Origin of the sequence: Pseudomonas vranovensis, assembly GCF_040438935.1 — a bacterium.
GTDB lineage: Bacteria > Pseudomonadota > Gammaproteobacteria > Pseudomonadales > Pseudomonadaceae > Aquipseudomonas > Aquipseudomonas vranovensis.
In genome coordinates this window covers 3,703,701-3,761,371 of sequence record NZ_CP159259.1, presented here as the reverse complement: position 1 = coordinate 3,761,371, position 57,671 = coordinate 3,703,701, and the positions used below count along the sequence as shown (strand labels likewise).

The window sequence follows — 57,671 nt, the reverse complement described above, 5'->3', positions numbered from 1 at the left end:
TGAGCCAATTCGATGCCTGTACCCAGAAGTCGGCGCAGGACTTCAAGGAGGCCGAGAAGGGCGATGGCCTGCAGCCGAGCATGGCCCACAACATGGCGACTTCCCTGGCAGTGCAGGGGGCGATCTTCGATGTGGTGACCAACTTCCTCAATGACCCGAAAGCGGACCCCGCAACGGCGGTCAAACAACTGAATTCGGCGATCAAGTCGGCCAAGTGAATCTGGCCTGATCGCGGCGCAAGCCCTGCTCCCACACTTCTTTGTAGGAGCGGGCTTGCCCCGCGAAACACCCCATACGAGATACTTCCGATGAGCACTGTTGCCACAATCAACAAGGCCTCCCCCCTCGACGCCCTGCAGCGCTGGCTACCGAAACTGGTGCTGGCGCCGAGCATGCTGATCGTTCTGGTGGGCTTCTACGGCTACATCCTCTGGACCTTCATCCTGTCGTTCACCAACTCGAGCTTCATGCCCAGCTACAAGTGGGTGGGTCTGGCGCAGTATGCGCGCCTGATGGAGAACGACCGCTGGTGGGTGGCGAGCAAGAACCTGCTGGTGTTCGGCGGCCTGTTCATCGTCATCAGCCTGGTGATCGGCGTGCTGCTGGCGGTGTTGCTCGACCAGCGCATCCGCCGCGAAGGGTTTATCCGCACCGTGTACTTGTACCCGATGGCGCTGTCGATGATTGTCACCGGCACCGCCTGGAAGTGGTTGCTCAATCCAGGCCTGGGCCTGGACAAGATGCTGCGCGACTGGGGTTGGGAGGGCTTTCGCCTGGACTGGCTGGTGGACCCTGATCGGGTCGTCTACTGCCTGGTTATCGCTGCAGTGTGGCAGGCCTCGGGCTTTGTCATGGCACTGTTCCTGGCGGGGTTGCGCAGTGTCGATCAGTCGATCATCCGCGCCGCGCAGGTCGATGGTGCGAGCCTGCCGAGCATCTACCTGCGCATTGTGCTGCCGAGCCTGCGCCCGGTGTTCTTCAGTGCGCTGATGATTCTTGCGCATATCGCCATCAAGAGTTTCGACCTGGTCGCGGCGATGACCGCAGGTGGCCCGGGTTATGCCTCGGACCTGCCGGCAATGTTCATGTATTCCTTCACCTTCAGCCGTGGGCAGATGGGCATGGGCTCGGCCAGCGCGATCCTGATGCTCGGCGCAATCCTGTCGATCCTGGTGCCTTACCTGTATTCGGAACTGAGGAACAAGCGCCATGACTAGATCCCTGGCTCCTCGCTCGCTTTCCTTCAGCCGCCTGGCGATCTACTCGACGCTGCTGCTGGCCTGCGCGCTGTACCTGGTTCCGCTGATTGTCATGCTGCTGACCAGCTTCAAGTCACCAGAGGACATCCGCACCGGCAACCTGCTGAGCTGGCCCGAGATGATCACCGGGATTGGCTGGATCAAGGCCTGGGACATCGTCGGTGGCTACTTCTGGAACTCGGTGAAGATTACCGTGCCAGCCGTGGTGATCTCGACCCTGCTGGGCGCCTTGAATGGCTATGTGCTGTCGATGTGGCGCTTTCGCGGTTCGCAACTGTTCTTCGGGTTGTTGCTGTTCGGTTGTTTCCTGCCGTTCCAGACCGTGCTGCTGCCGGCCTCGTTCACTCTCGGCAAGCTGGGGCTGGCCAGCACCACCACGGGCCTTGTGCTGGTACACATCGTCTATGGCCTGGCCTTTACCACGCTGTTTTTCCGCAACTACTACTGCAGCGTCCCGGATGCCCTGGTGCGGGCGGCGCGGCTGGATGGGGCAGGGTTCTTCACCATTTTCGGGCGGATCCTGCTGCCGATGTCGGTGCCGATCATCATGGTCTGCCTGATCTGGCAGTTCACCCAGATCTGGAACGATTTTCTCTTCGGTGTGGTCTTCGCCAGTGGCGATGCCCAGCCGATCACCGTGGCCCTGAACAACCTGGTCAACACCAGCACCGGGGTCAAGGAATACAACGTCGACATGGCGGCGGCGATGATCGCCGGGTTACCGACCCTGTTGGTCTATGTGCTGGCTGGCAAGTATTTCCTGCGCGGGCTCACGGCCGGCGCGGTCAAGGGGTGAATCACTATGGCAACGCTTGAGCTGCGCAACGTCAACAAGACCTACGGCAGTGGTCTGCCGGATACCTTGAAGCATATCGACCTGTCGATCGATGCGGGAGAGTTCCTGATCCTCGTGGGGCCTTCCGGTTGCGGCAAATCGACCCTGATGAACTGTATCGCAGGGCTCGAACAGATCACGGGTGGAGCGATCCTGGTGGACGACGCCGACATCAGCGGCATGAGCCCCAAGGACCGCGACATAGCCATGGTGTTCCAGTCGTATGCGCTGTACCCGACCATGAACGTGCGTGACAACATCGCCTTCGGCCTGAAGATGCGCAAGATGCCGGCGGCAGCCATCGACGAAGAGGTGGCGCGGGTGGCGAAGCTGCTGCAGATCGAGCACCTGCTCATGCGCAAGCCCGGCCAGCTCTCCGGTGGCCAGCAACAGCGGGTGGCCATGGGCCGGGCGCTGGCGCGGCGGCCGAAGATCTACCTGTTCGACGAGCCGCTGTCCAACCTCGACGCCAAGCTGCGAGTGGAGATGCGCACCGAGATCAAGCTGATGCACCAGCGCCTCAAGACCACCACGGTGTACGTCACCCACGACCAGATCGAGGCCATGACCCTGGGTGACAAGGTGGCGGTGATGAAGGATGGCCTGATCCAGCAGTTCGGAACGCCGCAACAGATCTACAACGATCCGGCCAACCTGTTTGTCGCAAGCTTCATCGGCTCGCCGCCGATGAACTTCATTCCCCTGCGACTGCAACGCAAGGATGGCCGCCTGCAGGCCTTGCTCGACAGTGGCCAGGCCCGATGCGAACTACCCTTGGGGATCAGTGATGCGGGCCTTGAGGAACGTGACGTGATCCTTGGCATTCGTCCCGAGCAGATCGCCCTGGCGCCGGCCCAGGCCAATGGCTTGCCGGGTATTCGTGCCCAGGTGCAGATCACCGAGCCTACCGGCCCCGACCTGCTGGTGTTCGTCACGCTCAACCAGACCAAGGTGTGCTGCCGTCTGGCGCCGGATGTACCGACCCGGGTTGGTGACACCTTGAACCTGCAGTTCGATCCGGCGCGGGTGCTGTTGTTCGATGCCGCCACGGGTGAGCGCCTGGGGGTGAGGGCCGAGCCGCAGCAGGCAGGCAAAGGCAACGTGGCCCAGTTCAAGGGCCGCTGAATTCGTAGTAGAGCGTAAACCCATCGAGAACAATAAAACGAGGAAACAAGGGATGGATCACTTCAAACACATCTTGCCGCTGGGTTCCTTGACCCTGCTGGCAGCGCTGGGGGCAAGCGGTGGCGCGCAGGCTGCCGGTGCCTTTGCACCGGAGTCGAAATGGATGAGCGGCGACTGGGGCGGTACGCGTACCGAGCTTCTGGAGAAGGGTTACGACTTCACCCTGGACTACGTCGGTGAAGTGGCCGGCAACCTCGATGGTGGCTACAACGACGACAAGACAGCGCGCTACAGCGACCAGTTCGCCCTCGGCGCGCACCTGGACCTGGAGAAGATCCTTGGTTGGCATGATGCCGAATTCAAGTTGGCGATCACCGAGCGCAGCGGGCGCAACCTGTCCAATGACCGCATCAGTGACCCACGCGCCGGCCAGTTCAGTTCGGTGCAGGAGGTGTGGGGGCGCGGCCAGACCTGGCGCCTGACCCAGATGTGGATCAAGCAGCAGTACTTCGATGGTGCGCTGGATGTCAAATTCGGCCGTTTCGGCGAGGGCGAGGACTTCAACAGCTTTCCCTGCGACTTCCAGAACCTGGCGTTCTGTGGCTCCCAGGTGGGCAACTGGGTGGGCGGCATCTGGTACAACTGGCCGGTGAGTCAATGGGCGCTGCGGGTCAAATACAACATCACCCCCGAGTTCTTCGCCCAGGTTGGCGTGTACGAGCAGAACCCTTCCAACCTTGAGACCGGCAATGGTTTCAAACTCAGCGGCAGCGGCACCAAGGGCATGATCCTGCCGGTGGAGCTGGTGTGGTCGCCCAAGGTCAACGAACTGCCGGGCGAGTACCGCCTGGGCTACTACTACAGCACCGCCAAGGCCGACGATGTGTACGAGGACGTGAACGGCCAGCCCCAGGCTATTACCGGCAACGACTTCAAGTCCCATTCCAGCAAGCACGGCTGGTGGGTCGTGGCCCAGCAGCAGGTCACCGCGCACAACGGCGACGCCAGCCGTGGCCTGAGTCTGTTTGCCAACTTCACCGTGCACGACAAGGCCACCAACGTGGTCGACAACTACCAGCAGGTGGGCTTGGTCTACAAAGGTGCGTTTGATTCGCGGCCCAAGGATGACATCGGCTTTGGCGTGGCACGCATTCATGTCAACGATGATGTGAAAGACCGGGCCGAACTGCTCAATCAGCAGAGCGGTATCAGCGATTACGACAACCCCAATTTTGTCCCGATCCAGGAAACCGAATACAACGCCGAGCTCTATTACGGTTTCCATGTGACTAACTGGCTGACCGTGCGGCCGAACCTGCAGTACGTCAAGCGCCCGGGTGGCGTGGATGAGGTGGACAACGCGCTGGTCGCGGGATTGAAGATTCAGTCGTCGTTCTGAGGCAATATGTTGTAAATTTACGCCATATTGCGGCCGCATCGCGGGGCAAGCCCGCTCCTACGGTAGGAGGGGGCTTGCCCCTGCGACGAGGCCCTCACTAACAACAAGAGTTTCCACGCCATGCCCGAGCACCCGCTCCATCGCTTCTTTACCTCGCAACGGCCCAGGCCGACCTTCGTGTGGGAGCGTTACCAGCAGCGCGATGTGCTGATCATCGATCACCCCCGGTGCCAGGCGGCTTTTAGTCGCCAGGGTGCGCAGTTGTTGCACTTCCAGCCAACCGGCGAGCGTCCGTGGCTCTGGTGTGCGGCGCAGTGGCCCCAGGTTGGCGCCATCCGCGGCGGTGTGCCGGTGTGCTGGCCCTGGTATGGCCGTCACCCCAGCGAAGACATGTGGCCGGCCCACGGTTGGGCGCGTTTGCTCGACTGGAAGCTGATCGACAGCAGCGAAGATGAGGAGGGCGTGACCCTCAACTGGCGCCTGCAGTTGTGGGACTGGCAGGTGAACCTCTCGGCGCGCCTGGGTCAGCGCATGGAATTGCAACTCAGTACCGAACATCAAGACAGCCAGCCTTGTCAGTTGAGTCATGCTCTGCTGGCTTACTGGCGTATTAGTGACGTTTCTGAGATAGCGCTATCTGGGCTAGAGAACATTGAGGGTTACGACCGTTTGAACCGCCAGGCCTGTCGCCAGAAAGGCGCGTTGAAGGTACACGGCGGCTGTCAGCGAGTGTTTCCCAATGCGGCCACCGTGCAACTGCACGACCCGGCCTGGCAGCGTCAATTGTGTATCGACACCGGGGACAGCGAAGACACCGTGGTCTGGCATCCGGGCAGCCGGCCCTTGATGGGCGTCAGCGGCAGTGAAACCTTGGGGTTCGTCTGTGTCGAGGCGGCCAGCGGCAGCAGTGACAGCCTGAGCCTGGCGCCGGGTGAACAGGCGCACCTGCGGTTGCAGGCGCACCTGCTCAGTTGAGTTCGTCGTCGATCGGGTAGCGGCTGGCGTTGAGGCTTTCCTTGATCTTGCGCAGGTGCGGCTGGAAGTCCACGCCGCGGCGCAGGGTCATGCCGGTGGCCAATACGTCGAGCACGGTCAGTTGAATGATGCGCGACGTCATCGGCATATAGATGTCGGTGTCTTCGGGTAGTGGGATGTTCAGGCTCAGGCTGCAGGCTTTGGCCAGGGGTGAGTCGGCAGCGGTCAGGCCGAGTACCGAGGCACCGTTTTCCCGGGCCAGGCGCGCCACTTCCACCAGCTCGCGGGTGCGGCCGGTGTAGGAGATGATCACGAACAGCTCGCCGGTATGGGCTACCGAGGCCAGCATGCGCTGCATCAGCACATCGGCGTGGGCGGAGACGGCGAGATTGAAGCGGAAGAATTTATGCTGGGCATCCAGGGCTACCGGGGCCGAGGCGCCGAGGCCGAAGAAATGGATCTGGCGGGCCTGGATCAGCATGTCGACGGCACGGCTGATCAACTGCGGATCGAGTTGCTGGCAGGCGCTGTCCAACGAGGCGATGGCGCTGCCGAAGATCTTCTGGGTGTAGGAGGCCGGATCATCGTCGGCTTCCACAGCCCGGCTGACATAGGCCGCGCCGCTGGCCAGGCTCTGTGCCAGCTGCAGCTTCAGCTCGGGGTAGCCGCTGACGCCGAACGAGCGGCAAAAACGGTTGACGGTCGGCTCGCTGACCTTGGCGGCCTGGGCCAGCGCGGCAATGCTGAAGCGGGTGGCTTGCTGGGGGTTGAGCAGGATGACTTCGGCGACTTTGCGTTCGGCTTTGTTCAGTTCTTCGAGGCGGCCCTGGATCTGCTCCAGGAGGTTTCGCACACGGTCCATGGGTATATGTCCTTGGGTCGATAAGGCAGCCGGCTGGTGATGGCAGCGGGCTTTTGACACGGTGGCCTATCGTACTGATGGCATGGAAGGCACACCACTTGAATCTGTCCACTGGGCAAAATGTTGTGGTTTTTACTACATTACCCCTTGAAAACTGGGGTTGGAAACGGTATTTCTACGTCAACTTGATAAAAGAACATACATCATGGCTGCGATCAGCGTTGAACCTTGCACCTTTGCCCTGTTTGGCGCCCTGGGCGACCTGGCCTTGCGCAAGCTGTTTCCGGCGCTCTACCAGCTCGACCGTGCCGACTTGCTGCACGCCGACACCCGCGTGCTGGCGCTGGCCCGCGAACCGGGCGGCGCTGAACAACACCTGGCCTCGATCGAGTCGCACCTGAAGGCGTTCGTGCCGGCCGGGCAGATCGAATTTCCCGTCCTGCAGCGTTTTCTGTCGCGCCTTAGCTATGTGCATGTGGACTTTCTCAAGGCCGAGGACTACCAGGCGCTGGCCGAGCAGGTCGATGCCGACACCCAGTTGATCGCTTATTTCGCAACGCCGGCAGCGGTGTACGGCGGTATTTGCGAGAACCTCCACAAGGCGGGCCTCACCGACCGCACCCGGGTGGTACTGGAAAAGCCCATTGGCCATGACCTTGAGTCGTCGCGCCGGGTCAACGATGCGGTTGCCCAGTATTTTCCCGAGAATCGCGTTTATCGCATAGACCATTACCTGGGCAAAGAGACGGTGCAGAACCTGATCGCCCTGCGCTTTGCCAACAGCCTGTTCGAAACCCAGTGGAACCAGAACTCCATCTCCCACGTTGAGATTACCGTGGCCGAGAAGGTTGGTATCGAGGGGCGCTGGGGCTATTTCGACAAGGCCGGGCAACTGCGCGACATGATCCAGAACCACCTGCTGCAGCTGTTGTGTCTGATCGCGATGGACCCGCCCAGCGACCTGTCGGCCGACAGCATCCGCAACGAGAAAGTCAAGGTTCTCAAGGCCCTGGCACCGATCACGGGTGAAGGCTTGAGCACCCGTGTAGTGCGCGGCCAGTACATTGCCGGCTACAGCGAAGGCAAGTCGGTGCCCGGTTACCTGGAAGAAGACAACGCCAATGCCCAGAGCGACACCGAGACGTTCGTCGCCCTGCGCGCCGATATCCGCAACTGGCGCTGGGCCGGTGTGCCGTTCTACCTGCGCACCGGCAAGCGCATGCCGCAGAAGCTGTCGCAGATCGTTATCCATTTCAAGGAAACACCGCACTACATCTTCGCCCCGGAACAGCGTTTGCAGATCGGTAACAAGTTGATTATCCGCCTGCAGCCGGACGAAGGTATTTCCCTGCGGGTGATGACCAAGGAGCAGGGCCTGGATAAAGGCATGCAACTACGCAGCGGGCCTTTGCAATTGAATTTTTCCGACACCTGGCGCAGCGCACGGATCCCCGATGCCTATGAGCGCCTGTTGCTGGAAGTGATGCGTGGCAACCAGAACCTGTTTGTACGCAAGGATGAAATCGAATACGCGTGGAAGTGGTGCGATCAGCTGATCGCCGGTTGGAAAGCCGCCGGCGATGCGCCCAAACCCTATGCCGCCGGCTCCTGGGGGCCGATGAGCTCGATTGCATTGATTACCCGTGACGGGAGGTCGTGGTATGGCGATATCTGAACTGAAGCTGCCGGCAACTGTGACGGTGCATGAATTCAACGCAGCGCCGGCGCTGGCCGCAGGGCTTGCCAAGGTCGTTGCCGAGCAGCTGCGTGCAGCCATTGCCCGTCAGGGTGAAGCGACACTCGTGGTGTCGGGCGGACGTAGTCCGGTGGCGTTCTTCGAGGCGCTGGGCAAGCAACCGCTGGAGTGGTCCAAGGTGCTGATCACGCTGGCCGACGAGCGCTGGGTACCCGTCGAACATGCCGACAGCAATGCTGGCCTGCTCAAGCGCCACCTGCTGGTTGGCAAGGTGGCCAGCGCCCGATTCCTCGGTCTTTACCGTGCTGCTGAAAGCCTTGAGGCGGCTGCGCAGGAAGCCGATCAGGCGCTTGCCGCGCTGCGGGGTATCGACGTGCTGGTGCTGGGCATGGGTGACGATGGCCATACCGCCTCGCTGTTCCCTGGCAGCCCCAACCTGACCGAAGGCCTGGACCTGCACGGCAAGCGTCGCTGCCTGCCAATGCTGGCACCGAGCGTGCCGCATCAGCGCCTGAGCATGACCCGTTCGCTGCTTGCCCGTGCCGGCTTCACTGCACTGTCCGTGCAAGGCCCGGGCAAACTCGCTACCCTGCGCGCCGCGCTGGATGGCACTGATTTGGCCGAGATGCCGATACGTGCGTTTTTACACGACCCTCTGGAAATTTACTGGTGCCCATGAGCCAAGGACCTGCCGTCATGACCACGCTTGAACTGAAACAGCCGGGAGATTCCATGGCCGACAAAATTGCCCGGATCGATCAGATCTGCACCCAGGCGCGCATCCTGCCGGTGATCACCATTGCCCGCGAGGCAGACATCCTGCCCTTGGCGGACGCCCTGGCGGCCGGTGGTATCAAGACCCTGGAAGTGACCCTGCGTTCGCAACACGGTCTCAAGGCTATCGAGGTGTTGCGCGAGCAGCGCCCGGAACTGTGCGTGGGTGCCGGTACCGTGCTGGACCGCAAGATGTTCGCCGCCGTTGAAGCGGCGGGCGCGCAATTCGTGGTCACCCCGGGCATCACCCCGGACATTCTGGACGCGGGCGTGCAGAGCCGGCTGCCCTTGCTCCCGGGGATCAGTACGCCCTCGGAGCTGATGATGGGCTATGCCCTGGGTTATCGGCGCTTCAAGCTGTTCCCGGCGGAGATCAGCGGCGGCGTGGCGGCGATCAAGGCATTCGCCGGGCCGTTCGGCGATGTGCGCTTCTGCCCGACCGGTGGGGTCAACCCGAGCAATGTGCGCAACTACATGGCCTTGGCCAATGTGATGTGCGTGGGCGGAACCTGGATGCTCGACAGCGGCTGGATCAAGAATGGCGACTGGGCAAGGATCGAAGCCTGCAGCGCTGAGGCATTGGCGCTGCTGGACTGAACTGAATCGTTGTGTGCTACACGGCTTTACGGTGCGCTTGGTCGGCGCACCGTTTTTTTTGGCCTGCAGAAACGGTCGCGGGGCAAGCCCGCTCCTGCTAGCAGGAGCGGGCTTGCCCCGCGATTACGTTAGTCAAGGTCAGGCGGCTTTGGCAGCCTGCTGGCTCAACGAGCGGTTCAGGGCGCTGAACAGTGCCTTGAAGCTGGCGGTGGTGATGTTTTCATCGATGCCCACACCATGCACCGGACGACCACCGGCCACACGCAGTTCGATGTAGGCCGCCGCCTTGGCGTTGGTGCCCGCGCCGATGGCATGCTCGTTGTAGTCCATGATTTCCACGGCAACCGGCAGGCCGGCGACCAGGGCTTCGAGGGCACCATTGCCCTTGCCGCGCCAGTGCAGGGTGGTCTCGCCTTCGCTCGACACTTCCACTTCGACCTTGCTGTTGCCGTTCTCTTCCTGCAGGCGATGGCTGACCAGCGCGTACGGGGCGTTGGCCTGCAAGTACTCGCGGTGCAGCAAGTTGTAGATCTGCTGGGCAGTCATCTCCAGGCCCAGGCGGTCGGTTTCACCCTGCACCACCTGGCTGAATTCGATCTGCATGCGGCGCGGCAGGCTGATGCCGTATTCCTGTTCGAGCAGGTAGGTGATACCGCCCTTGCCCGACTGGCTGTTGACGCGGATCACTGCCTCGTAGCTGCGGCCGATGTCGGCCGGGTCGATCGGCAAGTACGGCACTTCCCACTTGGTGTCTTCTTTTTGCTGGGTGAAGCCCTTGCGGATGGCGTCCTGGTGCGAGCCGGAGAACGCGGTGTGGACCAGGTCACCGACATACGGATGACGTGGGTGCACCGGAATCTGGTTGCATTCCTCGACCACTTTGCGCACGCCGTCGATGTCGGAGAAGTCCAGCTCAGGGTTCACACCCTGGGTGTAGAGGTTCAACGCCAGGGTCACCAGGTCGACATTGCCGGTACGTTCGCCGTTGCCGAACAGGCAGCCTTCGACGCGGTCGGCGCCGGCCATCAGGCCCAGCTCGGTGGCGGCTACGCCGGTGCCACGATCGTTGTGGGTGTGCAGGCTGATGATCACGCTGTCGCGGCGGCTGACGTTGCGGCCGAACCACTCGATCTGGTCGGCGTAGATGTTCGGCGTCGAGACTTCGACGGTGGCCGGCAGGTTGAGGATGATCTTGTGCTCGGGCGTCGGGTTCCACACCTCGATCACGGCGTCGCAGACTTCCTTGGCGAACTCCAGTTCGGTGGCGCTGAAGGTTTCAGGCGAGTACTGGAAAGTCCACTGTGTTTCAGGCTGCTGGGCGGCATATTTGACGAACAATTTGGCCGCGTTCACCGCGATGTCCTTCACGCCTTGTTTGTCCTGGTTGAAGACAATGCGGCGGAACGACGGGCTGGTGGCGTTGTACAGGTGGACGATGGCCTTTTTGGCACCGCGCAGGGACTCGAAGGTGCGGGCGATGAGGTCTTCACGGGCCTGGGTCAACACCTGGATGGTGGTGTCGTCAGGGATGTGACCGTCTTCGATCAGGGTGCGCACGAAGTCGAAATCGGTTTGCGAGGCCGATGGGAACGAGGCTTCGATTTCTTTCACGCCGACGCTGACCAGGGTTTTCCAGAAACGCAGCTTCTTTACCGCATCCATCGGCTCGATCAGCGACTGGTTACCGTCGCGCAGGTCGGAGCTGCACCAGATTGGCGCCTGGGTGATGGTCTTCGATGGCCAGGTACGGTCAGGCAAGTTGACGGTAGGGAAGGCGCTGTATTTTTTCGAAGGGTCTTTGAGCATGGTCATGAAAGCAATCCTTGAATGTGCGGCCTGGAAAGGGGCCCGCCGAATGAAATCGAGATGAAAGGGCGAGGCGACGCGATTCAGCTTGGTAGTCGTGCACTGACCAGGCAGAGGCTGCGATGTTGACGAAGCAGGATGAGGGTTTGAAAGGTCTTCATGGCTTCAACCCTAACCAGTGGACCTGAAGATGACAAGCCTTGAAAAAAAATTGAGAGAAATGCTTAAAAAGCAGAATTTATCGAGATTTTATGGCTGGCTTTAAATAAAAAGACCGCGCCAGTTGCGCGGTCTTTTTGAATGGCGCAAGCCAGGTGTCAGGGCTGGAAGGCGCCGATGAAAATTGCCGGGTCTACCCGCGCATCGTTGAGGCTGACGTTCCAGTGCATGTGCGGGCCTGTGGCGCGCCCGGTGGAGCCGACCTTGCCGACCACGGCGCCACGGCTGAGCAGCTGCCCTGGTTTAACGTCGATCTTCGACATATGGCAGAACATGCTGATAAAGCCCTGGCCATGGTCGACGAACACGGTGTTGCCGTTGAAGAAGTAATTGCCGACCAGGATCACCTTGCCGTTGGCCGGCGTCTTGATCGGGGTGCCGGCCGGCACGGCGAAGTCCAGGCCGGCATGGGGGTTGCGTTCCTCGCCATTGAAGAAGCGGCGCACGCCGAACTTGCTCGACAGCGGACCACTGACCGGCTTGTCGAGGATCAGGTTGCTCGGCAGGTTGGGGCTGAAACTGCGGTAGGCCTTGAGCTGCTCGGCAAGCTCGACTTCGATGCGCTTGAGGTCGGCCGGGTCGGGGTTGACCTGGCGCTTGTTCTTCAAGGTGATGCGCTGCTCGGGGTACTTCTTGCTGCCGACCGTGAAGCTCAGGGTCCGTGCGCCCTCGGTGAGCTGCGCCGGGCCAGGCTTCTGGGTCAGGGGCAGGCCGACGATGGCCAGCCAGGTGTCCTGTTCCTTGACCACCAGCACCGGCTTGCCATCAAAGCGCGCACTGGGCGCCTGGGTGGCCGGCCCGAGGTTGATGACCGCAACGCCACCGGGTACGGGCTTGTTCAGTTGGCGGGTGATGTAGCTGGCTTGGGCGCTGCCGACGAACATCAGGCACAGCAGTAACAGCGGGGCAAACAGACGGGGCATGGTTCAATCCAGGAGAGAGAGCGTGACCGGGGTCAGGTGATTGTCTTCGACCCGCACCTGCAGCTCGCCATCGCCCAGGCGGGCGGTCAGGCGTTGGCCGTTGCGGGTCTGCTCGGCGTTGCGAATGGCCTGGCCGCGCTCGTCGAGCAGGATGCTGTAGCCGCGACCGAGGGTTGCCAGCGGGCTTACCACGTGCAGGGTCTGGACCTGGGCCTGCAGGCGCTGGCGGCGATCCTTGAGCGTTTCGCGCATGGCCCGTGGCAGGCGTTCGGCCAGGCTGTCGAGGCGCTGCTTGAGCAGGGCCAGGGTGCGTCCGGGATGCTGGGCGGCCAGGCGCGTATCGAGACGGGCCAGGCGCTCGCGGCGCTGGTTCAGGCGTTGCTCGAAGGCCCGGCGCAGGCGCATGTCCAGGTCGTCCAGGCGCTGGGCCTGTTGGCGCAGCCGTTCACCTGGGTGACGCAGGCGTCGGGTGAGGCTGTCCAGGCGCAGGCGGTCATGGGCCAGGCGGCTCTGGATGCGCAGCAGCAGGCGACGCTTGAGGCTGTCGATACGACGCTGCAGGTCGCTGCTGTCGGGGGCCAGCAATTCGGCCGCGGCCGAAGGCGTAGGGGCGCGAACGTCGGCGACAAAATCACTGATCGATACATCGGTTTCATGGCCCACGGCGCTGACGATGGGCGTGACGCAGGCAGCAATGGCCCGGGCCACGGCTTCCTCGTTGAAGCACCAGAGGTCTTCCAGCGAGCCGCCGCCACGGGCCAGGATCAGCGCGTCGAAGCCGCGGCTGTCGGCCAGTTGCAAGGCGCGAACGATCTGGTTGATCGCTTCGCGGCCCTGGACGGCCGTGGGGATCAGGGTGAGTTCGACCTGTGGCGCGCGGCGGCGGAACACACTGATGATGTCGCGGATCACCGCGCCCGTGGGCGAACTGACGATGCCGATGCGCTGTGGATGGGCGGGCAGGGCTACCTTGTTTTCAGCGCTGAACAAACCTTCGGCGCCAAGCTTTTCCTTCAGCGCCTCAAAGGCCAGGCGCAGCGCGCCATCACCCGCAGGCTCGACGGTGTCGAGAATCAACTGGTAGTCGCCGCGACCTTCAAACAACGACACCTTGCCGCGCACCTTGACCGCCAGGCCATCGCGCAGGGCCTGACGAACCCGCGCGGCATTCTGGCGGAACAGTGCACAGCGCACCTGGGCACCGCTGTCCTTGAGGGTGAAATAGACGTGGCCGGAGGCCGGGCGGGCGAGGTTGGAGATCTCGCCTTCGACCCAGACATTGCGGAATACGTCCTCGAGCAGCACCCGGGCGCGGCCGTTGAGTTGGCTGACGGTGAGGACATCGCGGTCCAGACCGAGTCTTTCGAAGGGGTCTTTGATCATGGGCGGCATCATAAAGTGTAGGAGCGGGCTTGTCCCGCGATGCGATGTGACTCACCGAGCGTGAACGCGGGGCAAGCCCGCGCCTACCCGTTGTGCATATGGCTCAAGAAGCCTTGCACCAGCGCTCCGGCATCCCGCCGATAGGCCAGCGCCACCGTGCTGCTGCAATCCTCATCGGCCAGCGCCACGAACCTCACAGCCGCCGGCGCAATGTCCTGCATGCAGCGCGGCAGCAGTGCCACTCCGAATCCGGCCTGGATCAGTTGCAGTTGCGTGGTTTTGCGCGACACCACTCGCGCCGCCCTGGGGAAGAATCCCTCGCGCATGCACAGCTCGGCAGACAGGTAGCTCAACCCGCCGCGCTGACGATGAGGGATGGAAATGAAGGCCTCTTCACGCAACTGTGCCAGGCACACGCTGCGTTCCCCGGCAAGCGGATGATTCTCGGCCACTGCCAACAATAACGGCTCCTCGAACAGCGGTTGCACACACAAGCCTTCGTGCTGGCGCAGCACCGGCAAGCGCAGCAGGCCAATCTCCAGGCGGCCTTCGGCCAGCGCTTCAAGTTGCCCTTCCGAGGACTGCTGGGCAATCTCCATGCTGACCCCGGGGTTGTCGTGCAGATAGCTGCCGAGCCTGGCAAGCAATCGACCACTGAGGGGCACCGTGCTGGAGTGGTTCAGGCGCAGGCTGCCACGCATGCCCTGGCCGATCTCCCGGGCCAGGCGCTCGGCCTTTTCCAGATCGCTCAGCAAGCTGCGTGCCCGTGGCAGGAACGCCTGGCCCGCGGCGGTCAGGCGTGGCTGGCGGGCGGTGCGCTCGAACAGCAGGGTGTCGAGCTGCGTTTCCAGTTCCTTGATCTGTCGGCTCAGGGCGGACTGAGCGATATACAGGCGCTCGGCGGCGGCGCTGAAACTGCCGCATTCGGCGATTTCGACGAAGTAACGCAGTTGGCGGGTAGTGGTCATCTGAGCTATGCCGTTTCAAGATGTCTAGTGAGGATATTGCATATTGGTCGGCATGGCTTGTGGATGGCTAAAGTGACCTGGAATTGATCAAGGACTGAACCTGCCATGTTTTCGACCTTACTGGCGCAATTGCCGTTTAGCACGTTTGACTGGGTGTTCATCGCGTTAGGGACAGGCGCGGCCTACATTGTTTTTGGTATTGCAGGATTCGGTACGGCATTGGTTGCCGGCCCTGTGCTGATCCATTTCATGCCCTTGTCTCAGATCATTCCACTGCTGGTGCTGCTGGATTTCGTGGCCGCCTTCGGCAAATGGTTGCCCTCGCGCAACGCGGTGGTGCGCGCCGAGCTGCTGCGCTTGCTGCCCTGCATGGCGATTGGTTGCAGCCTGGGAGTGGTGTTCCTGCTTCGGCTCAAGTCAGATGTGCTGCTGCTATTGATGGGTGTGTTCGTCAGCGCTTATGCACTCTATAGCCTGGCGGTAAAGGCTCGGCCCAAGCGCCTGCCGGCGGGCTGGTCGGTGCCGGCCGGTGTGGCGGGTGGGTTGTTCGGAGCCTTGTTCGGCAGCGGCGGCTTTCTCTATGCGCTTTATCTCAATGCCCGTGTGGCGTCGGTCGAGCAGGCGCGGGCGACCCAGAGTGCGCTGATCAGTTGCAGTACCGTGGTTCGCCTGGGCTTGTTCCTGCTGGCTGGCGTGTATGCCGATGGTGCCGTGTTACTGCTGGCATTGATGCTGGTGCCGATGATGGCGGCAGGGCTGTGGCTGGCGCGTCGCCTGACCCTGGACATGCCTCGCGAAACCTTTGTGCGCCTGGTGACCTGGTTGGTGCTGTGCAGTGGCATTGCCCTGATCGGTCGCTACCTGAGTGAGGTAAACTGGCGGCTTTGAGCATGTTTGGCTGCCGTCATGATTACCCAGAGCATCATTGTCCCGAAGATCTCCACCGTTCCTGTGCATGAGCCCCGCGCCCGGGCGATCCTGCGCTGGCTGGTGCGCGAGAAGGTCATCGAGGAGCAACTGAGCACCTGCGGCAGTACCGGCAGTCGCATGGCATATGCGATTGCCGACGGTGCGCGCAAGGTGGTGGAGCGCCCGGAACTGCTGCCGTTCGGTCAGCCGATCAATGGTCTTGAGGTCATCACCAAGCGCTGCATCTATACGCCACTTGAAGGCTTTCTCGAAGAAGCCGGCTGCGCCGAATGCCGCAAGGAAGTAGGCGTGGCGCTGTTTGAAAGCCTCGAGGAGTGGATGCCCGGGCAGACCGACAACTTCATCTGCCCGTTGTGCGGTCATGAGGACGACATCAACGGTTTTCTGTTCCTGCAGCCCTGCGCCTTTTCCAACCTGGGATTCATCTTCAACAACTGGAGCGCGGCAGGTTTCAAGCAGGCTTTTCTCGACGACTTCGCCGACTGGCTGGACCAGCCGGTGGCCGTGGTGCAGGTAGCGCGCGCAGGCAACTGACCGAAGGGCCATCTTTGCATTGAGCGAAGGGCTCTGGATGAGTATAATGGCGCGCTTCCATTTTCCCGCCCGGGAGCCCCCGCGATGCTGCGTATCAGCCAAGAAGCCCTGACCTTCGACGACATTCTCCTAGTGCCTGGTTATTCAGAGGTGCTACCCAATGAAGTCAGTCTCAAGACCCGTTTGACCCGTGGCATCGAGCTGAACATTCCGTTGGTTTCCGCCGCCATGGATACCGTGACCGAAGCCCGTCTGGCCATTGCCATGGCCCAGGAAGGCGGCATCGGCATTATCCACAAGAACATGACCATCGAGCAGCAAGCTGCCGAAGTGCGCAAGGTCAAGAAGTTCGAAGCCGGCGTGGTCAAGGACCCGATCACCATCGAGGCCGACGCCACCGTTCGTGACCTGTTCGAACTGACCAGCCAGAACAACATCTCTGGCGTACCGGTGCTGCACAACGGCGACCTGGTCGGTATCGTCACCTCTCGCGACGTACGTTTCGAAAGCCGCCTGGACGCCAGCGTCCGTGAAGTGATGACGCCTAAAGAGCGCCTGGTCACGGTCATGGAAGGCGCCGACAAGAACGAAGCTCGCGAGCTGCTGCACAAGCACCGCATCGAGCGCGTCCTGATCGTCGACGACAAGTTCGCCCTCAAGGGCATGATGACCGTCAACGACATCGAAAAAGCCAAGGCCTACCCGCTGGCCAGCAAGGACGATCAAGGTCGTCTGCGCGTCGGCGCTGCCGTCGGTACCGGTAAAGACACCGCTGACCGCGTTTCGGCCCTGGTTGCCGCCGGTGTTGACGTGGTGGTGGTCGACACCGCCCACGGTCACTCCAAGGGTGTGATCGACCGCGTTCGCTGGGTCAAGGAGAACTTCCCGCAGGTTCAGGTCATCGGCGGCAACATCGCCACCGGCGCCGCTGCCAAGGCCCTGGCCGAAGCCGGCGCCGACGCGGTCAAGGTCGGTATCGGCCCAGGCTCGATCTGCACCACCCGTATCGTCGCCGGTGTCGGCGTTCCGCAGATCAGCGCCATCGCCAATGTTGCCGCGGCACTCGAAGGCACGGGCATCCCGCTGATCGCCGACGGTGGCATTCGTTTCTCCGGTGACCTGTCCAAGGCCATCGTTGCCGGTGCCTCGGCCGTGATGATGGGCTCGATGTTCGCCGGTACCGAAGAAGCGCCGGGCGAGATCGAACTGTTCCAGGGCCGTTCGTACAAGGCTTATCGCGGCATGGGTTCGCTGGGCGCGATGTCCCAGGCCCAGGGATCTTCGGACCGTTACTTCCAGGACTCCTCGGCCGGTGCCGAGAAACTGGTGCCGGAAGGTATCGAAGGCCGTGTGCCGTACAAGGGCACCCTGACCGCGATCATCCACCAACTGATGGGTGGCCTGCGTTCCTCGATGGGTTACACCGGCAGCGCCAACATCGAAGAGATGCGTACCAAGCCTGAATTCGTGCGTATTACTGGTGCCGGCATGGCCGAGTCCCACGTACATGACGTACAGATCACCAAAGAAGCGCCAAACTACCGCGTAGGTTGATGCTTCAGGCAACACTTGCTAGCGGGGCTGTTATCGACAGCCCCGCGTCGTTTCCGATTTCCACTGACGAGATTGAGTCATGGCCCTCGACATTCACGCTCACCGAATCCTGATCCTCGACTTCGGTTCCCAGTACACCCAGCTGATTGCCCGCCGCGTGCGCGAGATCGGCGTGTACTGCGAACTGCACCCGTTTGACATGGACGACGAAGCGATTCGCGAATTTGCTCCGCGCGGCATCATCCTCGCCGGCGGCCCCGAGTCCGTGCACGAAGCCAACAGCCCACGTGCCCCGCAGGCCGTCTGGGACCTGGGCGTACCGGTATTCGGCATTTGCTACGGCATGCAGACCATGGCCGAGCAACTGGGCGGCAAGGTAGAAGGCTCCGAGTTGCGCGAATTCGGCTATGCCCGCGTTGACGTAGTCGGCAAGAGCCGCCTGCTGGACGGTATCGAAGACCACGTCGACGCCGACGGCGTCCTCGGCCTTGACGTGTGGATGAGCCACGGTGACAAGGTCACCCGCATCCCCGAAGATTTCCACATCCTGGCCAGCACTCCGAGCTGCCCGATCGCCGGCATGGCCGACGACACCCGTGGCTACTACGGCGTGCAGTTCCACCCGGAAGTGACCCACACCAAGCAGGGTGGTCGCATCCTCTCGCGCTTCATCCTCGACATCTGCGGCTGCGAAGCCCTGTGGACCCCGTCGCACATCGCTGAAGACGCCATTGCCCAGATCCGCGCCCAGGTCGGCACCGACAACGTACTGCTGGGCCTGTCCGGCGGCGTTGACTCCTCGGTGGTTGCAGCCCTGCTGCACAAGGCCATCGGCGACCAGTTGACCTGTGTCTTTGTCGACAACGGCCTGCTGCGCTTGCACGAAGGCGAGCAAGTGATGGCCATGTTCGCCGAGAACATGGGCGTCAAGGTGATCCGTGCCAACGCCGAAGAGCAGTTCCTGAACAACCTGGCCGGCGAAGCCGACCCAGAGAAGAAGCGCAAGATCATCGGTCGCACTTTCATCGACGTGTTCGATGCCGAGTCGAACAAGCTCGAGAACATCAAGTACCTGGCCCAGGGCACCATCTACCCTGACGTGATCGAGTCGGCTGGCGCCAAGAGCGGCAAGGCTCACGTGATCAAGTCGCACCACAACGTCGGTGGCCTGCCGGAAGAGATGAACCTCAAGCTGGTCGAGCCGCTGCGCGAGCTGTTCAAGGACGAGGTCCGCCGCCTTGGTCTGGAGCTGGGCCTGCCGTACGACATGGTCTACCGTCACCCGTTCCCGGGCCCGGGCCTGGGTGTACGTATCCTTGGTGAAGTGAAGAAGGAATACGCCGACCTGCTGCGTCGCGCCGACCACATCTTCATCGAAGAACTGCGCAAGGCCGACTGGTACCACAAGGTCAGCCAGGCGTTTGTGGTGTTCCAGCCGGTGAAATCGGTGGGCGTGGTCGGTGACGGCCGTCGCTACGCCTGGGTCGTGGCCCTGCGTGCGGTAGAAACCATCGACTTCATGACCGCACGTTGGGCGCACCTGCCTTACGAGCTGCTGGAAACCGTCAGCGGCCGGATCATCAACGAAATCGAAGGCATCTCTCGCGTCACCTACGACGTGTCGAGCAAGCCGCCAGCGACCATCGAGTGGGAATGATCCCGCCCGCCGGTTGAGAAACGCCATGTCCCTTCGGGGGCATGGCGTTTTTTTTGCTGCAGTCCCCGTCCGCGCAGCCAGTGCCTGCGGCAACTCTTCACTTAATCTTTCTCAATTGCAGGTGTATCGTATTCGCCCTTCATCGCCGGCCGCACGAGTGCCGGCATGTTGTTCCTGGCATTACGAGGTACCTGCTGCATGTCTTTTACCCGGCGACAAATTCTCGGAGGCCTGAGCGGCCTGGTGGCGATCGGCCTGGGCGCTGGAGGCGCGGCTCGCTACTGGCTGGGTCGTCCCGATCCGAATGCCGGGCACGACTACGAGTTGATCGCCGCGCCGTTGGATGTGGAGCTGGTGCCGGGTTTCAACACCGAAGCCTGGGCCTTTGGTCCGTCGGCACCGGGGACTGAGCTGCGGGCACGGCAAGGTGACTGGCTGCGGGTACGCTTCATCAACCACCTGCCGGTAGCGACCACGATTCACTGGCACGGCATCCGCCTGCCGCTGGAGATGGACGGGGTGCCGTATGTTTCGCAACTGCCGGTGCTGCCGGGTGAGTATTTCGACTACAAATTCCGCGTGCCTGACGCTGGCAGCTATTGGTACCACCCTCATGTGAACAGTTCCGAGGAGCTGGGCCGTGGGTTGGTGGGGCCGCTGATCGTCGAGGAGCGCGAGCCCACCGGCTTCAAGCACGAGCGCACCCTGAGCCTGAAGAACTGGCACGTGGACGAGCAGGGCAATTACCTGCCGTTCAGTATTCCCCGCGAGGCAGCACGCGGCGGCACGGCCGGGCGACTGATCACCATCAATGGCCAACCCAATGCGGTGGTCGATATGCCGGCCGGGCAGATCGTGCGGGTGCGCCTGCTCAATCTGGACAACACCCTGACCTACCGGATCAACCTCAAGGGCAACTTCGAGGCCAAGGTGTATGCGCTCGATGGCAACCCTGTGACCCCGCGCCCCCTCGGCAAGGCCTACTGGCTGGGTCCGGGCATGCGAATCTGCCTGGCAATCAAGATGCCGCCTGCGGGTGAGGAAATCTCCCTGCGCGATGGCTCCGTGCGCCTGGGCACCCTGCGTTCGGTGGCCAGCAACGAAGCCCCGGGTGACTGGCCGCCAGCGCTGCCGGCCAACCCGGTGGCCGAGCCGGACCTGGCCAATGCCGAGAAGCTCAATTTCAATTTCGAGTGGGTGGGGTCGGTGTCGGTGAACACCGACAACGGTGCGCCACCGAGCCTGTGGCAGATCAACGGCAAGGCCTGGGACATCACCGACAAGACCTGCGCCGACCGCCCGATCGCCACGCTCAAGAAGGGCAAGAGCTATATCTTCGAACTGAAGAACATGACCCAGTACCAGCATCCGATCCACCTGCATGGCATGAGTTTCAAGGTGATCGCCTCCAATCGGCACAAAATCGAAGAGCCGTGGTTCACCGACACCTATCTGCTGGGCAAGAACGAGCGTGCCCAGGTCGCGCTGGTGGCGGATAACCCGGGCACCTGGATGTTCCATTGCCACGTGATCGACCACATGGAAACCGGCCTGATGGCTGCGATCGAGGTGGTGTGATGCGTCAGCCGCTCATCATTGATCGCAGCCGCGATCAGGAATTCATGCGCCTGGCCCTGGACCTGGCTGCCCAAGGGGCTGCCATGGGCGAGGTGCCCGTGGGGGCTGTGCTGGTGCAGCATGGCCAGGTCGTCGGTCGCGGCTTCAACTGCCCGATCAGCGGCAGCGATCCCAGCGCCCATGCCGAAATGGTCGCCATTCGGGCTGCAGCCCAGGCGGCCAGCAACTACCGGCTGCCGGGTAGCACCCTCTACGTCACCCTGGAGCCCTGCAGCATGTGTGCCGGGCTGATCGTTCACTCGCGCATCGCTCGGGTGGTCTACGGTGCCCTGGAGCCCAAGGCGGGCGTGATACAGAGCCAGGGACAGTTCTTCACCCAGGGGTTTCTCAACCACCGGGTGATGTTCGAGGGGGGAGTACTGGCCGAGGAGTGTGGGGCGATTCTGTCGGAGTTCTTCAGGGCGCGTCGGGCAAAGTCCTGAATGGGTAGGGATCGGTTGTTTGAATCGCGACCGCTTTGCGGTCGATCGCTGGCTATCGCCAGCGGCTACGGGTCAGGCTTTACAATTTGTAGCCGCTGCCGAGGAACGAGGCTGAGATCGGCCGCGCAGCGGTCGTGACTTTTTCCTAAAGCGGCGGGGAGGGCTCTGGTGGCTTGGTCTTGTCGACGCCTGGCATGTGCAGGCTACCTTCGGCCACCTGGCTGCCTTCAAGCTGAGGTTGGGTCACCCAGGTGAGGATGTCGTAGTAACGACGAATGTTGGCCACGAAATGCACCGGCTCGCCGCCCCGGGCGTAGCCGTAGCGGGTCTTGGTGTACCACTGCTTCTGTGACAGGCGCGGCAGCATTTTCTTCACGTCCAGCCACTTGTTCGGGTTCAGGCCTTCACGCTTGGCCAGCTTGCGGGCATCGTCCAGGTGTCCACCACCCACGTTATAAGCTGCCAGGGCAAACCAGGTGCGGTCAGGTTCCTTGATATCGTCGTCGAGCAGGGATTTGACGTACATGAAGTACTTGGCCCCGCCACGAATGCTTTGCACCGGGTCCAGTCGGTTGGAAACGCCCATGGCCTGGGCGGTGCGCTGGGTCAGCATCATCAGGCCACGTACGCCGGTCTTGGAGGTGACTTCAGCCTGCCACATCGATTCCTGGTAGCCGATGGCGGCCAGCAGGCGCCAGTCGACCTGTTCTTTCTTGGCGTATTCCTTGAAGTGCTTCTCGTAGCGGGGCAGGCGTTGCTGCAAGTGCTGGGCGAAGGTGTAGGCGCCCACATAACCCAGCACATCGACATGGCCGTAGTAGCGGTCTTTGAGGCGCTGCAGGGTGCCATTTTTCTGCACCTTGTCGAGAAATTCGTTGATCTCGTTGAGCAGGCTGTTGTCTTCCCCGGCAGCCACTGCCCAGCGTTGGTCGCGGGCATCACCCAGGTCGAAGGCCACCCGCACCTTGGGGAAATACACCTGGTTCATCGCCAGCTCGTTGGAGTCGACCAGGGTCAGGTCGATCTGGCCTTCATCGACCATGCGCAGCAGGTCGACTACTTCAACGGCATCGGACTCTTCGTATTCCAGGGCGGGATATTGCTTTTTGAGTTCCGCCAGTTGCTCGGCGTGGGTACTGCCCTTGAGCACCATGATCTTCTTGCCGATCAGGTCCTTGGCGTCGGTGGGGCGTGAGCGGCCGTTGCGGTAGATGATCTGTGGGGTTACTTCCAGGTAAGGGTGGGAGAAGCGTACCTGGGACTTGCGCTGTTCGCTGCTGACCAGGCCCGCTGCTGCCAGGACCGGGCCGGACGGCTTGCCGAGCTGGTCGAACAGCTCGTCGAGGTTGTCGGCGGTCTCGACTTTCAGTTCCACGCCAAGGTCATCGGCAAAGCGCTTGACCAGCTCGTACTCGAAGCCGGTTTCACCGTTGCGATCCTGGAAGTAGGTGGCGGGGCTGTTGCGGGTGATCACGCGCAGCACGCCGTCCTCCTTGACGCGCTCCAGCGTGCTTGGTTTTTCAACACAAGCACCGAGCATCAGGAAGAGTCCGGTTGCGATGAGCCATCTGGCGCAGCGCTGGCGCAAAGCGGTATGGGCGAACATAGCTTGCAGTATACGCAAAGGACCGGCCCCGCCATATCTCGACAACCGATAGCTTGTCTGCTAGCGGTCTTTACGATAGTGGGTGGCAGGTTACTACGTTTGCGTGGTTTTTTTGACCCCCAAGTCCGGTTTGTTCCGCCGACATGCGGCCGCGTCAGAATGCTGTGTTCCGGGTGCCGGAATCATCGGATTTAGGCTAGAATGCACGGCCTCTAAGCACACCCCCTTCCTGAGGCTGTCCCGACGATGTTGATCCTGCGCGGCGCTCCTGCCCTTTCTGCCTTTCGCCACGGTAAATTACTCGAGCAATTGAGCCAGAAAGTCCCCGCTGTTAGTGGTTTGTATGCTGAATTCGCTCATTTCGCCGAGGTTGACGGCGAGCTGACCGCCGACCAACAGCACGTGCTTGCGCGCTTGCTCAAGTACGGCCCAAGCGTACCGGTACAGGAGCCGACCGGGCGTCTGTTCCTGGTTATGCCGCGATTCGGCACCATCTCGCCCTGGTCGAGCAAGGCCAGCGACATCGCCCACAACTGCGGCCTGGAAAATATCCGTCGTCTGGAACGCGGTATTGCGTTCTATGTCACCGGCCAACTGAGCGACGCCGATGCAGCCAACGTCACCGACGTATTGCACGACCGCATGACCCAGATGGTGCTGACCAAGCTTGAAGACGCCGCCGGCCTGTTCAGCCATGCCCAGCCCAAGCCGATGACCTCCGTGGACATCCTTGGCGGCGGTCGCGCCGCACTGGAAAAGGCCAACGTCGACTTGGGCCTGGCCCTGGCCGAAGACGAGATCGACTACCTGGTCGCCGCCTTCCAGGGGCTCAAGCGCAACCCCAACGACATCGAGCTGATGATGTTCGCCCAGGCCAACTCCGAGCACTGCCGTCACAAGATCTTCAACGCCAGTTGGGATATCGACGGCCAGAGCCAGGAAAAAAGCCTGTTTGGCATGATCAAGAACACCTACCAGATGCACAGCGAAGGTGTGCTGTCCGCTTACAAGGACAACGCTTCGGTGATCGTCGGTAACGTCGCCGGGCGCTTCTTCCCGAACCCTGAGACCCGCCAGTACGGTGCGGTGCAGGAGCCGGTGCATATCCTGATGAAGGTCGAGACCCACAACCACCCGACCGCCATCTCGCCGTTCTCCGGCGCGTCCACCGGTTCGGGTGGCGAAATCCGCGACGAAGGTGCAACCGGCCGTGGCGCCAAGCCGAAAGCCGGCTGACCGGCTTCACCGTCTCCAACCTGAACATCCCGGGCTTCGAACAGCCATGGGAACAGGCCTACGGCAAGCCTGACCGCATCGTCAACGCCCTGGATATCATGATCGAAGGTCCGCTCGGCGGCGCGGCGTTCAACAACGAGTTCGGACGTCCGGCGCTGACCGGCTACTTCCGTACCTTCGAACAGTCGATCAACACTCCCCACGGCGAAGAAGTGCGCGGCTACCACAAGCCGATCATGCTCGCTGGCGGCATGGGCAACATCCGTGAAGATCACGTCCAGAAGGCCGAGATCACCGTCGGCGCCAAGCTGATCGTCCTCGGTGGCCCGGCCATGCTGATCGGCCTGGGTGGCGGTGCGGCCTCGTCGGTAGACACCGGCGCCAGCTCCGCTGACCTGGACTTCGCCTCGGTGCAGCGCGAGAACCCGGAAATGGAGCGCCGCTGCCAGGAGGTCATCGACCGTTGCTGGCAGTTGGGCGACAACAACCCGATCGCCTTCATCCACGACGTCGGCGCGGGCGGTATCTCCAACGCTTTCCCTGAGCTGGTCAACGACGGTGGCCGCGGTGGCCGCTTCGAGCTGCGCAACGTACCCAACGACGAGCCGGGCATGGCCCCGCACGAGATATGGAGCAACGAATCCCAGGAGCGTTACGTCCTGGCGGTCGACGCGGCCGACTTCGAGCGCTTCCAGGCCATCTGCGAGCGCGAACGCTGCCCGTTTGCTGTCGTTGGCGAAGCGACTGCCGAGCCACACCTGACCGTTACCGACAGCCACTTCGGCAACAGCCCGGTGGACATGCCGCTTGACGTACTGTTGGGCAAGCCGCCGCGCATGCACCGTTCGGTTACCCGCGAAGCGGAGCTGGGCGACGATTTCGACCCAAGCACCCTGGAGCTGCAAGACTCCGTCGAGCGCGTGCTGCGTCACCCGGCAGTTGCCAGCAAGAGCTTCCTGATCACCATCGGCGACCGCAGCATCACCGGCCTGGTTGCCCGCGACCAGATGGTCGGCCCTTGGCAGGTGCCTGTGGCTGATGTCGCCGTCACCGCCACCAGTTTCGACGTCTACACCGGTGAAGCCATGGCCATGGGCGAGCGTACCCCGCTGGCCTTGCTCGACGCCCCGGCTTCGGGCCGCATGGCCATCGGCGAGACGCTGACCAACATGGCCGCCTCGCATATCGAAAAACTGTCCGACATCAAGCTGTCGGCCAACTGGATGTCCGCTGCCGGTCACCCGGGCGAAGACGCGCGTCTGTACGACACCGTCAAGGCCGTGGGCATGGAACTGTGCCCCGAGCTGGGCCTGACCATTCCGGTGGGCAAGGACTCCATGTCGATGAAGACCCGCTGGAGCGAAGAGGGCGCGGAAAAATCCGTCACCTCGCCGCTGTCGCTGATCGTCACCGGCTTCGCACCGGTCACCGACATCCGCAAGACCCTGACCCCTGAGCTGCGCATGGACAAGGGCGAGACCGATCTGATCCTGATCGACCTTGGCCGCGGCAAGAACCGCATGGGCGCCTCGATCCTGGCCCAGACCCATGGCAAGCTCGGCAGCCAGGCGCCGGACGTCGACGACGCCGAAGACCTCAAGGCCTTCTTCGCCGTTATCCAGGGCCTGAATGCCGACGGTCACCTGCTGGCCTACCACGACCGTTCCGACGGTGGCCTGATGACCACCGTGCTGGAAATGGCCTTTGCCGGTCATTGTGGTCTGGAGCTGGAGCTCGACACCCTGACCAGCAAGCGCGAGAAAATCGCTGCCATTCTCTTCAACGAAGAGCTGGGTGCAGTGATCCAGGTGCGCCAGGACGCTACCCCGGACGTCCTGGCACAGTTCAGCGCTGCCGGCCTTGGTGAAGACTGCGTCGCAGTGATCGGCCAGCCGATCAATAACGGCGAAGTGCTGATCAAGCTGGCCGGTGAGGAGCTGTTCAAGGGCGACCGTCGTCTGCTGCAGCGCCAGTGGGCTGAAACCAGCTACAAGATCCAGCGCCTGCGCGACAACGCCGAATGCGCCGATCAGGAATTCGACGTCCTGCTCGAAGAAGACAACCCGGGCCTGTCGGTCAAGCTTGGCTTCGACGTCAACGACAATATCGCGGCGCCGTACATCAAGAAGGGCGTGCGTCCCCAGGTGGCGGTACTGCGTGAGCAGGGTGTCAACGGTCAGGTCGAAATGGCAGCCGCCTTCGACCGCGCCGGTTTCAACGCCATCGACGTACACATGAGCGATATTCTCGCCGGTCGCGTTGACCTCAACGCGTTCAAGGGCCTGGTGGCCTGCGGTGGCTTCTCGTACGGCGACGTACTGGGTGCCGGTGAAGGCTGGGCCAAGTCTGCGCTGTTCAACAGCCGTGCCCGCGACGCCTTCCAGGGCTTCTTCGAGCGTACCGACAGCTTCACCCTGGGTGTGTGCAATGGTTGCCAGATGATGTCCAACCTGCACGAGCTGGTTCCCGGCAGCGAGTTCTGGCCGCACTTCGTGCGCAACCGTTCCGAGCAGTTCGAAGCCCGTGTGGCCATGGTCGAGGTGCAGAAGTCGAACTCGATCTTCCTGCAGGGCATGGCCGGTTCACGCATGCCGATCGCTATCGCCCACGGTGAAGGCCATGCCGAGTTCGCCAGCCAGGAAGCCCTGCTTGAAGCCGACCTGTCCGGTTGCGTGGCCCTGCGCTTCGTCGACAATCACGGCAAGGTTACCGAGACCTACCCGGCCAACCCGAACGGTTCGCCGCGCGGGATCACCGGTCTTACCAGCCGCGACGGCCGCGTCACCATCATGATGCCGCACCCTGAGCGGGTCTTCCGTGCCGTGCAGAACTCCTGGCGTCCGGATGACTGGAACGAAGACGCGGCGTGGATGCGCATGTTCCGCAACGCGCGGGTCTGGGTGAACTAAGGGTGTACAAGCTCGCCTTCTTCGTCCCGCCCAGCCATGTGGAGGAGGTCAAGGCCTCTGTGTTCGCCGCTGGCGGCGGACGCATCGGCGACTACGATTGCTGCGCCTGGCAGGTGTTGGGCCAGGGTCAGTTCCGCCCGTTGGACGGCAGCCAGCCATTCATCGGGCAAGCCGGCATGGTCGAGCAGGTCGAAGAGTGGCGGGTGGAGCTGGTGGTGGCCGACGCATTGATTGCGTCGGTGGTCGCTGCGCTCAAGCAGAGCCATCCTTACGAGACTCCGGCTTATGAGGTCTGGCTACTCGCAGACTTCTGAAGCCACTGAAAAAGCCGTGACCGGTGTTGAGCCGGTCGCGGCTTTTTTGTGCCTGTGGATTATTGGCGATTGCCAGGCTGGTGGATGCTCGATGTCACGGTTGTGGTGCGGTCGTGGCCACTAGTACGAACCAGTCCCAGGTCAACCGGCGTTTCGTCGCTGGTGCTGCTGTTGCCGGGCTTGTAGGCTTCGATCAAGCCGGTGACCAGGTCCACCGGCGCGTTGGAGGCGTTGATGCCCACGTCGCGTCGGTGGTCACGGCCGGTGAGCGTTCGTTGGGTGACTGGGCTTGAACCCAGCTCAACCTTACCCTTGGCTGTCTGAAGCCGGGCGCCGGACAGTTCGGTGGCGCCTGCGACGTTCAGGTTGATGCCATCGTGACCACTGAGCGTACTTTGGCTGGCCACCGATTCGATCTGGGTGTTTTCAAGCTTGAAGGTCAATGTGGGCGACAGGCCCGGATCGACTTTCTGCGCCGTCGGTCCGACGGCATTCTCAACTTTGCCGCCGAGCGGGCCGGCAAAGGCTTTGGTGGCATTTAGGTAGCCCTGTGGATTTTTCTCCTTGCTAAGGCGGGCGTCGAGCCCCACCTTCACGGTATTGATCCGGTCCTGAACGCTGGCCACGCGCAGGTCTGCACCTATATCGCCATCAATCATTCCCGCCTCCATGCGTACGCCTTCCAGGCGTGTGTCGGCGAGGCTGTTGAGCGTGATCTGTTGAGCGCGCCATTGGCTGTTCTGGTACGCAAGGTTGTCACGCTGATCGATAAGTCCCTGGAAGCGGCCGTACAGGCCTCGTTTGTCTTCGTCTTTCGTGGCACCCGGCATGGCGTTGAAACCAGCGCCTGCCGTCAAGTCGAGGTTGTTGTAGTGCTCAGTGCTGCTGGAGGCCTCGATCGCGATGCCGCCGTTGACGGCATTAATGAGCACCTTGTCTGCGGTGACGTTCACGCCCTGCAGATGCACGGCATCGTCCTGGTGGTCGCTACTGGTGATGGCCATTTTATTGGTGGCAAACCATTGGGCGCCGGTAGCGGAAGTGCTGGTCTCGTCGATGCGTCCTGCACCGATATGACCTCCCAAGCCACCGCCCTTGCCGTCAGCAGAAGTTTTACCAAGCAGCTCCAAACCACCTCCCAGGCTGTTGCCCTGGGCTCGATGGGTGTCGGTGGCCGCCCTGACCAGCAGGGGACCACCGGCGTCCAGCGTAATACTGCCTATTTTGTGGGTCCTGCTGCCGATGTTGGTGCCGATCAGCTCCAGGGTGCGGCCGGACTTGAGCAGTACATCGCCCTTGGCATCGATTTGCGCCGCCCGGCCCTGGGTGTCAGCACGGTCGCTCGCTTTCTGGTCCAGGTAGCCGCGAAATTCCATTCCCTTGCCTGCAGGGCTGTTACCGCCCTTGGCCCAGGCGTCGCCTTTGAGCTCGTTCAGGTGCGCAAGTTGTTGGTCCTGGGCCTGGGTCAAGCGCAAGTCGCCTGCGGCCTCCAGCTTCAATGAGCCGTCACCGGCATTCAGGGGGGTGCCTTCGTAGAAACCGTCACTGCCAAGCTGTACCTGGATGCCGGTCTTCCCGTAGAGGCTCCCCGGTCGCGCCGTTTGAGTGTTCTCATCAGTCCGCAGGCGCCCACCTTTACCTGCAAGGCGCAGGTTGATGTCGCTGCCAGTGCTGGTTTCGACCCGCATACCCGCCTCGACATCCAGTCGATCAAGACTGCTGTGGCTGCTGTCATAGGCAGCGGCCAGGTGATGGGATTGCGCCTCGATTGACAGCGCGTCTTTCTCCGCCCTGTAGTGGGTACCGGTATCTGCAATGGTGGTGGCCTTGATCTTGACGGCACCGCCAGTCAGCTCGGTCACTTGGGCGGTGGTGGTTTGATGGACCTCTTCGCGGTTCAGATGCTTCGCATCAATATCGGTGCCCAGGGTAGGCGGGGCCAGTGAATCCTCGACACCTGCCTGCTGGAAGCGATTGCCTTCCTCACCTTTGGCGAGCTTTTCAATCGGCCGGGTAATGTCACGATAAACAACGCTCGCCCCCAGGCTTGCCTGCCAGTTCTTGTCGGTCAGTTTGCTGCTGAGAGTATCGGCCTGTGCGCGGTTCTCAATGTTGCCGGCGTTCACTATCAAGCTTTGATCGGCTTTGATCTTGGCGGCTTCAGTGACCAACTTGCCGGTGTTGATCTTCACGTTTTGGCTGGAGGCAAGGCTGCTGGCCTGGGGCTGGGTGCGTGTCTCTTCCTTGACCTGTTGCTTGTGATAGCCCTCAAAGGCGCTGCCCACCGCATCCATGCCGCCAGTGAGCCTAAGCCCGCCCCCGCTGTGCGTGGTGCTGGTCGTATTGGATTGCTCGTTGTGGGCAGCCGTCAGGTTCAGGTTCTTGGCGTCGATCTCTACGTCATCGGCATTGGCAGAGACCTGGGAGCCGTTGACGGATACATCGTTTTGGCTGATGAGTTGCACCTGACCACCGCTGAGCTTGCTGGCGACGTGTGTTCTGTTGGATTTTTGAGTGTCGTCCGTGCTGACGTTGTAGCCTACCGAAGCGTTGTACTGGTGGGAGTCAGGTTTGCCGTCAACCGCATCCTGGGTCTGGTTGGCACTGGCGGTGAAGCCTCTGTCTTGTTGCTTGGAATGTACGGATTCTTGCTGTTCGGCGGCGCTGATGGTGATGTCTTTCTGCGCCTTGAGCTGCAATTGCTTGCCGGCTTCGAGTTTTGAGCCAATCACACGAATTTCGTCGGCACTGGCCAGGCGCACGTTGCTGTCGGAAGACACATCGCTGATCAGCACATCCTTGCGTTGTTCCTGGCGCTCCGTGGTGCGGCCTATCAGGCCGAATAGTTTTTTATCGTCTTCGCGTTGGCTGAGGCTGGCCTCGTTGCTGGCCGTTTCAATCGACAGTTGGGCCTTTTCGCTGACCAACAGGGCGTCGCCCTTGCTCTTGACCTTCGAACCCCTGATTTGCACGTCATCTGCCTCCACGGTCAATGCCCTGTCGGCCTGAATCGCACTGCCACTGGCTTTGTTGCCCTTGCCCTCGGTCTTGCCGTTCTTGCCAAAGAAGGTGCCGGACACCAGGTCGCCCCGGTAGTCTTTGCTGGCCTGGCTACTCTTGAGGGCGACTTCGGCCACCTCCAGGCTGCTGGCCTTGAGTGTGACATCCCCCGGGCTGATGACCTTGCTACCCAGTATTCGCGTAGCGCCGCCCGACTCGAGGGCAATTTTCCTACCGGTCAAGCTGCTGGCCTTGGCGCTTTCTTCATAGCTGCTGCTGTCCTTGTCGCCGCGCCAGAGGTACTTGCGATGGCGGATCTTCTCATCGACCTGACGGCTTTCGATGCCAGCTGTGAGGGTCAGTGAGTTGTCGGCCTTGACCTTGAGTTCACCGTCGGTATTCACCTTTGCGGCTACCAGGTTCATGTTCTGTCCGGCTTCCAGGGCAATGCCCTGGCTTGCGTGTAGTTCGACGCCGGTCTGTTTGCGATCGGTGCGCGTGGTGTCGCGGTTATAGGTTTCGGTAGTGACGAACCACCATTTTTTTGCATATTTGTCGTTGTCTTTCTTCAGGCTTTCCCGGGTCTGGGCATCAAGGTTCAGGTTCTTGCCGGCCTTGGCCTGGATCTGCTGCGCCTTGACGTTCACGGCGTTCAGGCCAAGATCCTGTGCGGCGGTCAGGGTCACGGCACCGTGTTCGGCGCTGAGCAGGCCGGGTTGTGTGGCGTTGCCGAGGAGCTGCAGGGCGCCCGCCGAATGGATCTCGATACCGTCACGGCCGATGACCTGGCGCGAGCCCACGTTGACGCCGGCGCCCTCGGCCGTGCTGACGATGCGGATACGGCCGGCCTGCATGGCACCTAGCAGACGGGCATCGATGCTGCCATCGGGGGACGCCAGGTGTTCGAGCAGTCGTTGATCGCTGTTGCGAATCAGGTTGCGTCCCGCCGTCAGGTGCAGCGTATCGCGGGCAGTGAGCGGTCCTTTGGTCTCGATGCGTGGGGCAATCAGGTCGAGGGCGCCCTCCAAGTTGCGCTGGCCGCCCTCGAGAACCTGCAGGCTGCCGTTGGCGTTGCGGGTGTCGAGCAGTTTGATGCTTTGCCCATCGATTACGACATTGCCGACCAGGAACCCCGCCCGGGTAGTGTTGATAAAGCTGCCGCCGTTGAGGGTGATGCCATTGGGGTTGGCCAGGATGTAGTCGGCGGGTCGACCGAAGATCTCCTGGGGCCCCTCGATGCGCGAGGCGTTCCTACTGATGACTTCGGCAAGAATGGTCGAGGCCGCCTGGCCCTGGAATTGCGAGTTGGCCGCCAGGGCGCCGGCCAGTTGCGACTGCCCGGCCTGGAGGGCGTTGTTGAGCACCACGCCGGGTGTGTTGACGTTGTAGTCCAGGAACTGGTTGTGCGACAGGCCACTTCCGTTGGGGGGCACGATGTCGATGACTGGTACACCATGGCCGTTTGAGATCACGGGGCTACCGCCTGGGCCGGCAGTGGCCTGCAGGCCGTTATCGGCAAGGGTCATGTAGGGAGCAAGGAGGCTGACGGCAATCATCCAGCGCAGATGATTGGGCGTCAGCCACGCAGGGGCTGGAGGGGTGGGTGTGGTGTACATCATGGTCTCTCTTTTTTTGGTTGTGACATCAGATGTTCAGGACCCACTCCAGCAGCCAGAAACCGGGTTCTAGGCCTTGGCGACGTTGCCCGCTGGCATGGAGTGCGCGTTGGTAGTCGAGTTTGAGCTGGCTGCCCGGCACGCTCAGTTCAAGGCCTGCGTAGGCGCCGGCCAGTCGTTGTGATGTGCTGCCGTGGTCGTATTTGCCCCAGCCCAGGTCAACGCCAAGGGCAGGACGAAGCACCAGGCCGTGGGGCAGGTCCAGCGGCAACGGCTGGCTCAGGCTGTTGCGCCAGACGGCGGCGCTGGCACCGGCGACCACCTGTTGGCGAAAGCCGCGCACGGCAGTGTGGTCAGTCACTTGTTGTTGTTCGACGGCAGGCAAGGAGTCGGGGCTGTATTGCAGGTTCAGCTCGCTCTGCCAGCGCCAGGGCCAGTCGGGATCGAGGCCTTGCCGCAGGTGCAGCAGGTTGGCGCGGTACTTGCGAAACTGCGGCTGGGGGCTATTGCGCAAGCGCTGGGTACGGTCGGCGCCGAGCCAGTCCAGGCCTTGGGAAAGACCCAGGTAGGCGGTCCACAGACCGTCATCCAGCCATAGCAGGTTCAGGCCGGCCTCCAGGCTGGTGAGGGTCGGGCTCTGCAGGGGCAGGCGATAGTCGGCCAGGCGATTGTCCAGGCGCTTGTGCTCAAGGCGCCAACTGGTGCTGAGCAAGCCTTGCTGGTTGCGCCACAGGTTTCGCTCCAGCCCCAGGCTGAAAAACGCACTCTGGCCGCTGCTGTACAGGCGCTTGCCAGGCAATTGCGCCTGGTACTGCAGCTGATTGAGGCTCAGGGCGTAGTGCCAGGGGCCGTAGGGAATGCTGTAGTACAGACCGTAGCCGCGGCTGTAGCTTGAGCCGGTCTTGAGCGTGGAGTTGACTGACAGCTGCATGAAGTCGTTGAGTTCAAGCGGGCTGTCCAGGCCCACGCCCAGGCCCAGGCGCTGGCGTCCGGTCGCTTTGCTGCCCCTGTTGTCGATGTTGCTGCCCAGGTGCCAGCGGTTACCGAGCTGGCGCGGCGTGATCAGTACCCGGGTCGCGCCTTCGACGCTGCCGGGCAGTAGGTCGGCGACCAGGTCGAAGGCCTTGAGCCGATTGAGCTGGTCCATGCCCTGTTCCAGTTCGTCCAGGCGCAGCGGCTGGCCGAGCAGGGACGGGAAGGCGCTGCGCAGCGACAGCGGCAAGTCGGGGTTGCTCAGCTCGATGGACTCGACGAAGCCTTCGACGATGACGATGTCCAGCGTGCCGCCCGCTTGCGGGCGGCTGTTCAGGTAGGGTCGGCTGGTGAGGTAACCGGCATCTACATAGCGCTGGGTGATGGCCTTGAGCAATCGATTGACCTGTGCCGGACTCATGCAGGGTTCGATCAGCGGTTGCAGGGCAGGGGCGAGATCCGCCAATGACAGTTGCTGATTGCCCGCCAGGCGTATCCCGCTCAGCGGCCAGCAGGCGCCAGGGGCTTGCTCGATGGACGGTGCGGTGTGTGGCTGTGTGGGGGCGTCGTCGGTCCGCAGCAGTGTGCGCAGGCGCTGAAACTGCTCCAGTTGTTCCTGTTGCAGGCGCTGCTCACGCAGGTGCTGCATGACCGGTATGCCATCTGCCGCAGCCGATTGATCGACCCACAACAGGGCGCCCGCCATGACCAGGGCAAAGGTTCGAAACGGGATGCGGCGTGAGCGGGGCATAGGCTGGCGTCCAGGCGTGGCGGGTTATCCGGCCAGCTGGATGTTAAGGACGCTGCTATTTGTCTGGATGCACTCCCGCGCCGGATGGCGGGTAGGTGGGAAGATAGGCTTTTGTGAGGAGCTTCCGGCGCAATGCGCCGGAATGTAGGACGTTCTGTCAGGGGCGAATTTCGATCATCGTGCCGTCCGGCACCATGTTCCACACTTCGCGCATGTCGCGGTTGGTCATGGCGATGCAGCCTTCAGTCCAGTCCAGGGTGTGGAATACCTCTTCGGGGTACTCTTCATCGAGTGGCGTGCCATGGATCATGATCATGCCACCGGGTGGCACGCCTTCGCGTCGGGCCCGCGCCGAATCGCTGATGTTCGGGTAGGACACGTGCATCGCCAGGTTGTAGCGGTCGCTCTCCTTGCGCCAGTCGATCCAGTAGAAACCTTCTGGCGTGCGCTTGTCGCCTTCGCGCAACTTGGGCCCCTTGGGCTGCTTGCCCAAGGAGATGCGATAGGTCTTGAGCGGGGCGCCGCCACTGATCAGTTGCAGGCGACGCTCGGACTTGAGCACCAGGATCTTGTCGATCTGCGCAGTGGTTGCGGGTTTTAGTTGGAGAGGCGAGGGCGCGACCTTTTCAATAGGCTTGGTCACGATGGTTTCGGTAAACGCTGCCTGGGACACCGAAGCCACACTGAGGCAGAAAAGGGCAAACAACCAGCGCATGAAACGATATCCCTGAAAACTAGGTGTTGAGTGACGAAATGAGCAATGGCGACAGACATTCGTTGCCAATCGGATAGCGCTGCTCGATGCGGTCACGATAATAGCATTCTAGGGTACGACTCACGGTCCTGAAAGCCAGCTCGTCCCACGGAATCTCACTTTCATCGAAAAGTCGCACTTCCAGGCTCTCGACCCCGACGGCAAAGTCCAGGTCGGCAAGTTCGGCGCGAAAGAACACGTGCACCTGGTTGATGTGCGGCAGGTCGAACAGTTGGTAGAGGCACATCGACCCGACTCGTGCACAGGCTTCCTCGACGGTTTCGCGACGGGCGGCTTGCTCCACGGTTTCGCCGTTCTCCATGAACCCGGCGGGCAGGGTCCAGTAACCCCGGCGCGGCTCGATGGCGCGGCGGCACAGCAGCACCCGGCTGCCATGGGTCGGCAGCACGCCGGCAACGATGTTGGGGTTCTGGTAATGGATGGTCTGGCAGTGATCGCAGACATAGCGCAGGCGGGTGTCGCCCTCGGGAATGCGCTGAATCACCGGTTTGCCGCACGCACTGCAGAATTTCATGCTTTTATTCCTGTAGGTTGCGCCTATCTTGGCGCCACTGTCACCGTGGCTGCAAGCCGGATCACCTCGGGGCTTGGGCGGTTCGCGGCTTTGGTGCATCATGCAGGACAGGCTTTGGAATCGAGAGAGAGCAATGCTGGACGAGCTACTTCGCCGTGTGAGCAGTCATAGGCCCGACACCCTGGAAACCGATCGTCGTTTTCCCGAGGCCGCCGTCTTATTGCCCATTACCCGCAGCGAAGAGCCTGAATTGGTATTGACCCTGCGCGCCAAGGGCCTGTCGACCCATGGTGGCGAAGTCGCCTTCCCCGGTGGGCGCCGCGATCCGGAAGACCCTGACCTGGTGTTTACCGCCCTGCGCGAGGCCGAGGAAGAGATTGGCCTGCCGCCAGGATTGGTGGAAATCATAGGCCCCTTGAGCCCGCTGATCTCGCTGCATGGGCTTAAAGTCACACCTTTTGTCGGCCTGATTCCCGATTTTGTCGAGTACCAGGCCAACGATGCCGAAATCGCCGCGGTCTTTACCGTGCCGCTGGAGTTCTTCCGCCAGGACCCGCGTGACCACACCCATCGCATCGATTACCAGGGCCGCAGCTGGTATGTGCCCAGCTACCGTTATGGTGAGTACAAGATCTGGGGGTTGTCGGCGATCATGATCGTCGAGCTGGTCAACTTGCTTTACGATGCCCGCATCAACCTGCACCAACCGCCTGAACGCTTCATTCCAATTTGAGCGGGCACACCCGCCACCATTGCCGCACCGTGAGGAACCACGCATGAAATACCGTCTGGGCGACCTGTGCGTCGAAACCCATCCCAACAGCTGGGTGGCACCCAATGCCACGCTGATCGGCAAGGTGCGCCTGCAGGCGGGGGCCAGTGTCTGGTTTGGCGCGGTGCTGCGCGGCGACAACGAACTGATCGACATCGGTGAGAACAGCAACGTACAGGACGGCACAGTGATGCACACCGACATGGGCGTGCCGCTGACGCTGGGCAAGAGTGTCACTGTTGGTCACAACGCCATGCTCCACGGCTGCACCGTGGGCGACTACAGCCTGGTCGGCATCAATGCAGTCGTCCTCAATGGCGCCCGAATCGGCAAGTACTGCATTATCGGCGCGAATGCGCTGATTCCCGAAGGCAAGGAGATTCCCGACGGTTCGCTGGTAATGGGCTCGCCAGGCAAGGTGGTACGCGAACTGACTGAAGCGCAAAAGAAAATGCTCGAGGCCAGCGCTGCGCATTACGTACACAACGCCGAGCGCTACGCGCGCGACCTGGCCCTGCAGGAGGATTGATGAGCAGTCTCGAACGCCCGGTCGCCTCACCCTGCGTACACATCTGCGCCCTGGACGAGGACGACATCTGCACCGGCTGTCAGCGCAGCGCGGCTGAAATCACCCGTTGGGGGCGGATGGACAATAGCGAGCGCCGTCAGGTGTTGAAACTGTGCCACGAGCGCGCGGTGGCCGCCGGACTGATCCTCAACGTTGGCAGCGCCTGATCCGGTACTTGGCCGCAGGCAGCCGCTCAAGTACCCTGTAGCGCTTGCCAAACGGTCGACCCCATGCCCTTTCTGATTGCCTATATCAGCAGCGTTGTGCTGATCAACTACGCCTTTTCCAGCGCCCCGCACCTGGACGTCATCTGGTCCGCCTGGGGCGGGCTGGTGTTCATCCTGCGCGACATGGTGCAAACCCGCTTCGGCCACGGCGCGTTGGTCGCCATGCTGGTTGCCCTGGTGCTCTCGTATATCACTTCCGAGCCTGCCATTGCCTTGGCCAGCGCAACGGCCTTCGCCGTCTCGGAACTGATCGACTGGCTGGTGTTCAGTATCACCAAGCGGCCACTGCACGACCGTCTGTGGTTGAGCTCGGCACTGAGCATCCCCATCGACACCTTTATTTTCTTCGGCATGATCGGTGCCTTGACCCCGGCTGTGGTCGGCACCGCCCTGGCGTCCAAGTTTGCCGGCGTGACCGCCGTCTGGCTGATCATGGCCTGGCGCTTGCGCAAGCGTGCCATCGCCGGCTGAGGCCCCGGGGCCCGGTTCATGTAAAATGGCGCTCCTTTTCACCAGGTTGCACCGAATACGGGGCAGCCTGGAATCCTTCCCTCTGAGGACCTGAGATGACTCGTATCGGAACCCCATTGTCGCCGACCGCGACCCGTGTACTGCTCTGTGGCTGTGGCGAGCTGGGCAAGGAAGTGGTGATCGAGCTGCAACGCCTGGGTGTCGAAGTGATTGCCGTGGACCGTTACGCCGATGCCCCGGCCATGCAGGTCGCCCATCGCAGCCACGTGATCAACATGCTCGACGGCGCCGCGCTGCGTGCGGTCATCGAGGCTGAAAAGCCGCACTTCATCGTCCCGGAAATCGAAGCCATCGCCACCGCAACCCTGGTGGAGCTGGAAAACGAAGGCTTCAACGTGGTGCCGACGGCCCGCGCCACGCAACTGACCATGAATCGCGAAGGCATTCGTCGCCTGGCCGCTGAAGAGCTGGAGCTGCCGACCTCGCCGTACCATTTCGCCGATACCTTCGAGGACTACGCGAAGGCGGTCGAAGACCTCGGTTTCCCTTGTGTGGTCAAGCCGGTGATGAGCTCATCGGGCAAGGGCCAGAGCCTGCTCAAGAATGCCGATGACGTGCAGAAGGCCTGGGACTATGCCCAGGAAGGCGGTCGCGCTGGCAAGGGCCGGGTGATCATCGAAGGTTTTATCGATTTCGACTACGAAATCACCCTGCTGACCGTGCGCCATGTTGGCGGCACTACCTTCTGCGCGCCGGTCGGGCATCGCCAGGAGAAGGGCGACTATCAAGAGTCGTGGCAGCCCCAGGCCATGAGCACGGGGGCCCTGGCCGAGTCCGAGCGCGTGGCCAAGGCGGTCACCGAGGCCCTGGGTGGTCGTGGCCTGTTTGGCGTGGAGTTGTTCATCAAGGGTGATCAGGTGTGGTTCAGCGAAGTTTCACCGCGCCCCCACGACACCGGCCTGGTGACCCTGATCTCGCAGGACCTGTCGCAGTTCGCCCTGCATGCGAGGGCGATCCTGGGCCTGCCGATTCCGCTGATTCGCCAGTTCGGCCCGTCGGCTTCGGCAGTTATCCTGGTGGAAGGTCAGTCGCAACAGACCGCCTTCGCCAACCTGGGTGTTGCCCTGAGCGAGCCGGACACGGCCATTCGCTTGTTCGGCAAACCCGAGGTCAATGGCCAGCGTCGCATGGGCGTGTGCCTGGCGCGTGACGAGTCGATCGAGGCGGCACGGGCCAAGGCGACCCGTGCTTCGCAGGCTGTTCAGGTAGAGCTTTAAACCCATCGCGGGGCAACGTCTTGACTTGCCCCGCGATCATTTCAGAGCTCCGAATGCCGCGTTTCTTTAAGGCACAGTACAGCGATCAGGCTCAATACAGCCGCCGCCGACACGTAGCCCCCCACCCAGCTCAACCCCCCCATCGCTACCAGCTTCTGGGCAAAGAACGGTGCCGCCGAGGCCCCGACAATGCCGCCCAGGTTATAGGCCGCTGACGCCCCGGTGTAACGAACATGGGTCGGAAACAGCTCGGGCAGCAACGCGCCCATCGGCGCAAATGTCACGCCCATCAGGAACAGCTCGATGGCCAGGAACAGCGCCACACCCGCGGTGGAGCCCGAGGTCAGCAGTGGTTGCATGGTAAAGCCCGAGAGTATCGCCAGTACCGCACCGACGATCAGCACCGGCTTGCGCCCGTAGCGGTCGCTGAGCCAGGCCGACAATGGCGTTGCCAGGGCCATGAACAGCACGGCAAAGCACAACAGGCCCAGGAAGGTTTCGCGACTGTAGCCCAGGGTCGAGACGCCATAGCTGAGCGAGAACACGGTGGAGATGTAGAACAGCGCGTAGCACACCACCATGGCCGAAGCGCCCAGCAGCACCGGCATCCAGTACTGTGAGAAGAGCTCGACCACCGGCATTTTCACTCGCTCGTGACGGGCCACGGCCTTGGCGAATACCGGGGTTTCTTCAAGCTTCAGGCGCACATACAGGCCGACAATGACCAGCGCAGCGCTGAGCAGGAACGGGATCCGCCAGCCCCACTCGCGAAACTGTTCGTCGGTCAGCACCATGGCCAGGGTCAGGAACAGGCCGTTGGCCGCCAGGAAACCGATCGAAGGCCCCAGCTGCGGGAACATGCCGAACCAGGCGCGTTTGCCCTTGGGCGCGTTTTCAGTCGCCAGCAGCGCGGCGCCGCCCCATTCCCCGCCCAGGCCCAGGCCCTGGCCGAAGCGCAGCACGCAAAGCAGGATCGGCGCCCAGGCTCCGATGCTGTCGTAGCCGGGCAGCACACCGATCAGCGTGGTACACACCCCCATCAGCAGCAGCGAGGCCACCAGAGTGGACTTGCGCCCGATGCGGTCACCGAAGTGGCCGAACAATGCCGAGCCCAGAGGCCTGGCCAGAAAGGCGATGCCGAAGGTGAGGAAAGCCGAGAGCATCTGCGCGGTACCCGAGGTCTGCGGGAAGAATACCGGGCCGATGACCAGGGCAGCAGCGGTGGCATAGACGTAGAAGTCATAGAACTCGATGGCGGTGCCGATGAAGCTGGCGGTCGCCACCCGGGCCGGCGAGTTGCCGGGGCTGGCCTGTTCCGTTTCGGAGTAGGTGCTACTGGTTGTCATGCGATTATCCCTGACAGTCGAGTGCTCCGTAGGCGTTACCACCGGCAGGGTGGGTAGGCGTTGGCAGCGGCAACGAAGCGAATTGTTGTTGGTCGCGTGACTGAGCATACGCCCGTGGGGGATAGGGGCGGGCGCGGGCACTGTTCGGGGTGTGAAGCAGTGCAGGTTTTGCGCGCGGTATTCAGTCGTGCGGACTGGCCGAGAGACGCCGGATGCGGGTAGCGGGCGAGACGGCTGGGCTGGGTAAGCGTAGCGGGAGTATAGCTAGCGAGTCACGGTCCAGGCCAGTATGCGGCTGGCGCAATTGTCTTCGGTTTCAAGAATTTCCAGGCGATAACGGCCGATCTTCAGGCACACCGCGCTTTCCGGAATGCTTTCCAGCGCTTCGGTGACCAGGCCGTTGAGAGTCTTGGGGCCGTCGCTTGGCAAGTGCCAGCCCAGGTTGCGGTTCAGCTCACGGATCGACACGTTGCCTTCGATCACATAGCGCCCGTCTGCCTGCGGGTGGATGTGCGGGTTGTCCAGGCCGTGTTCGTCTTCGAATTCGCCGACAATTTCTTCGAGAATGTCTTCCAGGGTAACGATGCCCTGTACCTCGCCGTATTCATCGACGACAACGCCCAGGCGCCGCTGCTGCTTGTGAAAGTTGAGCAGTTGCAGCTGCAAGGGGGTGCTTTCCGGCACGAAATAGGGTTCGTAGCAGGCTGCATGCAGGGTTTCGCGGGTCAGCTCGGCCTTGGGCAGCAGGTGGCTGATCAGCTTGGTATTGAGGATGGCTTCGACTTGATTGATGTCGCTGTGATAGACCGGCAGGCGGGTGTGGCGGCTGATGATCAGTTGCTCGATGATCTGCTCGATCGAGTCGTCGAGGTTCACACCATCGACATCGTTGCGCGGTACCAGGATGTCGTTGACGGTGATCTTGTCCAGGGCCAGCAGGCTTTCGGGCAGGTTCAGGCGATGATCTGCCTGGGGGTCTTCATCGAGGTCGTCGTCGCTGTCCTGCTCGTGCAGCGCAACGGCATGGGGCTGGACCCGGAACGGACGCAACACCACCCGCGCGCAGCCATCGAGTAGCCAGGCCACAGGCTGGAGCAGCGTGAGCGGGACCTTGAGCAGGGTGTTGCCCAGGGTGATGAAGGCGGGTGGATTGCGTCGGGCCAATTGTCGCGGCAGGTATTCGGCGAACACCAGCAGCAATGTGGTGGCGCCAAGGCCGGCGAGCCAGAAACCGTGCTCGCCGTTGTAGCGCTGCCCCAGCAGGCAGGCCAGGGCCAGTACCAGCAGTTTGCCCAGGGTGGAGCAGAGTACCAGGGCCTGGGGGGCGACCTTGAGTTCGGGGTGCGCGTCGGTCTGGCCGTTGCGCCGAGCACCATTGAGGGACTGCTGGGCAGCATCCACGGCGGTAAACAGGGCCGACCAGAGCAGTGCCAGTGCCAGTACGCCGAGTAACGGTGCTAACGGCAGATCGTCCATTTACCCGTGCCCGTCAGATATGCAGGATGAATTCGCGTACCAGCTTGCTGCCGAAGTAGGCCAGCATCAGCAGGCAGAAGCCGGCCAGGGTCCAGCGGATTGCCTTGTGGCCGCGCCAGCCCAGGCGGGTACGGCCCCACAGCAGGACGCTGAAGACGATCCAGGCCACGCAGGCAAGCAGGGTTTTGTGCACCAGGTGTTGGGCGAACAAGTTGTCGAGGAACAGCCAGCCGGAAATCAGCGACAGCGACAGCAGGCCCCAACCTGTCCAGAGGAAGCCGAACAGGAGGCTCTCCATGGTTTGCAGGGGCGGGAAGTTGCGGATCAGGCCCGAGGGGTGCTTGTGTTTGAGTTGGTGATCCTGCACCAGCAGCAGCAAGGCCTGGAACACGGCAATGGTGAACATCCCGTACGCCAGGATCGACAGCAGGATATGCGCGAGAATGCCGGGCTCTTCGTTGATCAGCGGCACGGTGCCCGAAGGGGCGAACTGCGCGATCAGGGCCGTGGCCATGCCCAGCGGGAATAGCAGCAACAGCAGGTTTTCCACCGGGATGCGCAGGCAGGCCAGCAGGGTCAGGGCAATGACGGCCGTGGCGATCAGGCTGGCAGCGCTGAAGAAGTCCAGGCTCAGGCCCAGTGGCGTCAGCAGCTGCCAGAACAGCGCGGTACCCTGGGCGATGACCGCCAGTGCGCCGAGCAGCCCGAGCAGGCGCTTGTCGGCCTTGGCGCCTTGCGCCAGGCGGGAGCCATGATAGAAGGTCGCGGCGGCATACAGGCAGGCGGCGATCAGATTGGGAAGCAAGCTGGGTGACAAAGGGAGCATAAGTCCTGTTAGGCAAGCCCGAAAGAGGATGAGTTTGGCATACAACGCGCCTGCCAAGGAAGACCGCGAGCCGACGTAAGGTGCGCGCTGGCCCGAGTCTTGGTTATAATCGCCGACCTGCCCCTGCCCAAGGCCCGCCCAAATGCCAGAGGCAGCTGATAAACCTCGGTTCTGAAGAGCCTGAAAGGATCACCATGTTTGAAAACCTGACCGACCGTCTGTCACAGACGCTGCGCCATGTCACCGGCAAGGCCAAGCTGACCGAAGACAACATCAAAGACACCCTGCGCGAAGTGCGCATGGCGTTGCTCGAGGCTGACGTCGCCCTGCCGGTGGTCAAGGATTTCGTCAACAAGGTCAAGGAACGTGCAGTCGGCACTGAGGTGTCGCGCAGCCTGACCCCGGGCCAGGCGTTCGTGAAGATCGTCCAGGCTGAACTCGAAGGCCTGATGGGCGCCGCCAACGAAGACCTGGCGCTCAATACCGCACCGCCGGCCGTGGTCCTGATGGCCGGTCTGCAGGGTGCGGGCAAGACCACTACCGCCGGCAAGCTGGCGCGCTTCCTCAAGGAGCGCAAGAAGAAGTCGGTGATGGTAGTGTCGGCCGACGTGTACCGTCCGGCGGCCATCAAACAGCTCGAAACCCTGGCGGGCGACATCGGCGTTACCTTCTTCCCGTCCGATATCAGCCAGAAGCCAGTAGCCATCGCTGAAGCGGCGATCCGTGAAGCCAAGCTCAAGTTCATCGACGTGGTCATCGTCGATACCGCCGGTCGTCTGCACATCGACGCCGAGATGATGAACGAGATCAAGGACCTGCACGCCGCGGTCAAGCCGATCGAGACGCTGTTCGTGGTCGACGCCATGACCGGCCAGGATGCCGCCAACACCGCCAAGGCGTTTGGCGAGGCACTGCCGCTGACCGGCGTGATCCTGACCAAGGTCGACGGCGACGCCCGTGGCGGTGCCGCACTGTCGGTGCGTGCCATCACCGGCAAGCCGATCAAGTTCATCGGTATGGGTGAAAAGAGCGAGGCCCTCGAGCCGTTCCATCCCGACCGTATCGCTTCGCGCATCCTGGGCATGGGCGACGTACTTAGCCTGATCGAGCAGGCCGAACAGACCCTCGACAAGGAAAAGGCCGACAAACTGGCCAAGAAGCTGAAGAAGGGCAAGGGCTTCGACCTCGAAGACTTCCGTGACCAGCTGCAGCAGATGAAGAACATGGGCGGCCTCGGTGGCCTGATGGACAAGCTGCCAAGCATCGGTGGGGTCAACCTTGCACAGATGGGCAATGCCCAGGGCGCCGCCGAGAAGCAGTTCAAGCAGATGGAAGCGATCATCAACTCCATGACTCCGGCCGAGCGTCGTGACCCTGAACTGATCAGTGGTTCGCGCAAGCGCCGAATCGCCATGGGTTCCGGCACCCAGGTGCAGGACATCGGTCGCTTGATCAAGCAGCACAAGCAGATGCAGAAGATGATGAAGAAGTTTTCTGCCAAGGGCGGCATGGCCAAAATGATGCGCGGCCTGGGTGGCATGATGCCCGGCGGCGGCATGCCCAAGCTGTAAACCCATTCAGGTCGTTGGCATATAAAAGTGCCGACGACCGGATCCCCGCTTCGGCGGGACCACTGCTGCCTTATATATGAGGCAGCGCAAACCGCAGATCAGCAGGCAGGCGTTTTTACCGTGCGTAAAAAGGCATTTGCAAATGTCCGTGTATTCCTTGAGAATATGCGGCCTTTCGGGCACCCGTGTGCCCGCTGTGCATTATGATTTGCAGCACCGACTACAGGAACGATGTTCAATGCTAACCATCCGTCTTGCCCGTGGCGGCTCCAAAAAGCGCCCATTTTACACCCTGACCGTGACTGACTCGCGTAACCCAGTTACCGGTTCGCACATCGAGCAGGTTGGTTTCTTCAACCCTATCGCTCGTGGCCAGGAAGTTCGTCTGTCCGTTAAGCAAGACCGCGTTGCTCACTGGCTGAGCGTTGGCGCACAGCCATCCGAGCGCGTTGCAAAACTGCTGAAAGATGCTGCCAAGGCTGCTGCCTGAACAGTATGAACGCGACGCCAGAAAAAGCTGACGACCTGATCGTTGTCGGCAAGATTTTTTCGGTTCACGGCGTTCGCGGCGAGGTGAAGGTCTTTTCCTTTACCGATCCGATTGAAAACCTGTTGGATTACCGTCACTGGACGCTTCGGCACGAAGGGAAGGTAAAACAGGTAGAGCTGGTCAGTGGCCGATCCACTCAAAAGGACCTGGTCGCCAAGCTCAAAGGCCTTGATGATCGTGATGAAGCTCGTCTTCTGAGCGGTTATGAGATTTGTATCTCGCGAAGCCTTTTGCCCAACCTGCCTAGCGACGAGTACTACTGGTACCAGTTGGTAGGTCTGAACGTCATCAACCAGGACGAACAGCTGTTCGGCAAGGTTGATCACCTGTTGGAGACCGGCGCGAACGATGTAATGGTGGTAAAGCCCTGCGCGGGTAGTCTGGATGATCGAGAGCGCCTGTTGCCCTATACAGAGCAATGCGTGTTGAAGATCGACCTGGCTGCAGGCGAGATGAGGGTGGAATGGGACGCGGACTTCTAAGCAATGGCTAGCCTGCGCGTAGACGTCATTACGTTGTTCCCCGAGATGTTCTCGGCCATCAGTGAGTACGGCATTACCAGCCGTGCGGTAAAGCAGGGGTTGTTGCAACTGACCTGCTGGAACCCGCGGGACTACACCACAGATCGTCACCACACGGTGGATGATCGGCCGTTTGGCGGTGGTCCGGGCATGGTGATGAAGATCAAGCCTCTGGAAGATGCACTGGTTGACGCCAGGCAGGCAACCGGGGGAAAGGCGAAGGTTATTTACCTCTCGCCGCAAGGCCGCAAGCTGGATCAGTCGGCGGTCAAAGACCTGGTGAAGCATGAATCGTTGATTCTGATAGCCGGTCGTTATGAAGGCATCGACGAGCGTTTTATCGAGGCTCATGTCGATGAAGAGTGGTCGATTGGGGACTATGTATTGTCTGGCGGCGAGCTGCCGGCGATGGTTCTGATTGATGCGGTTACGCGACTGCTGCCCGGAGCTTTAGGGCATGCGGACTCGGCGGAGGAAGACTCCTTTACCGATGGTCTGCTCGATTGCCCGCACTACACCCGACCGGAGGTGTATGCGGATCAGCGTGTTCCCGACGTGTTGCTTAGTGGCAACCATGCACACATCCGGCGATGGCGTTTACAGCAGTCCCTTGGGCGGACCTATGAACGACGCGCCGATCTTCTGGAAAGTCGCTCACTTTCTGGAGAAGAGAAGAAGCTGCTCGCGGAGTACCTCCGGGAGCGGGACGATAGTTAACGTATCGATGGTAGATCCGACGATTTACCTTAGGAGCACAGCATGACCAACAAAATCATTCAGCAGATCGAAGCTGAGCAGATGTCCAAAGAGATCCCGACCTTTGCCCCGGGCGACACCATCGTCGTTCAGGTGAAAGTGAAGGAAGGCGATCGTTCGCGTCTGCAGGCTTTCGAAGGCGTTGTAATCGCCAAGCGTAACCGTGGTCTGAACAGTGCTTTCACTGTTCGCAAGATCTCCAACGGTGTTGGCGTTGAGCGTACTTTCCAGACCTACAGCCCGCAAATCGACAGCCTGGCCGTGAAACGTCGTGGTGACGTGCGTAAAGCCAAGCTGTACTACCTGCGCGACCTGTCCGGTAAAGCCGCTCGCATCAAGGAAAAACTGTCCTGATGACAGTTTGACCGGTGGCTACGGCCACCATGCGAAAAAAGCAGCCTTCGGGCTGCTTTTTTGTTGTCTGCACTTTTGTTTTTGATGTGAGTTTATGAGTTCCAGAGAGCAAGAAATCGAACGCCGTACCGAATTGTCGGTAACCCGCGTGACCAAGGCAGTGTTCCCGTCCACCACCAATCACCACAACACCCTGTTCGGCGGCACCGCCCTGGCCTGGATGGACGAAGTGTCGTTCATCGCCGCTACGCGTTTTTGCCGGTTGCCACTGGTAACCGTGTCGACCGATCGGATCGACTTCAAGCACCCGATTGCCGCCGGCTCGATTGTCGAGCTGGTCGGCCGGGTGGCTGCCGTGGGCAACACCAGCCTCAAGGTCGAGGTTGAGGTCTATGTCGAGAGCATGAGCTGCGACAGCCGCGAGAAGGCCATCCATGGCCTGTTCAGCTTTGTCGCGATTGATGAAGACAAGCGTCCAGTGCCGGTGTTGCCAGGCTTCTGAACTGTGTAGGAGCGGCGGTGCGACGTCTCGACTTGCCCCACTATGCGCATCCAGCTGTTACATCGCATCGTGGGGCAAGCCCGCTCCTGCAGTGATCATTCGTTCGCAGGCTCGATCAACGCCACCACCGTCCATCCCGCCTCGGGCTTGAGCACGCTGTCAGGCCCGAATACATGCACCCAGCCACTGCTGTCGCGGGCAAACAGCAACGTCGCCCGGTCATCGTGCAGGGCCTGGTAGTCCTCCCAGCCAAACCCCTCGGTCAGGTGGGTGCTGTACAGCTCGGCGCCCTTGGTCAGCAGGTTGGCCAGTTGGGTATAGGTCAGTGCCTGGCTACCCAGCACGTGCCCGCGGTGCTCGTCACTGGCCCGATGCTTGTCGCTGCGCCTGGCTTCCAGCCCGCTGGCCAGCACGAACAGCCTGCCATGGCCAAAGTCATGACGAAAACGTGCGCAAGCCAGCGTGTTCAGTTCGCCGGACGGCGATAGCCCGAGCAAGTGCCCAAGCCCGACGAGGTCCAGGTGGGCGTCGGCATGCTGTGAGGCCGGGTTGCCAAAATAGGTCGGCAGGCCCTCCATGCGCGCCGCGCGGATGTTTTCCCAACTCGAATCGGTCAGCAGCACCCGACAGTCCAATTGCTGCAGGGCCTTGCCGATGGCACGGGCCGGCGGGTTGGCGCCCACGATCAGAAAGCCGCTGGGCGCAGGTTCCGCCACCTTCAGGAGGCGTGCCAGTGGCCGGGCCGTGGCGCTTTGCAGTACCACGGTGCCGATGATCACGGCGAAGGTCAGCGGTACCAGCAGCAGGGCACCTTCGTGGCCGGCCTCATGCAGGCGGATGGCGAAGATCGCCGACACCGCGGCCGCAACGATTCCGCGGGGGGCGATCCAGCTCAGCAGGGCGCGTTCACGCCAGTTCAGGTTCGACCCCCAGGTCGAGAGGGCGACGTTCAGTGGCCGGGCGATCAGCTGGATCACCAGGAGCAGAGCCAGCACCGCCGGGCCAAGGCCGATCAGGGCATTCAGGTCCAGGCGCGCAGCCAGGAGGATGAACAGCCCGGAAATCAGCAGCACGCTGAGGTTTTCCTTGAAGTGCAGGATCTGTCGTACATCCACGCCCTTCATATTGGCCAGCCACATGCCCATGATGGTCACCGCCAGCAGCCCGGATTCGTGGGTGACCTGGTTGGAGGCGATGAAAATGCCCAGCACCGCTGCCAGGGACGCCAGGTTATGCAGGTATTCGGGCAGCCATTGCTCGCGCATCACCTGGCCCAGGATCCAGCCGCCGGCAGCGCCGAACGCACTACCGCACAGAATTACTCCGGCAAAGGTCATCAGGCTCTGGCTCAGGCCGTTGCCGGCGGCGCTGGCGATGATGAAGCTGTACACCACCACCGCCAGCAACGCGCCGATCGGATCGATGACGATGCCTTCCCAGCGCAGGATGTTGGCGATGGTCGATTTGGGTCGCACCACCCGCAACATCGGCACGATCACGGTGGGGCCCGTGACCAGGGTCAGGGTGCCGAACAGGGTTGCCAGCATCCAGTCGAAGCCCAGCAGCCAGTGAGTGGCCAGGGTGATGATCACCCAGGTCGACAGTGCGCCGATGGTCACCATGCGATGGACCACCGTTCCAATTTCGCGCCACTGCGACAGGTGCAGGGTGAGGCTGCCTTCAAACAGGATAAGCGCCACCGCCAGCGACACCAGGGGCATCAGCAGTGGTCCGAACATGTGTTGAGGGTCGAGCCAGCCCAGGATGGGGCCTGCCAATATGCCGCTCAGCAGCAGGAATAGAATCGCCGGCAGCTTCAGGCGCCAGGCCAGCCATTGGCAGGCAAGGGCGGCGGCGCCGATGCCACCGAAAGTCAGCAATATCTGTTGTTCGTTCATTCGGGCTCCCTATGCCTTCCATGTTGTGGAAGACTAGCGGCAATTCATTATTTTTGTCTGCTGCCCACCGAGTTGTCATGCCCGCACTAGAGCATCCCCTGATCGACCAGTTCCTCGATGCCCTGTGGCTGGAAAAAGGCCTGGCCGACAACACCCGCGAGTCTTATCGCAGCGACCTGGCTTTGTTCAACGGCTGGTTGCAGGAACGTGCCGTCCATTTGCCCGACGCCGGGCGCGACCTGATCCTCGATCACCTGGCCTGGCGCCTGGAGCAGGGTTACAAGCCTCGCTCCACTGCGCGCTTTCTCTCCGGGGTGCGTGGCTTTTACCGCTATCTGCTGCGCGAAAAGCTGATTGCCGTCGATCCCACCCTGCAGGTCGAGATGCCGCAACTGGGGCGGCCTTTGCCCAAGTCGTTGTCCGAGGAGGATGTCGAAGCCCTGTTGCAAGCACCCGATCTGGGCGAGCCGATCGGCCAGCGCGACCGCGCCATGCTTGAGGTGCTGTACGCCTGCGGCCTGCGGGTGACCGAACTGGTAAGCCTGACCCTGGATCAGGTCAACTTGCGCCAGGGCGTGCTGCGGGTGATGGGCAAGGGCAGCAAGGAGCGCCTGGTACCCATGGGCGAGGAAGCCGTGGTGTGGTTGGAGCGCTACCTGCGCGACGGGCGCAACGACATGCTCGGCGGGCGCCCCAGCGACGTGCTGTTTCCCAGTCAGCGCGGCGAGCAGATGACCCGCCAGACCTTCTGGCACCGGATCAAGCACCAGGCCCAGGTCGCCGGAATCGATAAAAGCCTGTCGCCGCATACCTTGCGTCACGCCTTCGCTACCCATCTGCTCAATCACGGTGCCGACCTGCGGGTGGTGCAAATGCTGCTGGGTCATAGCGACCTTTCCACCACGCAGATCTACACCCACGTGGCCCGGGCGCGGCTGCAGGAACTGCACGCAAAACATCACCCGCGTGGTTGATGGTGCTTGCGTCGCCGGGGGCGCTTGGCGCGGACATGATGTGGTAGGCTTGACCGGTTTGCATCGAGGCTCGCCCGAACGCCGTTTTTTCAGGACGTGTGTTCCATTGCGGCCCCTTGCCCGCCTTCAGGAGTTCCCATGCGCGTGACCCAGTTTATCGCCACCGCCACCCTGGCGCTGGTCAGCACTTTTGCCGCCGCTGCCGACACCGCCGAGCAGACCATCCGCAAGACCTTGCAATCGCTTGAGCTGGGTGTACCGGTTGCAAGCGTTGCCTCAAGTCCGTTGAATGGCCTGTATGAGGTCAAGCTCGAAGGCGGTCGTGTTCTGTATGCAAGCGCCGACGGCCAGTTCGTGGTGCAGGGCTATCTGTTCCAGATCCAGGACGGCAAACCGGTCAACCTGACTGAAAAAGCCGAACGTCAGGCTATCGCCAAGAGCATCAACGCTATTCCAGCTGCCGAGATGGTGGTTTATCCTGCCAAGGGCGAAACCAAATCGCACATCACCGTGTTTACCGACACGACCTGCCCGTACTGCCACAAGCTGCATGCCGAAGTTCCTGAGCTAAACCGCCGCGGTATCGAAGTGCGCTACGTTGCCTTCCCGCGCCAGGGCCTCGGCTCCCCGGGTGATGAACAGTTGCAAGCCGTCTGGTGCTCCAGCGACCGCAAGGCCGCCCTGGACAAAATGATCGACGGCAAGGAAATCAAGGCTGCCAAGTGCGCCAACCCGGTCAGCAAGCAATTCCAGCTGGGCCAGTCGATCGGTGTCAACGGTACCCCGGCCATCGTCCTCGAGGACGGCCAGGTGATCCCGGGTTATCAACCGGCGCCACAAGTGGCCAAGCTGGCACTGGCCGGCAATAAATAATTCAACAAGCCAGCCGTCACCATGGGGAGACGGCTGATTTCACGAACGGCCGCGCGTCGTTCGTTCAATGGGGAGTTCACAGTGAAACCGGTCAAAGTAGGCATCTGTGGGTTGGGGACCGTCGGTGGCGGTACCTTCAATGTACTTCAGCGTAACGCCGAGGAGATCGCCCGCCGTGCCGGGCGTGGTATCGAAGTGGCACAGATTGCCATGCGTTCGCCAAACCCGAATTGCCAGATTACCGGTACCCCCATTACCGCTGATGTATTCGAGGTCGCAACGAACCCGGAAATCGACATTGTCATCGAGCTGATCGGCGGCTACACCATTGCCCGCGAGCTGGTGCTCAAGGCCATCGACAACGGCAAGCACGTGGTCACCGCCAACAAGGCGCTGATTGCGGTGCATGGCAACGAGATTTTCGCCAAGGCCCGCGAGAAGGGCGTCATCGTCGCCTTCGAAGCGGCCGTGGCCGGCGGCATCCCGGTGATCAAGGCGATCCGCGAAGGCCTGTCGGCCAACCGAATCAACTGGGTGGCGGGGATCATCAACGGTACCGGCAACTTCATCCTCACCGAAATGCGTGAAAAAGGCCGAGCCTTCCCCGATGTCCTGGCCGAAGCCCAGGCCCTGGGTTATGCCGAAGCCGATCCGACCTTCGACGTCGAAGGTATCGATGCCGCGCACAAGCTGACCATCCTGGCCTCCATCGCCTTTGGTATTCCGCTGCAGTTCGACAAGGCCTACACCGAAGGCATCACGCAGCTGACCACCGCCGACGTGAACTACGCCGAGGCGCTGGGCTACCGCATCAAGCACCTGGGCGTGGCCCGCAGTACCGCCAATGGCATCGAGCTGCGCGTCCATCCGACGCTGATCCCGGCCGACCGCCTGATCGCCAACGTCAACGGTGTGATGAATGCCGTCATGGTCAACGGCGATGCCGCAGGCTCCACGCTGTTCTACGGTGCTGGCGCCGGTATGGAACCGACCGCGTCCTCGGTGGTTGCCGACCTGGTGGACGTGGTGCGTGCCATGACCTCCGACCCGGAGAACCGCGTGCCGCACCTGGCCTTCCAGCCAGATTCGCTGTCAGCCCACCCGATCCTGCCGATCGACGCCTGCGAAACCGCCTACTACCTGCGGATCCAGGCCAAGGATCACCCGGGCGTGCTGGCCCAGGTGGCGAGCATCCTCTCGGAGCGCGGTATCAATATCGAATCGATCATGCAGAAAGAAGTCGAAGAGCAAGACGGCCTGGTACCGATGATCCTGCTGACCCATCGCGTGCTCGAGCAGCGCATGAACGATGCCATCACCGCCTTGGAAGCCCTGCAGGATGTGGTCGGCAACGTGGTGCGTATCCGCGTCGAACAACTGAATTGACAATAGTTGCAAGTGGTAAGCGCCAAGCTGCAAGTCAAAACCGGATCGCGGTGACGTGCAGCTTGTAGCTTGTAGCTTGTAGCTCAAACCGAAGGTTTGTACCCATGCGATATATCAGTACTCGTGGCCAGGCTCCGGCCCTGAATTTCGAAGATGTGCTGCTGGCAGGCCTTGCCAGCGACGGCGGTTTGTACGTGCCGGAAAACCTGCCGCGTTTCACCCAGGAAGAGATCGCTTCCTGGGCTGGCCTGCCGTATCACGAGCTGGCTTTCCGGGTGATGCGCCCGTTTGTCACCGGCAGCATTGCCGATGCCGACTTCAAGAAAATCCTCGAAGAAACCTACGGCGAGTTCGCCCACGCTGCGGTCGCACCGCTGCGTCAGTTGAACAGCAACGAATGGGTGCTGGAGCTGTTCCACGGCCCGACCCTGGCGTTCAAGGACTTTGCCCTGCAGCTGCTCGGTCGCCTGCTCGACCACGTGCTGGCGAAGCGCGGCGAGCGCGTGGTGATCATCGGTGCCACCAGCGGTGATACCGGTTCGGCTGCCATCGAGGGTTGCCGCCGTTGCGACAACGTCGACATCTTCATTCTGCACCCGCACCAGCGTGTATCGGAAGTTCAGCGCCGCCAGATGACCACCATCTTCGGCGAGAACATCCACAACATCGCCATCGAAGGCAACTTCGACGACTGCCAGGAAATGGTCAAGGCCAGCTTTGCCGACCAGGGCTTCCTCAAGGGCACTCGCCTGGTGGCAGTGAACTCGATCAACTGGGCGCGGATCATGGCCCAGATCGTCTACTACTTCCATGCAGCCCTGCAGCTGGGTGGCCCGGCGCGTTCGGTGGCGTTCTCGGTACCGACCGGCAACTTCGGCGATATTTTCGCCGGTTACCTGGCGCGCAACATGGGCTTGCCGATCAGCCAACTGATCGTTGCCACCAACCGCAACGACATCCTGCACCGCTTCATGAGCGGCAACCAGTACGTCAAGGAAACCCTGCACGCGACCCTGTCGCCGTCGATGGACATCATGGTCTCGTCGAACTTCGAGCGCCTGCTGTTCGACCTGCACGGTCGCAACGGCGCGGCAATCGCCGGGCTGATGGACAATTTCAAGCAGGGCGGCGGCTTCAGCGTCGAGCAGGACCGCTGGACCGAAGCACGCAAGCTGTTCGATTCGCTGGCCGTCGATGACGCACAAACCTGCGAGACCATCGCCGAAGTCTTCGCCCAGACCGGCGAAGTGCTCGACCCGCATACCGCCATCGGCGTCAAGGCCGCGCGCGAATGTCGCCGCAGCCTCGACACGCCAATGGTAGTGCTGGGTACCGCCCACCCGGTCAAGTTCCCGGAAGCGGTGGAAAAAGCGGCGTCGACAAGGCTCTGGAGCTGCCTGCCCACCTGAGCGACCTGTTCACCCGGGAAGAGAAATGCACGGTGCTGGCCAACGACCTCAAGGCCGTACAAGCCTTCGTCAGCCAGCACGGCAACCGCGGCAAACCGCTGTAACAGACCGATAGGCCTTCGAAAAAGCCCGTCTCAGACGGGCTTTTTCGTTTCTACACTGGCTTAGGCCGGCCGCAATGGATCAGGAGTATCAATGAGTACAGGACGTCATGCCGTGGGGCTTTTGCTGGGTTGCTTGCTGTGGCTATGCGTGGGCAGTTGGGTCCATGCTGCACAGAGCCTGCCCTTTACCCTGGTGCCGCCCTTCACCGACCTTGAGCCGATGCAGCTGACCCCTGCGCAGCAGCAATGGCTGGGCCCTGAGCGAACCTTGCGGGTCGGTATTTCCTTTGCCGATTACGAGCCGGTCGACATCACCATCGACCGCAATCGCTACCAGGGGATCAGTGCCGACTACCTCAGCCTGGTTGCCCGGCGCCTGGGCGTGACGACACAGGTGCTGGCGTTCGCCAGGCGTGAGGAGGCAATCCAGGCCTTGCACAATGGTGTGATCGATGTGCTGACCAGCGCCAATGGCTTTGAACGTAGCGTGGCGGGCCTGGCGTTCACCGAGGACTACATCCCTGACCGCTCCATGGTGGTGGTGCGCGGCGGTGCTTCCATGCCACCGACCTCGCTGGCCGGGTTGAAGATCGTGTTGCTTGACGGCTATGCCGATACCCGGGTGATGCATCGCGTCTATCCCGAAAGCCAGGTGATTCTTGCACCCACGCTCAGCAGCGCCCTGGAGGCGCTCAACCAGGGGGAGGTCGACGCCTTTATCGGCAACGAGATCATCGTGCGGGCCTACAATGCGCTGCGTCCGTTCCTGGGGCTGCAAGTCGTTGGCCCCAGTGCCTTGCCGCCGATCGGATTCGCATTCGCCGTGCGGGCTGACGATCAGCCGTTGAAGGCGATGTTGAACCAGGCGCTGGCCAGTCTCGATGCGCCGGTGCGGCGCGAGATCCTCGGGCGCTGGACCTCGGGCCTGGGTTCGGATGTGGCTCACCAGCGTGTCGAGCTGACGGCTGAGGAGCGTGACTGGATCGCGCGGCATCCAACGGTCACGGTGGTGGGCAGTCAGTACCCACCCTACCTGTTTCGAAATCGCCAGGGCGCGTGGGTGGGCCTGAACAGTGATGTCCTGGCAACCGTTGCGCAACTGACCGGGCTACAGTTCGTGTATGCGCCGTCCTCGTCGATCGCCCAGAGCCTGGACCTGCTCAGGAGCGGCCACGCGGACATGAGTACCACATTGAGTGAAACCCCGGAGCGACGGGAGTTCCTGGACTTCACCCATTCCCTGGGAGGACAGAGCTGGGTGTTCGTCGTGCGGCAGTCGCACCTGGGGCTGGCGTCGCTGGGCGAATTGGCTGGGCAGACACTGGCGCTCCCTGCCCAGCACGCGCTGGAAAGCAGTATCCGAGAGGAGTATCCCGAGGTTCGACTGCTGCGGGTGGACTCCCTGGAGCAGGCGCGAGAGAAAGTACGCAATGGCGAAGCGGTGGCGACCATCGACAGTGAGGTCGGGGCGTACAGCATTCTGGGCAATGACCCGGTCCTGAAGGTTGGGCGCGGGGTCGATGGCAAGTGGGCACCAGACCGATTTTCGGTACGGCGCAGCGCGCCGGAGCTCGAGAGCATCCTCAACAAGGCCCTGGAAGCCTTCCCTGTCGCCGAACTGCGCGCCATGCGCATGAAGTGGCTGGGGGCACTGGCCCCACCGGCACCGGCCTGGCAACGCATTGCGCCCTGGGTCTACTGGGCCGTGGCCGCGGCGCTGTTGTTTGCACTTGTTTCGCTGATCTGGAGCAGCCGTCTGCGCGCCCAGATCAGTCAGCGCGAGAGGGCCGAGGAGGCACTCAACGATCAGTTGGCCTTCAAACGCGCCTTGCTCGACGGCATTCCCAATCCGATCTATGTCAGGGACCTGGAAGGGCGCCTGATCACCTGCAACAAGAGCTATGAACAGGCTTTTTCGTTGCACCTGGCGGACGTCAAGGGGCGGCGCCTGACCGACATCGACGTGATCCCGCCAGAGCTGGCTGTTCAACTGCATGCCGACTACTTGGGCCTGCTGAAAGACCCCAAGCCGGTGTTTGCCGACCGCCGCATCGAGTATCACGGGCAGCGCATCGATGCCTACCAGTGGACCGTGCCGTTCTACCGCGCCGACGGCCAGTTGCAGGGGTTGCTCGGCGGCTGGATCGACATCACTGAACGCAAGCAGTTGGAAGCAGACCTGGTGGAGGCCCGTCAGCAGGCCGAGCAGGCCAACCTGGCGAAAAGTGCGTTCCTGACCACCATGAGCCATGAGATACGCACACCGATGGCAGTGATTATCGGCTTGCTGGAGCTTGAGCGCGAAACCGCACTGGCCAACGGTGCCGCACCTTCGCCGGGGCTTGAGACTGCTCACCAGTCGGCCAGCGAACTGATCGCCCTGATCGGCGACAGTCTGGACCTTGCGCGGATCGAGGCCGGTAGCCTGCAACTGGCGCAGCAGGCCACGGCGTTGCGGCCGTTCGTGGAGCGTGTCATCGCGCTGTTTCGCGCCCAGGCTCAGGCACAAGGGCTGGACCTGCGGCTACAGGTGGCGGATGACGCCCAGGGGACGTATTGGTTCGATCCGTTGCGCTTGCGCCAGGTGCTGGTCAATGTGCTGGGCAACGCATTGAAGTTTACCCATGAAGGACACGTCATCCTGCAGGTCACGCGAACCAGCGCGCTGCTGCCACAAGGCGTCGGCGTGTGCCTGAGCGTGCGCGACAGCGGTATCGGCATCAGCGCGCAGCAACAGACCGAGTTGTTCACACCGTTTGTCCAGGCCAGCGCACAGTCTGCCGCGCAGTACGGCGGTTCGGGCCTGGGCTTGAGTATCTGTCGGCAACTGGTGGAGCTGATGGGGGGCACTATCACCTTGCACAGTGTGCCCGGCGAAGGGACCGAGGTCAGGGTCATGCTGGTCCTCGAGCCTGTGGCCGAGGCACAGAATGCATCGGCGGCGGTGCAGGTTCAGCGTCAGGCAGGGCCGGCGCGAAGTATACTGGTCGTCGACGACCTCTCTGCCAGCCGCATGGTCCTCAGCCAGCAGCTTGAGTTTCTCGGCCACCGGGTGCTGGCAGTCGACTCTGGCCAGGCTGCACTGGAGGCTTGGCAGGCCGAACGCTTCGACGTGTTGTTGAGCGATTGCAACATGCCCGGAATGAGTGGTTGTGCATTGACTCGCACCATACGGCAACGGGAAGCCCAGCTACTGCGACCGCCCATTCCGATCGTTGGCTGCACTGCCAACGCGATGAAAGAAGAACGCGCACGTTGCCTGGATGCCGGTATGGATGAGCTGCTGGTCAAGCCGGTCTCGCTGGACCGCTTGTCTGCGTTGATCGACGCGCTAGCACCGCCTTGCAGCTTCCGGATCGAAGCGCTGCAGCAGATGACCCAGGCCAACAACGCGGTAATGCTGCGCATGCTTGAAGAGTTGCAAAAGAACCTTCAAGACGAGCAAGGGCAACTCGCCGAGGCGGTTGCGCACCTGGACTGGGAACGTATCAGGGCATCGCTGCATCGGCTCGAAGGGGTCGCCTGCCTGGTCGATGCATTGGGCCTGGCCCGTGCCTGTTCCGATCTGGGGATGGCCCGACACGGGCAACAGCCCGAGGCAACGCAGCAAGCCTGGTCGACATTGCAGCGCGTGCTACTCCAGCTTCAGGGTGACGTGGGGGCTGAATTGTTTAGGATTCGACCCGCGCTTTAGGACTTATCTGATGGGTCGCCGAACGCTCTTTGGCTAGAGTAGCCCGTGCTATCGCACATGTCGGCTACTGCGGGGAAGGGTACATGCGATCTTTGAAAGTCTTGATTCTGGAGGACCATCCATTTCAGTTGATGGCCCTGCATCAGATGCTCAATGCCATCGGTATTTTCGATGTGCTGACGGCCGAGTCGGTGGAGGATGCCACCCAGGCCCTGGCGCGTCGTGGCCCGGTCGACATCGCCATCTGTGACTTGCAGCTCGAGGGCGCCGATGGCTTGGCCATGATCCGGCACCTGGCGGACAACAAGCTGGCCACTGCTTTGATCATTCATAGCAGCGCCGAACAATGCGTGATCGACAGCGTCGGTGACCTGGCGCGGCAATTGGGCCTGAACGTACTGGGGTGCTTCCAGAAAATGGCCAGCAACGTCGTGCTGCATCAAGTGCTGCTGCGTTATGTGGAGCATGGCAGCGAACCACCCAAGGTCACCCCGGTGGCACAGTTCCCCGAGTTGCAGGCATTGTCGGAGACCGAACTGGCCCGCAGCCAGGACCAATGGATCGCGCATTATCAACCCAAGGTCAGTTTCGATGGCCAGGTGGTCGGCGTTGAAGCCTTGGTTCGCTGGCACCATCCCGTCCTTGGGGTGCTTTCTCCGGCCCAGTTCTTTCCGGCGATCGAGCGGGCCGATCTGCTCGACACCTTGAGCCTGCATGTACTGGAACAGGCACTGGCGCTCAGTGCTCGACACCGTTCAAGAACTGGCCAGGCCTTGCCGGTGGCGGTGAACATCGCACCGCAGCTGCTGGCGCGTGAAGACTTCGGCGCACTGGTTGCCGTCGCGCTGGAGTGTCATGGCGTACCGG

The 57,671-nt window shown here is 61.9% G+C and carries 46 protein-coding genes and 2 pseudogenes (2 of these 48 cut by a window edge); 34 read left to right on the top strand and 14 right to left on the bottom strand.

Going from position 1 to position 57,671, the window contains the following annotated elements; translation table 11 throughout:
- The 6 genes from ABVN19_RS17540 to ABVN19_RS17515 form a co-directional block, all read left to right on the top strand.
- A protein-coding gene (locus ABVN19_RS17540; protein WP_105641208.1) for an ABC transporter substrate-binding protein crosses the window boundary here: on the top strand, positions 1-218 show its end. It extends 1,045 nt beyond the left edge of the window; the window shows 218 of its 1,263 coding nt (coding positions 1,046-1,263); the start codon falls outside the window, past its left edge; its stop codon occupies positions 216-218.
- 90 nt (positions 219-308) lie between these two features.
- Complete coding sequence (locus ABVN19_RS17535; protein ID WP_028942883.1) at positions 309-1,217, top strand: sugar ABC transporter permease; 909 nt, start codon at positions 309-311, stop codon at positions 1,215-1,217.
- Positions 1,210-2,055, top strand: a complete 846-nt coding sequence (locus tag ABVN19_RS17530) for a carbohydrate ABC transporter permease (protein ID WP_028942884.1) — start codon at positions 1,210-1,212, stop codon at positions 2,053-2,055. Before ABVN19_RS17535 ends, ABVN19_RS17530 begins: the two co-directional genes overlap by 8 nt.
- Before the next feature lie 6 nt (positions 2,056-2,061).
- Complete coding sequence (gene ugpC, locus ABVN19_RS17525; RefSeq protein WP_105641207.1) at positions 2,062-3,219, top strand: sn-glycerol-3-phosphate ABC transporter ATP-binding protein UgpC; 1,158 nt, start codon at positions 2,062-2,064, stop codon at positions 3,217-3,219.
- A 52-nt stretch (positions 3,220-3,271) separates the two neighbouring features.
- The gene (locus ABVN19_RS17520) at positions 3,272-4,618 is read left to right on the top strand and encodes a carbohydrate porin (protein WP_028942886.1); all 1,347 of its coding nucleotides are present in this window, start codon (positions 3,272-3,274) and stop codon (positions 4,616-4,618) included.
- Positions 4,619-4,738: 120 nt separating this feature from the next.
- Entirely contained in the window at positions 4,739-5,593 is an 855-nt protein-coding gene (locus ABVN19_RS17515) for a D-hexose-6-phosphate mutarotase (RefSeq protein ID WP_105641206.1), read from the top strand.
- On the opposite strand, the gene hexR is transcribed toward ABVN19_RS17515, so the two are convergent.
- Positions 5,586-6,446 carry a DNA-binding transcriptional regulator HexR gene (hexR, locus tag ABVN19_RS17510; RefSeq protein ID WP_177431031.1) on the bottom strand — a complete coding sequence of 287 codons (861 nt, stop codon included), beginning with the start codon at positions 6,444-6,446 and terminating at the stop codon, positions 5,586-5,588. The two genes, ABVN19_RS17515 and hexR, sit on opposite strands and share 8 nt — an antisense overlap.
- Positions 6,447-6,660: 214 nt before the next feature.
- Between hexR and zwf the strand changes: the two genes are divergently transcribed.
- The 3 genes from zwf to ABVN19_RS17495 are packed head-to-tail and all read left to right on the top strand — an operon-like array spanning position 6,661 to position 9,522.
- Positions 6,661-8,130: a glucose-6-phosphate dehydrogenase gene (gene zwf, locus ABVN19_RS17505; RefSeq protein ID WP_105641205.1), complete on the top strand. Its 1,470-nt coding sequence runs from the start codon at positions 6,661-6,663 to the stop codon at positions 8,128-8,130.
- Entirely contained in the window at positions 8,117-8,830 is a 714-nt protein-coding gene (gene pgl, locus ABVN19_RS17500) for a 6-phosphogluconolactonase (protein ID WP_105641204.1), read from the top strand. The genes zwf and pgl overlap by 14 nt, the downstream gene beginning before the upstream one ends.
- A 17-nt stretch (positions 8,831-8,847) precedes the next feature.
- Positions 8,848-9,522: a bifunctional 4-hydroxy-2-oxoglutarate aldolase/2-dehydro-3-deoxy-phosphogluconate aldolase gene (locus ABVN19_RS17495; protein ID WP_028942891.1), complete on the top strand. Its 675-nt coding sequence runs from the start codon at positions 8,848-8,850 to the stop codon at positions 9,520-9,522.
- A gap of 138 nt (positions 9,523-9,660) precedes the next feature.
- Here ABVN19_RS17495 and leuA read toward each other — a convergent pair whose 3' ends face one another.
- The 4 genes from leuA to ABVN19_RS17475 form a co-directional block, all read right to left on the bottom strand.
- Positions 9,661-11,334 (bottom strand): 2-isopropylmalate synthase, encoded by a 1,674-nt coding sequence (leuA, locus tag ABVN19_RS17490; RefSeq protein WP_028942892.1) that lies wholly within the window; start codon positions 11,332-11,334, stop codon positions 9,661-9,663.
- 311 nt (positions 11,335-11,645) lie between these two features.
- A complete protein-coding gene (locus ABVN19_RS17485) occupies positions 11,646-12,470 on the bottom strand; it encodes a M23 family metallopeptidase (RefSeq protein WP_028942893.1) in 825 nt (274 codons plus the stop codon).
- 3 nt (positions 12,471-12,473) lie between these two features.
- Positions 12,474-13,853: an exodeoxyribonuclease VII large subunit gene (xseA, locus tag ABVN19_RS17480; protein WP_105641203.1), complete on the bottom strand. Its 1,380-nt coding sequence runs from the start codon at positions 13,851-13,853 to the stop codon at positions 12,474-12,476.
- A gap of 83 nt (positions 13,854-13,936) precedes the next feature.
- Positions 13,937-14,821 (bottom strand): LysR substrate-binding domain-containing protein, encoded by an 885-nt coding sequence (locus ABVN19_RS17475; protein ID WP_105641202.1) that lies wholly within the window; start codon positions 14,819-14,821, stop codon positions 13,937-13,939.
- Positions 14,822-14,926: 105 nt separating this feature from the next.
- Here ABVN19_RS17475 and ABVN19_RS17470 point away from each other — a divergent pair, with 105 nt between their 5' ends.
- The 6 genes from ABVN19_RS17470 to tadA all read left to right on the top strand — a co-directional run bounded on the left by ABVN19_RS17470 (position 14,927) and on the right by tadA (position 21,556).
- Complete coding sequence (locus ABVN19_RS17470) at positions 14,927-15,709, top strand: sulfite exporter TauE/SafE family protein (protein ID WP_028942896.1); 783 nt, start codon at positions 14,927-14,929, stop codon at positions 15,707-15,709.
- Between the two features lie 18 nt (positions 15,710-15,727).
- Positions 15,728-16,285 (top strand): sugar ABC transporter ATPase, encoded by a 558-nt coding sequence (locus tag ABVN19_RS17465; protein WP_105641252.1) that lies wholly within the window; start codon positions 15,728-15,730, stop codon positions 16,283-16,285.
- An 84-nt stretch (positions 16,286-16,369) separates the two neighbouring features.
- The gene (gene guaB / locus ABVN19_RS17460) at positions 16,370-17,839 is read left to right on the top strand and encodes an IMP dehydrogenase (protein WP_028942898.1); all 1,470 of its coding nucleotides are present in this window, start codon (positions 16,370-16,372) and stop codon (positions 17,837-17,839) included.
- Positions 17,840-17,918: 79 nt separating this feature from the next.
- Positions 17,919-19,496 carry a glutamine-hydrolyzing GMP synthase gene (gene guaA, locus ABVN19_RS17455; RefSeq protein ID WP_028942899.1) on the top strand — a complete coding sequence of 526 codons (1,578 nt, stop codon included), beginning with the start codon at positions 17,919-17,921 and terminating at the stop codon, positions 19,494-19,496.
- Positions 19,497-19,694: 198 nt separating this feature from the next.
- Entirely contained in the window at positions 19,695-21,074 is a 1,380-nt protein-coding gene (locus tag ABVN19_RS17450; protein ID WP_028942900.1) for a multicopper oxidase family protein, read from the top strand.
- Positions 21,074-21,556 (top strand): tRNA adenosine(34) deaminase TadA, encoded by a 483-nt coding sequence (gene tadA / locus ABVN19_RS17445; protein ID WP_028942901.1) that lies wholly within the window; start codon positions 21,074-21,076, stop codon positions 21,554-21,556. Before ABVN19_RS17450 ends, tadA begins: the two co-directional genes overlap by 1 nt.
- Positions 21,557-21,701: 145 nt before the next feature.
- Here tadA and mltF read toward each other — a convergent pair whose 3' ends face one another.
- A complete protein-coding gene (gene mltF, locus ABVN19_RS17440; RefSeq protein WP_105641201.1) occupies positions 21,702-23,162 on the bottom strand; it encodes a membrane-bound lytic murein transglycosylase MltF in 1,461 nt (486 codons plus the stop codon).
- 246 nt (positions 23,163-23,408) lie between these two features.
- Between mltF and purL the strand changes: the two are divergent.
- Positions 23,409-27,307, top strand: a pseudogene (gene purL, locus ABVN19_RS17435) (phosphoribosylformylglycinamidine synthase).
- Between the two features lie 2 nt (positions 27,308-27,309).
- A complete protein-coding gene (locus tag ABVN19_RS17430) occupies positions 27,310-27,621 on the top strand; it encodes a YqfO family protein (protein WP_028942904.1) in 312 nt (103 codons plus the stop codon).
- 59 nt (positions 27,622-27,680) lie between these two features.
- Here the strand turns inward: ABVN19_RS17430 and ABVN19_RS17425 are convergent, their stop codons facing one another.
- The 4 genes from ABVN19_RS17425 to ABVN19_RS17410 form a co-directional block, all read right to left on the bottom strand.
- Positions 27,681-32,240: a hemagglutinin repeat-containing protein gene (locus tag ABVN19_RS17425; protein ID WP_256585736.1), complete on the bottom strand. Its 4,560-nt coding sequence runs from the start codon at positions 32,238-32,240 to the stop codon at positions 27,681-27,683.
- A gap of 25 nt (positions 32,241-32,265) precedes the next feature.
- On the bottom strand, positions 32,266-33,960 hold the full coding sequence (locus ABVN19_RS17420; protein WP_105641200.1) for a ShlB/FhaC/HecB family hemolysin secretion/activation protein: 1,695 nt from the start codon (positions 33,958-33,960) through the stop codon (positions 32,266-32,268).
- A 157-nt stretch (positions 33,961-34,117) separates the two neighbouring features.
- Positions 34,118-34,675: a L,D-transpeptidase family protein gene (locus ABVN19_RS17415; protein WP_028942907.1), complete on the bottom strand. Its 558-nt coding sequence runs from the start codon at positions 34,673-34,675 to the stop codon at positions 34,118-34,120.
- A 19-nt stretch (positions 34,676-34,694) separates the two neighbouring features.
- Positions 34,695-35,249 (bottom strand): NUDIX hydrolase, encoded by a 555-nt coding sequence (locus ABVN19_RS17410; RefSeq protein WP_028942908.1) that lies wholly within the window; start codon positions 35,247-35,249, stop codon positions 34,695-34,697.
- 133 nt (positions 35,250-35,382) lie between these two features.
- On the opposite strand from ABVN19_RS17410, the gene ABVN19_RS17405 reads away from it, so the two are divergent.
- The 5 genes from ABVN19_RS17405 to purT all read left to right on the top strand — a co-directional run bounded on the left by ABVN19_RS17405 (position 35,383) and on the right by purT (position 38,564).
- Complete coding sequence (locus tag ABVN19_RS17405; protein ID WP_028942909.1) at positions 35,383-35,982, top strand: CoA pyrophosphatase; 600 nt, start codon at positions 35,383-35,385, stop codon at positions 35,980-35,982.
- Between the two features lie 43 nt (positions 35,983-36,025).
- Positions 36,026-36,550, top strand: a complete 525-nt coding sequence (locus tag ABVN19_RS17400; RefSeq protein ID WP_028942910.1) for a gamma carbonic anhydrase family protein — start codon at positions 36,026-36,028, stop codon at positions 36,548-36,550.
- Positions 36,550-36,756 (top strand): DUF1289 domain-containing protein, encoded by a 207-nt coding sequence (locus tag ABVN19_RS17395; protein WP_036989582.1) that lies wholly within the window; start codon positions 36,550-36,552, stop codon positions 36,754-36,756. The genes ABVN19_RS17400 and ABVN19_RS17395 overlap by 1 nt, the downstream gene beginning before the upstream one ends.
- Positions 36,757-36,819: 63 nt before the next feature.
- A complete protein-coding gene (locus tag ABVN19_RS17390) occupies positions 36,820-37,287 on the top strand; it encodes a VUT family protein (protein ID WP_028942912.1) in 468 nt (155 codons plus the stop codon).
- A 95-nt stretch (positions 37,288-37,382) separates the two neighbouring features.
- A complete protein-coding gene (gene purT / locus ABVN19_RS17385) occupies positions 37,383-38,564 on the top strand; it encodes a formate-dependent phosphoribosylglycinamide formyltransferase (RefSeq protein ID WP_105641199.1) in 1,182 nt (393 codons plus the stop codon).
- Positions 38,565-38,605: 41 nt separating this feature from the next.
- Here the strand turns inward: purT and ABVN19_RS17380 are convergent, their stop codons facing one another.
- The 3 genes from ABVN19_RS17380 to ccsA all read right to left on the bottom strand — a co-directional run bounded on the left by ABVN19_RS17380 (position 38,606) and on the right by ccsA (position 42,203).
- Complete coding sequence (locus tag ABVN19_RS17380) at positions 38,606-39,910, bottom strand: MFS transporter (protein ID WP_028942914.1); 1,305 nt, start codon at positions 39,908-39,910, stop codon at positions 38,606-38,608.
- Between the two features lie 264 nt (positions 39,911-40,174).
- Complete coding sequence (locus ABVN19_RS17375) at positions 40,175-41,386, bottom strand: transporter associated domain-containing protein (protein ID WP_028942915.1); 1,212 nt, start codon at positions 41,384-41,386, stop codon at positions 40,175-40,177.
- 13 nt (positions 41,387-41,399) lie between these two features.
- Positions 41,400-42,203 carry a cytochrome c biogenesis protein CcsA gene (ccsA, locus tag ABVN19_RS17370; RefSeq protein WP_177431030.1) on the bottom strand — a complete coding sequence of 268 codons (804 nt, stop codon included), beginning with the start codon at positions 42,201-42,203 and terminating at the stop codon, positions 41,400-41,402.
- Positions 42,204-42,406: 203 nt separating this feature from the next.
- Between ccsA and ffh the strand changes: the two genes are divergently transcribed.
- The 6 genes from ffh (at position 42,407) to ABVN19_RS17340 (ending at position 46,466) form a co-directional block, all read left to right on the top strand.
- Entirely contained in the window at positions 42,407-43,783 is a 1,377-nt protein-coding gene (gene ffh / locus ABVN19_RS17365) for a signal recognition particle protein (protein ID WP_105641198.1), read from the top strand.
- Positions 43,784-44,021: 238 nt separating this feature from the next.
- Positions 44,022-44,273 (top strand): 30S ribosomal protein S16, encoded by a 252-nt coding sequence (gene rpsP / locus ABVN19_RS17360; protein ID WP_028942918.1) that lies wholly within the window; start codon positions 44,022-44,024, stop codon positions 44,271-44,273.
- Between the two features lie 5 nt (positions 44,274-44,278).
- Positions 44,279-44,815, top strand: a complete 537-nt coding sequence (rimM, locus tag ABVN19_RS17355) for a ribosome maturation factor RimM (RefSeq protein ID WP_028942919.1) — start codon at positions 44,279-44,281, stop codon at positions 44,813-44,815.
- A gap of 3 nt (positions 44,816-44,818) precedes the next feature.
- Complete coding sequence (trmD, locus tag ABVN19_RS17350; protein ID WP_028942920.1) at positions 44,819-45,571, top strand: tRNA (guanosine(37)-N1)-methyltransferase TrmD; 753 nt, start codon at positions 44,819-44,821, stop codon at positions 45,569-45,571.
- A gap of 42 nt (positions 45,572-45,613) precedes the next feature.
- Positions 45,614-45,964 (top strand): 50S ribosomal protein L19, encoded by a 351-nt coding sequence (gene rplS, locus ABVN19_RS17345; RefSeq protein WP_010220244.1) that lies wholly within the window; start codon positions 45,614-45,616, stop codon positions 45,962-45,964.
- Between the two features lie 94 nt (positions 45,965-46,058).
- Positions 46,059-46,466, top strand: a complete 408-nt coding sequence (locus ABVN19_RS17340) for an acyl-CoA thioesterase (protein ID WP_028942921.1) — start codon at positions 46,059-46,061, stop codon at positions 46,464-46,466.
- 95 nt (positions 46,467-46,561) lie between these two features.
- On the opposite strand, the gene ABVN19_RS17335 is transcribed toward ABVN19_RS17340, so the two are convergent.
- A complete protein-coding gene (locus ABVN19_RS17335) occupies positions 46,562-48,364 on the bottom strand; it encodes a sodium:proton antiporter (protein ID WP_028942922.1) in 1,803 nt (600 codons plus the stop codon).
- Between the two features lie 77 nt (positions 48,365-48,441).
- On the opposite strand from ABVN19_RS17335, the gene xerD reads away from it, so the two are divergent.
- The 6 genes and pseudogenes from xerD to ABVN19_RS17305 all read left to right on the top strand — a co-directional run.
- The gene (gene xerD / locus ABVN19_RS17330) at positions 48,442-49,338 is read left to right on the top strand and encodes a site-specific tyrosine recombinase XerD (RefSeq protein ID WP_028942923.1); all 897 of its coding nucleotides are present in this window, start codon (positions 48,442-48,444) and stop codon (positions 49,336-49,338) included.
- A 138-nt stretch (positions 49,339-49,476) separates the two neighbouring features.
- Positions 49,477-50,211, top strand: coding sequence for a bifunctional protein-disulfide isomerase/oxidoreductase DsbC (gene dsbC, locus ABVN19_RS17325; protein WP_028942924.1), 735 nt, complete (start codon positions 49,477-49,479; stop codon positions 50,209-50,211).
- Between the two features lie 81 nt (positions 50,212-50,292).
- A complete protein-coding gene (locus ABVN19_RS17320) occupies positions 50,293-51,597 on the top strand; it encodes a homoserine dehydrogenase (protein WP_105641197.1) in 1,305 nt (434 codons plus the stop codon).
- Between the two features lie 104 nt (positions 51,598-51,701).
- A pseudogene (gene thrC, locus ABVN19_RS17315) lies at positions 51,702-53,110 on the top strand (threonine synthase).
- 91 nt (positions 53,111-53,201) lie between these two features.
- Positions 53,202-56,804, top strand: a complete 3,603-nt coding sequence (locus ABVN19_RS17310; protein ID WP_177431029.1) for a transporter substrate-binding domain-containing protein — start codon at positions 53,202-53,204, stop codon at positions 56,802-56,804.
- Between the two features lie 83 nt (positions 56,805-56,887).
- Positions 56,888-57,671: the 5' portion of an EAL domain-containing response regulator gene (locus ABVN19_RS17305; RefSeq protein ID WP_105641195.1), read on the top strand. It continues 467 nt past the right edge of the window; only the first 784 of its 1,251 coding nucleotides appear in the window; it begins with the start codon at positions 56,888-56,890; its stop codon lies off the right edge, out of view.

Excerpts from the sequence above, each read along its gene's own strand:
- ABVN19_RS17535 (WP_028942883.1), top strand. The coding sequence starts at position 309 with ATGAGCACTGTTGCCACAATCAACAAGGCCTCCCCCCTCGACGCCCTG.
- ABVN19_RS17530 (WP_028942884.1), top strand. The coding sequence starts at position 1,210 with ATGACTAGATCCCTGGCTCCTCGCTCGCTTTCCTTCAGCCGCCTGGCG.
- ugpC (WP_105641207.1), top strand. The coding sequence starts at position 2,062 with ATGGCAACGCTTGAGCTGCGCAACGTCAACAAGACCTACGGCAGTGGT.
- ABVN19_RS17520 (WP_028942886.1), top strand. The coding sequence starts at position 3,272 with ATGGATCACTTCAAACACATCTTGCCGCTGGGTTCCTTGACCCTGCTG.
- ABVN19_RS17515 (WP_105641206.1), top strand. The coding sequence starts at position 4,739 with ATGCCCGAGCACCCGCTCCATCGCTTCTTTACCTCGCAACGGCCCAGG.
- zwf (WP_105641205.1), top strand. The coding sequence starts at position 6,661 with ATGGCTGCGATCAGCGTTGAACCTTGCACCTTTGCCCTGTTTGGCGCC.
- pgl (WP_105641204.1), top strand. The coding sequence starts at position 8,117 with ATGGCGATATCTGAACTGAAGCTGCCGGCAACTGTGACGGTGCATGAA.
- ABVN19_RS17495 (WP_028942891.1), top strand. The coding sequence starts at position 8,848 with ATGACCACGCTTGAACTGAAACAGCCGGGAGATTCCATGGCCGACAAA.
- leuA (WP_028942892.1), bottom strand. The coding sequence starts at position 11,334 with ATGACCATGCTCAAAGACCCTTCGAAAAAATACAGCGCCTTCCCTACC.
- ABVN19_RS17485 (WP_028942893.1), bottom strand. The coding sequence starts at position 12,470 with ATGCCCCGTCTGTTTGCCCCGCTGTTACTGCTGTGCCTGATGTTCGTC.
- xseA (WP_105641203.1), bottom strand. The coding sequence starts at position 13,853 with ATGATCAAAGACCCCTTCGAAAGACTCGGTCTGGACCGCGATGTCCTC.
- ABVN19_RS17475 (WP_105641202.1), bottom strand. The coding sequence starts at position 14,821 with ATGACCACTACCCGCCAACTGCGTTACTTCGTCGAAATCGCCGAATGC.
- ABVN19_RS17470 (WP_028942896.1), top strand. The coding sequence starts at position 14,927 with ATGTTTTCGACCTTACTGGCGCAATTGCCGTTTAGCACGTTTGACTGG.
- ABVN19_RS17465 (WP_105641252.1), top strand. The coding sequence starts at position 15,728 with ATGATTACCCAGAGCATCATTGTCCCGAAGATCTCCACCGTTCCTGTG.
- guaB (WP_028942898.1), top strand. The coding sequence starts at position 16,370 with ATGCTGCGTATCAGCCAAGAAGCCCTGACCTTCGACGACATTCTCCTA.
- guaA (WP_028942899.1), top strand. The coding sequence starts at position 17,919 with ATGGCCCTCGACATTCACGCTCACCGAATCCTGATCCTCGACTTCGGT.
- ABVN19_RS17450 (WP_028942900.1), top strand. The coding sequence starts at position 19,695 with ATGTCTTTTACCCGGCGACAAATTCTCGGAGGCCTGAGCGGCCTGGTG.
- tadA (WP_028942901.1), top strand. The coding sequence starts at position 21,074 with ATGCGTCAGCCGCTCATCATTGATCGCAGCCGCGATCAGGAATTCATG.
- mltF (WP_105641201.1), bottom strand. The coding sequence starts at position 23,162 with ATGTTCGCCCATACCGCTTTGCGCCAGCGCTGCGCCAGATGGCTCATC.
- ABVN19_RS17425 (WP_256585736.1), bottom strand. The coding sequence starts at position 32,240 with ATGATGTACACCACACCCACCCCTCCAGCCCCTGCGTGGCTGACGCCC.
- ABVN19_RS17420 (WP_105641200.1), bottom strand. The coding sequence starts at position 33,960 with ATGCCCCGCTCACGCCGCATCCCGTTTCGAACCTTTGCCCTGGTCATG.
- ABVN19_RS17415 (WP_028942907.1), bottom strand. The coding sequence starts at position 34,675 with ATGCGCTGGTTGTTTGCCCTTTTCTGCCTCAGTGTGGCTTCGGTGTCC.
- ABVN19_RS17410 (WP_028942908.1), bottom strand. The coding sequence starts at position 35,249 with ATGAAATTCTGCAGTGCGTGCGGCAAACCGGTGATTCAGCGCATTCCC.
- ABVN19_RS17405 (WP_028942909.1), top strand. The coding sequence starts at position 35,383 with ATGCTGGACGAGCTACTTCGCCGTGTGAGCAGTCATAGGCCCGACACC.
- ABVN19_RS17400 (WP_028942910.1), top strand. The coding sequence starts at position 36,026 with ATGAAATACCGTCTGGGCGACCTGTGCGTCGAAACCCATCCCAACAGC.
- ABVN19_RS17395 (WP_036989582.1), top strand. The coding sequence starts at position 36,550 with ATGAGCAGTCTCGAACGCCCGGTCGCCTCACCCTGCGTACACATCTGC.
- ABVN19_RS17390 (WP_028942912.1), top strand. The coding sequence starts at position 36,820 with ATGCCCTTTCTGATTGCCTATATCAGCAGCGTTGTGCTGATCAACTAC.
- purT (WP_105641199.1), top strand. The coding sequence starts at position 37,383 with ATGACTCGTATCGGAACCCCATTGTCGCCGACCGCGACCCGTGTACTG.
- ABVN19_RS17380 (WP_028942914.1), bottom strand. The coding sequence starts at position 39,910 with ATGACAACCAGTAGCACCTACTCCGAAACGGAACAGGCCAGCCCCGGC.
- ABVN19_RS17375 (WP_028942915.1), bottom strand. The coding sequence starts at position 41,386 with ATGGACGATCTGCCGTTAGCACCGTTACTCGGCGTACTGGCACTGGCA.
- ffh (WP_105641198.1), top strand. The coding sequence starts at position 42,407 with ATGTTTGAAAACCTGACCGACCGTCTGTCACAGACGCTGCGCCATGTC.
- rpsP (WP_028942918.1), top strand. The coding sequence starts at position 44,022 with ATGCTAACCATCCGTCTTGCCCGTGGCGGCTCCAAAAAGCGCCCATTT.
- rimM (WP_028942919.1), top strand. The coding sequence starts at position 44,279 with ATGAACGCGACGCCAGAAAAAGCTGACGACCTGATCGTTGTCGGCAAG.
- trmD (WP_028942920.1), top strand. The coding sequence starts at position 44,819 with ATGGCTAGCCTGCGCGTAGACGTCATTACGTTGTTCCCCGAGATGTTC.
- rplS (WP_010220244.1), top strand. The coding sequence starts at position 45,614 with ATGACCAACAAAATCATTCAGCAGATCGAAGCTGAGCAGATGTCCAAA.
- ABVN19_RS17340 (WP_028942921.1), top strand. The coding sequence starts at position 46,059 with ATGAGTTCCAGAGAGCAAGAAATCGAACGCCGTACCGAATTGTCGGTA.
- ABVN19_RS17335 (WP_028942922.1), bottom strand. The coding sequence starts at position 48,364 with ATGAACGAACAACAGATATTGCTGACTTTCGGTGGCATCGGCGCCGCC.
- xerD (WP_028942923.1), top strand. The coding sequence starts at position 48,442 with ATGCCCGCACTAGAGCATCCCCTGATCGACCAGTTCCTCGATGCCCTG.
- dsbC (WP_028942924.1), top strand. The coding sequence starts at position 49,477 with ATGCGCGTGACCCAGTTTATCGCCACCGCCACCCTGGCGCTGGTCAGC.
- ABVN19_RS17310 (WP_177431029.1), top strand. The coding sequence starts at position 53,202 with ATGAGTACAGGACGTCATGCCGTGGGGCTTTTGCTGGGTTGCTTGCTG.